Genomic DNA, 57,671 nt, shown 5'->3' with positions numbered 1-57,671 from the left:
GCTGCAAGAATCACCTGCTTAAGACTTTCTGCTCTCTTCTTTTCTGTGTAATAACTTCCAAGTTCAGCAACTAATCGGCCCAATTTACTACTGCTTTCGATACTCATTAACGGCTCAGGTTCTCCTGCAAGCGCCTGATACTGACCATTCATAGTAGCCAGCGACTGAGACAGTTTCGCCCCTGCAATAGATAACTCTTCTCTGGAGCCCACTATTGCTAAATCCGCTAATGCTTCGGCATAGCTAGCCAGGGATTGAGTGGCTCTTTGTAAAGCCAGTTTATCCTGCTTATTACTCTGAAGATGAAGGTCATTGAGTTTTGCGAAATCTGCAGTGACATATTTATCATCACTTTGCGCCATCATCACGATACGATCATTGATCCGTGCCTGATTAAACTCATCTACCACCGATTCAACTTTGCTTAACGAATCGGTTGCCGCCTGGGCAAAAACTTCTATCTGCCCTGTAGGGCTGGATGCACAACCAGATAAAAGAACAACGGCAATAATCGAGAGGGGAAGCTTCCATAGCATAATGCTCTCCTGGCAATGTATTTCCCTATAGATGTTGTACAAATCTAAAGGAAATTGAGGCCACAGGCTAGGGGGCCGCTATATCGAATCAAATGAATAGGAAATCAAGCTAGTCGCTTTGAAGCAAAGCGATCTCGCTACTAGTAAGAAAAGCGTTCTTAACTTGAACCAACGACCTTCGCCCGGGGTTGAAAGAGCGAGCCCGACGAGCTTTTCTCCATTAACCCCAGAAACGAAAAAACCGACTTAGTTTGCACTAAATCGGCTTCCTCTAAATTTGGTAGCGGGGGCTGGATTTGAACCAACGACCTTCGGGTTATGAGCCCGACGAGCTACCAAGCTGCTCCACCCCGCATCAACGTGGCGCGTATATTATAGAGGAGTTCCTAGCAACGCAAGAGGTAAATTCAGTTATTTTTCAAAAGTTTCCATTTCAAGCGCCATCTTCCATTCGCTGTCTTTCCAATTCATACCTTATCCGCGCCTTCTGCAGTTGAACTACCAGCTCAGACAAAGCCATATGCGCCCTTTCAGAAAGCCCTACAAATTCAGCGCCACAACGTCCATCTCGACAAAATGTCACTTTAAGCTTTGGCTTTAAACGATATTTTTTACGCGTTTCGAAGACAATAACTGCATCTTCGATTATGCCGCTGAGAATTTCTTCAGTCTCAAAAGCAACGCCGCTTTCTGACACATCAAGTAATGAAACCTGTTTGCCAGCAATTCCCATTTTAACTTTACCTCCGGTTTCTACCCGGAAAGCTTTACGGCGGTTTTCCTGATCAGTTATTTCCAATTCAAAAGAGGGTTTCATTTCTCATCCTCCTTCTCAAGCACAAATTCGAGACGGCGATTCTTGGCACGCCCTTCCAAAGTGCGGTTTGACTCCAGTGGCACCGATTCTCCATAGCCAGTGGCGGTCACTCTTTCTAGATCGATACCGCCCCGCACCATGTAACGTAAAACATTGGTTGCTCGAATGGCGGAAAGATCCCAGTTTGAAGGAAAACGGGTAGTTTGAATCGGTATATTATCGGTATGACCGTTTATTCTCAGTTTGTAATCGGGGTTCTTCTTCATTAACAATACGATAGAATCAAATGTCGTCATCATCTCAGCATGAAACTCTGCAGAACCCGGATCGAAGACCACATCACCCTTAAGACTGATGACTAATTTACCATCTTTAGGCGTGCCTATTTCCGCCATATCACTATTTATGGCAGCCTGAAGTTCCTGACTTACCTCATCCGCCATACGATTAAGCTCAGTCTGTAACTCAATGTCCTGAAACTCAGCTTCATTTTCCTGAGGCTTTTCACCTTCAGCGTCTGCAATATTAGTGGCAGGAAGTACTTCCTCGATCTCTTCCGGTACTTCAGTTTTGACCGGAGCTTCATGAGGCAGTTCAATCACACTATTAGCTCCATCCTCTCCCTGAAAAGCATCATTCAATGATCGCATCGCTTTCTCAAAACGATCTACCTCGACACTAGACAGGGAAAACAACAGGACGAAGAAAACCAATAACAAGGTCATCAGATCGGCGAAGGTATAGATCCAACCTGCGTTATCTTCTTCCTCTATAAGCTCTTTTTTGCTACTCACAACATTAGCCCTGCTGTTTCTTACCCACTTTTATTTTTTTGCGCTGCGCAGCTGGGATATAGGAGGAAAGCTGCTCATATACATGCATATAGTGGTCATTGGTCAAAATGCTGATACAACCTTCCCGAATAATCTCAAGGTTAGTAACCTCCAGCAGGGTACGCGACTTCAACTTGCCTGCAATAGGAAGAAACACCATGGTCGCCAGAAGCGAACCGTAGAAAGTTGTTAACAATGCAATCGCCATCGCCGGGCCGATTGTTTCTGGGTTATCAAGCTCACTCAACATCTGGATCAGGCCAATTAAGGTCCCCAACATACCAAAAGCAGGGGCATAAGCAGCCATCTTACGAAAGACATCCTGAACTGAATGGTGGCGGGCTACCAATGAATCAATCTCATTTTGGATTGTATTTCGGATGACCTGTTCAGAAGCTGCCTCGGCGAGAAGCATGCAAGCTCGTTTGAGCACGGGAGATGAACTTTCAACATCGCCGAGCTTTAGTAAGCCATGGCGATGGCTTACCCGGCTAAGCTCAAGCATGGTATCAATCATTTCCTGAGGATTGGTTTTATCCTGGGTAAAAACAATAAATGCGCCTTTAAACGCATTTAAAACATCTTTGAATTGGACGGTTAGAAGTGTGGCCGCGATCGTACCACCCGCAACAATCATCATACCCGGGACATTAACAAATACATCCGCACTTCCACCCATAATGATGGCGGAAATGATCAGGGCAAGGCCCGAAATAATCCCTAATAGTGAGGCGAAATCCATGCTTATCTCTCTCTGAACATTATTACTACAAAGTACGCTTGGGGATTACCATGACGTGCACTTGTCCCGCTCCTTACTGAGTGTACAATCTACACGCAAAATAGCCAAAGTACAGACAAAACAGTAAATTACGTGGAAAGAACTGATCTAACTCCCAGATGTTATATTGGCCTTACCCAATGGCAGCACTCAGCCTGGCAGGATGACCTGTTGGTCAGACCTAAAGATGCTCATGTCCTCGGGGCCTATTCCCAATACTTCAGCAGTGTTGAGGGAAACACGACTTTTTACGGCCTACCTAAAGCGGAAACGGTGAAGCAATGGGACAAGGAAACCCCTGAACAATTCAGGTTTTGTTTCAAGCTACCGCAAACGATCACGCATAAGCATCAATTACTTAGTAGCAACGTTGAAACGCAGGAATTTCTGGATCGGATTAGTCCTTTAACCGCTAAGCTCGGACTACTATGCATCCAATTACCCGCAAGCTTTAGCGGTTCAGAGCTGCAGAACCTGTCCGATTATCTCAGCTCCCTACCTTCCAATCTAAATTTCGCGGTAGAGGTACGCCACCCCGATTTTTTTGCTAAAGGAGCCATAGAACGCGAGTTCAACCAATTACTCGCGGCGAATAAAGCCAACCGGATTAGTTTTGATACCCGGTCGCTTTTTGCTCATCCGGCAACAGATCCTATATCCAGAAAGGCCAAAGAGCACAAACCTCAACTTCCCGTTCACGCAATTGCTACCGCCGATCACCCCATGGTGAGATTAATTACACCCATGGATTGGCAATGGGCAGAGAGTTATCTGCACCCCTGGCTAAAGAAAGTGGTGAACTGGCTGGATGAAGGACGATCCCCCTACCTTTTCTTCCACACCCCTGATAATGCAGAGGCTCCACTACTGGCAGCACACTTTGTAGAACAGCTAGAAAAGATCAGACCAGGTAGCTGTGACTTTACCCAATGGCCGGAAGCAGCAAGCCAGGACTCACTGTTCTAGGCATAGCTGGGTAAACGCTATTGCCCCCATCGATTAGCAGATTGTAAAAGGTAAGCCAATTCTTCAGGTGTAGAACTTCTCCCCAAAGCCTCGTTTCTATGGGGAAACCGCCCAAAACGCTCTATCTGCTCATGGTGTTGAGAGGCAAAGTCTATCCAATTTTCAACTTGCAACTTATGTACACCGGAAACTTCCAAGAGCATTTGTTCAAATTGAAGAATGCATCGTTCTTGCATTTTCAGGTCTTCAGCATGCTCCAACGGCATGTAGAAGAAAGTTCGCTCCACAAACTCCAACGCCTGATCATGTCCAGACTCTAAACCTTCCAGGCAAAGCTTAAGTGCTTTGCTATCACCTGAAAAAGCGTCGGCAGAGCCCCGATAGATCGTTCTTGTGAACTGATCAAGCAGAATAATCAGGGCTAAACGCCCTCTAGGCGTTTCCGCCCAAGGATCTAATTCGCCCCTTAACGCTTGCTGCACGCGAGCGCTAAAGAGTTCAGTTATTAGAGAATCATTTTCCGCTGAGCCTCCCCACCACAACGAGGATTTGTCAGCCTTGGTAAACCCATCGGCAATGGGCCCAAACCAAAATGTCAGTATTTCGTCGATTTTCTCAACCATCGGATAACCACTCTCAAAGTCGTTACATAAAAGATAGCTAAATTCAGACTAGCCGTAACAGGTTTCAGTAATAAATAACTCTTTATAAAAGAAGCCCTGAACATAATCGATCCCTAAATTGACCGCTGTTGCCAGATCTTCAGCCGTCTCTACTCCTTCTAAAACCGTTTTTTTCCCACTGACTCGCGCATAATTAATCATGCTTTTCAGCAAAAGGTGCATGTTGCTATTAGGATTAGTTTTTAGCCAGCTTCGATCAAATTTTATGAAATCGACATCGCTAAGAATGTTCAACGACACCATCGTTCCTGGCGCGCCGACATCATCCAGTGCAATCGCAAACCCCTCTTTATGCATCACCAGCGACAATTCATTACTGATACGCGCATCGTTAACATCGGTATTTTCAATAATTTCGATAACCAGATTCTGATGACCAGACAGCATATCAACCATGGCATTACCCCGATTGTCCTGGCTAAAAACAGAATAGGCATGGGGATCTAGATTGAGAAAAAGCGGCAAGTTCTGTGGACGAAACCTTAACTGCAAACGTTTTAACTGCAGTTCCGTTTGAGCCAGCATCAGTGGGCTATCGTGTAAGGCTTGAAAGATCTCTAAAGGGGGGATTGAGCGCCCATCTTTGGAAAAAAACCTTGCTAACGCCTCGTAGCCAATAACATTTCCATTCAAGGTGTCGATGATGGGTTGGTACTCGACACCAAAGCGCTGCTCTTCGACTAACTCAAGTAAAACATAATTGTCGGAGTGGCAGGCTTTCTCATTAACATACAACAAAAGAAACCCCCCAATAATAATGAGAACAATTAACAACTGCATCTTACTATTATTAAAAAGAATCTACAATTAATCCTACTGCTAAGTGATAGTTCTATATGCCTAATACAAAGCAACCGTGCCGATAGCTTATCTCTTCTGATGCTTTTCCCAGTTATCCAGCCGTTTGGCATCACTCTTTTTGAGTAAAACGTAGATAGCACCAATACCACCATGTTGAGGCTGCGCAGAGTGAAAAGCCATGACATCAGGAAGAGACTGAAGCCAGAGATTAAGGTAGCTCTTCTGCCGGTTTCCCATCCCCGATCGATCCTTACTTCGCCCATGATTAACGAGCACTGTGCGAATATCGTACTTAATGCACTCCGCAATGAAGCTCTGTAACTCATTCAGACATTGGGGAATAGATTTACGAATCAGGTCCAGACGTGCATCCACCTGATATTTTCCCAGGCGCAGATTTCTATAAACGCCCTCTTGCACACCATCTCTTTTCCACGCTACGGGATCAAGATGATTTAGCAGAACAATTTCACCGGTTGAGAGGCCCTCTTGCTCCCCAGAAACCGCGGCTATTCTCCGTTCTTGCAGGCTCTGTTCATCAGGTTTTCCTGTTGCATCCTGAAGATTCACCTTGCCAGACTGTTTTAATGGGACAACATCATCCAGACCTTCCCCCTGCATCAACTCAAGAAAACTCTTATCACTCTGACTCATACAACCTCCTACAAGATTGTCTATTGTACCTCTAGATTGACCTGAACGGATCAAATCGGTGCACAAGAACAGTTTTCTTATCAGGTATTAAGGGCTACATTAGAGAACTTAAGCCTCGGGGCGATGGATGAAAATAAAAACGAAAGGTGTCGCACATGCAACGATTATTGTTGGTTCTGGTGATCGCTATCGCAGTAGCTGCTAGTTATCTATATCTGGATCAGCAGGACAAGGAAGTATCCAACGCTTCCAATCCAGCACCCATTCCTCCTGCTGAACAAACCAAGGCCCGTGAACATATCAACCGCCTGACCCAGGATTCAAATCAACCTATTGAAATCAGCAAAGCCGATAACTTCGTAACCGCAGACCAGTTACTTAAGTTACCTGAAAATAAGATTGAAACTGCAGCAGCACTGGTCACTGAAACTCAGGCAGAACTCCAGGAAAGTCCACCAGAACAACCAACCAGCACAATTGCGGTTAATCCTCTCGGTAATGTTATTGGTGGCGCTAAGGAAAAACGCATTGTCACTGATACGGTGACTCAACCTCTAGTCATGAGCGGGCAGATCAAGCTACAGGAATTGCTTGATGACCCAGACGAATCTGCGCAGAAGGTCTACTTTATTCATGCCGTCAATGAGGGGGATGATGAAGGCCTATGGGGGATCATTCAACACGGATTGATGCGTACCTTCACTTCTGGCCTGAGTCTGCCAGGTCTAGATAAGACTGTTTATGTTGATATCCCCAAAGAAGCGGATGAGCGGCTTGACGATAAACGTAGCTCTTTCCTTGGCCAGGTTTTGAAGAATAAGGTCGACCAAACCTATATCTACAACTATCAGAAAGGCATTCTTGGTGATAACCCGGATCTGATTCAGCCAGGGCAACAGCTGGTCATCGTGACCTTTACTGAGCAAGAGCTTATCGGCATCTACCATCACTTTGTGAATCTTTAAGGAGTTGTGATGATCGATCTATATACCTGGGGCACACCTAACGGACGTAAGGTTTCTATTATGCTGGAAGCATTACGCCTGCCCTATCGTGTTCACCCAGTTAACATTCTTGAAGATGATCAGTTTTCGCCTGGGTTTCTGGCGATAAGCCCGAACAACAAAATACCTGCAATTAAAGATGACGAAGGTCCCAACGGAGAACCAATATCACTGTTTGAAAGCGGCGCAATTCTTATATATCTCGCTGAGAAAACCGGCGAGTTCATGCCATCTGATCCTCTAGAAAGGCTGGAATGCATGCAGTGGCTAATGTGGCAGATGGGTGGTTTTGGCCCTTTCCTTGGTCAGGCTCATCACTTCAACAAATTCGCGCCAGAGCATGTTCCTTATGCCAAAGAACGCTACAACGATGAAGCGAAACGACTTTGGTCGGTTCTCAATAAACAATTAGCAGATAAAGCGTTCATCATCGGCGATGATCTATCTATCGCTGATTTTGCAATCTACCCTTGGGCCATGCGTTATGAGTGGCAACATATCGACCCTGATAAATACCCATTCGCCAAAGCCTGGATGGATAGAATGGGGCATATTGAATTTGTCCAAAGGGGCATGCAGATACCATGATCGCGAGCCGTATTATCGGCCATCGTGGTGCTGCCCTTCTGGCCCCTGAAAACACATTGGCTGGGATACGCTGCGCAGCGAACTGCGGCACTCAATGGATTGAGCTGGATGTAACCCTGCTCGGCGATGGTACCCCTGTACTATGTCATGACAATCAACTTGATCGGTGCAGTAACCAAAGCGGCCCCTTAGATTATCTTACGTTCAATGACTTACCTTCTCTGGATGTCGGGAGCTGGTTCGATCCAGAATGGATCAACGAGCCTATGCCTCACCTCTCTGATGCGCTGTTGTTATGCGAAAGCCTCGGCTTAGGGCTCAACCTTGAAATTAAAGCATTTGATCTTGACCCTGCGTTAGTCGCGCGCAAAGTATTTGAAGAGATCAGTGTGTACTGGCAGCATCCAAAAAAGCTGATTCTGAGTAGCTATGACCTAGAGGTGCTTAATCACTACCGCCATCTGGATCTGTTTGCCCAGATCGGCGTCTTATATGATCACCTCCCAGAACTCTGGTGTTTACAAGCGCAAGCGCTTCAAGCGGTCAGTATCCATTGCGACTGTAACCTGATCACTGCTGATGATGCATCGGCTATTAAAAACCAGGGCTTTGAGCTCTACACCTATACCTGTAACGATCTACATCTAGCCGCAAAGTTATTTGAATGGGGAGTTGATGGAATCTTCACAGATAACCCTCCCCTGATGCTGGAAAATTTTCATGCTAATCATCCTTCTAACATAAACGCCACCCATCCATAAAAAAGGGAGCCATAAGGCTCCCAAATGGGGTAAACAGATGTAAAACGACTCCAGTATTGCCCCTCATCCAATTGACTCAACCCACCAGCCTATTCTCCTGATAATCGCTAATAGCCTGCTCAACCTCTTCCATTGTATTCATAACAAATGGACCGTATTGAGCAACGGGTTCGTTGATAGGACGGCCTGACAGCAGTAATACCCTCGCACTTACATTATTCAGCGATTTCACCTGTACCTCATCTCCAGGTGAGAGCTCTACCGCAGAATGTGTCTCAACCTTGTCATTCCCAATCGCAACACTGCCTTCGAAAACATAGACCACTACACTGTGGTGTTTGTTCAAAGGAATGCTCACCTGCGAATCTGATGTCAGTAACAGATCAAAATAGCTGGCTTCAGTCGAAGATGTCTGAACAGGGCCCTCAGTAACATGGCCATCGATCTCTAACTGTCCCGCGATCACCTTGATCTCGTAGCCTGTTCCCATAACAGATGGCACTTGTTCTGGTTCAATGTTCTGGTAGGCCGCCGGTTGCATTTTTTCTGACGAAGGCAGATTTATCCACAGCTGAAAACCACGCATCAACCCATCAACCTGTTGTGGCCGCTCCTCATGGATAACGCCTCGCCCCGCGGTCATCCACTGTACGCCGCCCGAACGAAGATCCCCTTCATTACCCATATGGTCTCGATGAATCATATGCCCATCCAACATATAGGTAACAGTTTCAAAGCCCCGATGAGGGTGGGGAGGAAAGCCTGCAATATAATCATCGGGATCATCTGATGAGAACGCATCCAGCATCAAAAATGGATCGATTCGACTGGATGGATTCCTTCCGACACTACGTTTAAGTTTGACCCCTGCACCATCGGTACTGTCTACAGCAGCGATAACCCTTCTAACTTCACGTTGATAACTCATAATGAATCTCTCCCATGTGCCGCTGTCAGATCAAACTCAGCCCCAATCGAAATAACCCCTGTTGGGTTAATCATCGAATGGCTACGATAATAATGGTGGCGTATGTGCTCCATATTGACGGTCTCTGCGATGCCTTCCATCTGATAGATCTCCCTCAGATAACCCGATATCGCAGGATAATCACTGATGCGGCGCAGATCACATTTGAAATGTGTCACATACACAGGGTCAAAACGAACCAGCGTGGTAAACAAACGAATATCCGCTTCAGTAAAATGCTCACCAATCAGGTACCGGTTTGAGCTCAGAATTGCCTCGATGCGATCTAATGAATCGAACAAACTAGTTACTGCTTTTGTGTAAGCTTCCTGACTGGTCGCAAAGCCTGCCCGGTATACACCATTATTGACCTTGTCGTAGATCCAGCTATTCACCGAATCAATATCAGTTTGAAGCGCTTGCGGGTAAAAGCTCCCTTCCCTTGCCCCCAGATGATCAAACGCAGTATTAAACATACGGATGATCTCGGATGACTCATTACTCACAATACGGTTGAGTTTTTTATCCCACAACACCGGGACAGTCACCCGCCCTGTATAATCCGGCTGATCACGCGTGTAAATCTGATGTAAATAACTGTAGCCAAACAGTGAATCCCCCGTTGCTGCGGCAAAATCACCGCTTAAAGCCCATCCCTGTTCGAGCATAAGCGGATCTACCACATCCACACTGATCATGTCAGTCAGGCCTTTCAATTCTCGAACAATCAAGGTCCGATGCGCCCAGGGACAAGCCAGCGATACATAAAGATGGTAACGGCCTGCTTCAGCCTGAAACCCGGCGTCTCCGGTTTGACCCGCACTTCCATCAGCGGTAATCCAGTTACGAAACTGTGCTTCGCTGCGGACAAACTCCCCTTTTGAAGTTTTCGTGTCATACCATTGATCATGCCACACACCTTCAACCAACAAACCCATAACTGAATTCCTCTTAACCTGTCGCTGTTTTAGTGGATAGACGCGATTTGCTGATTGGCACTTTCCAGGGATTTCTCCGCCAGATCGCCCATACTTAAACCCTCAGCATAAATTGTCTCTACGCTGTTGAAGCCGATAAAACCAAGGAACTGTTTTACAAACGGAATCTGAAAATCTTGTCCGCTATCACGGTACAAACCACCGCGGGTGGCAAACAGGTAGACCGGCTTATCTTCAATTAACCCAACAGGTCCTGTTTCTGTGTATCTAAAGGTCACTCCAGCACGCGCCAACAAATCGAAATACGCTTTCATCTGAGTAGGCACGCCAAAGTTATACATAGGTACCCCAATGACGATTTGGTCAGCGGTACGCAGTTCAGCAATCAATTCATCAGAACGGTTAACAATCAACTGCTGCTCCGCAGTACGCTCCTCTTCCGGCGTCATCAGCGCGGTCACAATCGCGCCATCCAGATGGGGAATATTCTCTTCAACTAAATCTCTGACAATCACTTCACCGCCTGGATTTTTAGCTTTCCATTGCTCGATGAATGTTGCCGCTAGCTGGCTGGACTGGCCGCCATCGCCAAAGATGCTGGATTTAATGTGGAGTAATGTAGCCATCGTTTTCACCCTTAGTTGTGTTAGTCGCAGTCTTCGCTGCATTAGATGACTCTATTTTTATATTTATTAAAGCGATGAAAAACAGCTAAAATTAGCTCAATTTAATCGAATTATTAGATATATTATGCCCCAGGTGAGTTTAGAGCAGTGGCAGACACTTCTTGCGGTTGTCGAGAATGGTAGCTACGCCGCAGCAGCAGAAGCCCTACAGAAAAGTCAGTCCTCTATTAGTTATGCTATTCAAAAAATGGAGGACCTACTTGGATTACAGGTTTTCAAGGTGGTTGGACGTAAAGCCGAGCTCACCCCTGCAGGAAAAGCCTTACTGCGCAGGGCAGAAGTGCTTATTGAGGAAGCCAGGCAGATGGAAGCTCTGGCGCAACAATTTACCGAAGGCTGGGAGCCTGAGATACGAGTCGCCATGGACACGCTGTTCCCTGATTGGCTCATGATGGATGCTTTAGAAGCCTTCAGCCAACAACGGCCGCTGACACGTATTACGCTAATAGAAACCGTCTTGAGTGGGACAGAAGAAGCCCTGCTGCAGAAAGCTGCAGACATTGTCATCGGTGGTCGAGTGCCTCCAGGATTCCTGGGCGACCCTATTCTTAATATTGAGTTTATTGCAGCTGCCAGCCCTGATCACCCCTTGCAGAAGATAGAACGTGAACTGGGCCATCAGGATTTGCGCTTGCACCGCCAGTTGGTGGTTAAAGATTCAGGCAGAAGAGATATTGATTCAGGATGGCTCGGTGCAGATCAAAGGCTCACCGTTTCCCATATCTGGACATCTATCAATGCGGCTTGCAGAGGACTTGGCTATGCCTGGTATCCTCGCTTAAAAATACAAAACGAACTGGATAAAGGGCTCTTAAAACCACTTAACATGTCCGCGGGGGGCAAACGTAATATTCAACTGAACCTGATTTATACAGACAGTGACTATGCCGGGCCCGCCGTACGCCTGTTTGGGGAGATTCTTATCAGCAAAATCAAGGAGCATAATCTGACATCACAACCTGATTGCGCCCCTGATCTTTAGCACGGTATAGGGCCTGATCAGCTCTCTTCAACCAGGAGTGAACATCATCAGCTCGTTGCAGTTCGGCGATACCTATACTGCATGTTCTGGATATATTGTTGTGATTATCGACAACGCTTAACTGGCCTAACTGATTTTTAAGACGTTCAGCCGCCTCAACTGCGGTCAGCGCACTGGCATCATGAATCACCAGAGCAAATTCTTCGCCCCCGAGCCGAAACCCAAGATCATCTTTACGCAAGAAACCATTAATTTCTTTTCCGTATAGCTCCAGTAACCGATCCCCTACGGGATGACCATAGTTGTCGTTCACTGTTTTAAAGTGGTCTATATCCAACATAAAAAGGAAAGCTGGACGAAAATCATGCTGGTGCTGTTTTATCTGTACGGGTAATTCATCAAAAAAATAACGGCGATTAAGTTGCCCTGTCAGGTCATCATGACTGGCTCGTGCCCGCCATTCCAGACGGTCACTATTAATTCTGAGTAGAAGGCTTCGGTAATCCTGACTCCATCTCCATAAGCCTGCTGAAGCGATAAGCATACCTACCGGGTAGGCAAGGTTTTCCAGCCCGGAGAGGACTTAAGAATCCTCAGTTAAAAACTCATCCATCACATCCACGCCAATGGCTGTAGCTACCGTCGAAAACCCTATCAATAAAAGAAAGTATGCCCGGCTTCTTAACCGCGCCATGGCAATAATAAGAATCCAGGAAAGAAACAATATCAACAGGAAAAGCTCGGCAAAAACATCCCCGTAAGAAAGTTCAGGGTGAGCTAAAGAAAAAGAGGGATCCAAGCTTGCAAGAATAAAACAGAGTATAGGTACCAGTGCCACCACAACAATCGACAGGGTCAATGTTCTGGAACTCGACCTGACAACCCCTAGTGAATCTTCGTGATGAAAATCTGGCATAACCCTTCCTCTGACGCCCAACCTAAGCATAGTCGAATGCTAAGTAAACCTTGGAAATCTAGGTAAAATATAACTATAAGTTCACACAGCTTTTCATTGATTTTACTCACCTTGTAGCACAGTCGTCAGCTGACTAGTTTTTAAACAAAAGCTTTGGTAGTATTCGCCGCTTTGTTAATTAACTTAACATTCTCCTAATATAAATAGATACCGATCAACGGTACTTGCACACCTATAACGATAATGAAAAATACCAGCAGTATTCTAACGGTCTCTATTCTGTTTTTTGGCTTATTTATTGCCGAATCAGTTGTCTCTCAGGTCATCCCAACGGTTTTCAGTGGGCATCGCTTGTTTTGGTTTGAGGCCGTGGTTAATGCATCGCTACAAGCCCTTCTCTCGCTCCTGTTACTTCGATTTATCCTCGCCGTAGGAGGAAGAATAAGGCATAAAAAGCGAACCCGTGAATGGCTCTATCTACAGCTGGGTCTGTCGGTTTTTGGCATTGAGCTACTACTTGTTCTGCTTTTCAGTATTTTTCAGATGGAGCAGTTATTCCCTCAGCAATGGCAGCCTATCAAGGCCTTGCTCTTTGCAACCATCAGCTCAATCGCTGTTTATATTTATGTGTTAGCGCCTAGCCAGCATAAAATCACCCGTTTTCTTAATCGTATCGAAGTGCGCTATAGCACCTCCTATCTGTTTGCGATGAGTTTATTACTTGGATTTGTCGCCAATATCTATCAGCAGGAAGAGCGAAGGCTCACAACTGAGCTGCTTGATTATGAAGCTGAGCAGTTAGCGCTTATTGATAAGACACTTACCTATCGAATATCTGAGGCGGTGCTGGATACATTAACCCTGGCAACACAACCTGATTTTATCCGCCACCTGGGCGGCGACCATCTTTCGATAGAAGAGGTTAAACTTGAATTCAGCAATGTAGTTCAGACCAAGCAAAGCTATGACCAGATCCGTTTTATAGATGCCGATGGATATGAGCGCATTCGTGTAAATAAAGGCCTACACCATGCAGAAGCGGTACCCGAAGACCAACTTCAATATAAACAAGACCGTTATTATGTCCCTGAAACTGGCCGTTTGGATCACGGAAAGGTTTATATTTCTCCGCTGGACCTGAACGTTGAATTTGGTGAAATTGAACTCCCCCACAAACCCATCACTCGCATTGCAACTCCGGTTAAAGATGAGCACGGAAGATTCCTCGGGCTTATTGTTATCAATCTGATGGCTGAGCATCTCCTACAATATCTGGACGATGCAAATGAGTTAAGCAAAGGCCAGATAAATCTATTGAACCAACAGGGCTTCTGGATGCATGGGGATATGCAAACACCCCCTAAGTGGGCCTTTATGTTTAGTGATGAGTTAACTGATAGTCTGGCGCAAAAATCACCTACCCTTTGGAAACAGATCCAGCAACATTCGAGCGGCCATCTCAGAACAGAAGAAGGTGCGTATATTTTCCATAAGGTTAAGCTCAGTGACCATCAAAGGATACAGAGCTTTGAACAAGCTCCTTTTACGTGGCCGATCTGGACATTGATGACCAAGATCGATAATTCGGTCATCACCCAGCTTAGTCTGCAGAAGCTCCATCTATTCATGCTGGTATGTGCTTTACTGGCCTTAGTAAGCGGCATTGGTACCTACCTCTATACCCTCTCGCAGCTTAAAAGAAATTCTGCTGAGAACCGTGTTCAGCATATGGCTGATCATGATCCCCTTACCGGTTTGTACAACCGGCGTAATTTAATGCAGCAGTTAGAGAGTGCGCTTATTTATGCAAGAGAGCAGCATGAAACGGTGGCCGTGTTTTACCTTGATTTAGATAACTTTAAACCGATCAACGATAGATTAGGCCATGAAGTCGGTGATGAGGTACTCAAGAGGATAAGTAATCGACTCACTCAGATGCTGCGTCAATCTGACACTTTAGCCCGCATCGGCGGTGATGAGTTTGTTATTCTGATTCGTAATCCCGACAGCATTCAACGACTCAAAGAGATTGCATCACGTATTGTCAGAAACTTAAAACAACCGATTCATCTGGAAAATGTAGAGTGCCAGTTAGGCGTTAGTGTCGGGGTTGCAATATCCAGAGACAATCTTGAGAGCCGTGACGCACTTTTGAAAGCAGCTGATATGCTGATGCTTGAAGCCAAGCGCGAAGGCAAATCCTGTTACCGTATTGCTGAGCTGGACAGCATACAAAGTAAAGAATCATTACTAGATAATTAGGAAAGATCCCGGGTCAAATATGTTCGTTTGAGCTTTTCAGCAACCTGTGGACGTTCAATAAAGAAGCCCTGGAAAATATCGCAACCGATATTATGCGCCAGCATAAGCTGGTCGTGACTTTCTATACCTTCCGCCACCACTTTAAGTTCATAGGCCCGGGCGATATTCGTTACCGCTTCGACAATAGACTGACTTTTACTCTTCTGTCCTAGCTCTTGCACGAAGGAGCGGTCGATTTTTACGATATCTATCGGCAGATCTTTGAGATAACTCAGTGAGGAATACCCCGTCCCAAAGTCATCTAACGCGATCATCATCCCTAATTCACGAATCACTTTCAGTCGGTTTACTGCAAACTCAATGTTTTCAATCGCTACTGTTTCTGTAATCTCAAGGCAGATATCCGTTAAGTGAGCACCACCCTCGCTGATCGCTTGCTGCATCGTCGGAACCATATCCGCCTGATAGAACTGTAGCGGACTGATATTCACTGAAACATACCAATCTGGTTGCCAAAACCCCGTTTCCTTCCATTTTACAATTTGCCGGCTACAGTGACCAAGCAACCAATTACTGACAGGAACAATTAAGCCACTGACTTCCAGGCTAGGAATAAACTCAGCCGGTGGCATCAAGCCTTTCTCAGGATGCTGCCAACGCAACAGCGCTTCAAAACCAATAATTTCACCACCAACGCTCACCAACGGCTGGTAATGGACACAGAACTGTTCCTCTTCAATCGCCTGATGTAACTCGCTCTCCATATTCTGCTGTTTTTCAACTGCCAGAGACATGGCTTGATGGTAAAACGCAAATCCATTACGGCCATTTTCTTTAGCATGGTACATCGCTGTATCAGCAAAGCGCATAAGATCATCCAAGGTCTTATCAGCCATAGGGAAAAGAACAACGCCAATACTGGCACCAATTCGTAGTTGGTGCTGCTTTACTTCAATGGGCTGCGACAGGATAGTCAGGAGCTTATGACAAACTCTTTCTACATCCTGCGTTACCTGATCCACGTCGGATTGAAAAGCCTGCAATAAAATAACAAACTCATCTCCTCCCAAACGGGCAACCGTATCGCAGGAACGTACTTCATTGATCAATATCTCGGCGACTTTCTTGAGTAACAGATCGCCAACACCATGCCCCAACGAATCATTGATATTTTTAAAATGATCCAGGTCGATAAACATCAAAGCATTCAGGTCGCCACTTCGTCTGCTTGCCGCCAGAGCCTGCTCCAATCGATCATTGAGTAGCGCGCGGTTAGGTAATCCGGTCAGCGTATCGTGGTTGGCCATGTAACTGATATGGTCCTGAACCATCTTCTGCTCAGAGATATCGGTCGCGACAAAAAGCGTTGCGGGTTCAGAGAAATAAACAAAAGGTGCTGCAGTAATTGAGAAATGCAGCTTTTTACCCGTCTGACTAGACCATATAAAATCGGTCACAGCCTCTTCTGTTTGATTAACTTCTACACTGCGCCGGATCTGATTTAACTCTTCTACCTCATGATCGACGTTATGTAACTGCAACAAACTTAAACCTGCAACCTCATCAATTCGGCAGCTATAGAATTCAGCAAACTTACGATTACAAAATAGAACGATACCCTCTGAGTTCACCGCTAGAATTAACTGCGGCACCCGATTGATCAATTGCTTCAAGCTGTTTTCACTGCGCTCCAGCGCATGGTGATTCTCACGGTTTTCAATCAATAGTTGCTGAACCGTTTCCACAAATTCATTACCTGAACTACATAAAAGGCCTAGCTCGGTTTCTTTATGCTCTTTAGGTACGGAAAAGCTTTTACCGCGGTTTTTTGTCGGGTCAAGCTCAAAAAACTGCTTAGCAAGCAAGGCAAGCGGTTTAGTTAAAACCACATGAAAAATGGCAATCATAAAGATGGCCAGAAGAACATTTCTGACAATACCAGAGAGTAATACAGCTAGAGCTCGCTCATAGAATGGTTGTAACGCCTGATCCTGATCGATAACAACAAGTAGTTTGCCTGGCTCGATATTGGCATACTCCGGCGCTTTAAGATCGAGAAGGTACTGTTTCTGATGTTCCGATATAGCTTCGGTAATCCACTTGGTCTGGGTTCGGCTGACGGAGGCTGTCTGCTCTGCCAACACTTCGCCTAGTTCATCCGTGATTTTTGCCTTGATGATAAAGGGATATTGAATAAGACCAAACACCACTTCCTGAGCTAACGCCTGGTCAAGTGTATGCACAGCGCGGATGGCTGGGGGCTTACTGGCATCAAGAATTTTATCGATGGTTTCGTCTAACTGGCTGTCCTGCTCCTGAAAATCCTCAAGAACCTGGGCTGTTCCCAAAACAAAGCCGATCAGAAAGGCAATGAAGACCGTATATTTAGCCAACCTGAAAGCTAAACGGTTCTTGATGATAAAAGTATCAGTCATTAAATACTTCGGCTCCTGGCCAATACAGCAGATATAGTAGCAACAGCTTAGTTTTTATTCTTTGATCGTCAGCCACTTGGTAAACATACTCTCTTATCAACTAAGCGATGACAACCTCCAGAGTATTATAGATTGATAATATTTAAGCTGCCCTTCATTAAAGGTCTAGATTTCGACACCCAGCTTAAGAAGAAGACGGGGTAATGACGTTTCAAGGTCCTTCAGATCCTCATCGGAAATCTCAATTACCATGTGCTGGTACTTTTGATAGTAATCTCTGCGCTTCATTTTACGAGCCAAATCCTCGCCCACTACCTGCTCCCCCCAGTACTCGATATAGATCTGATAAGTGGGGAGATAGAAATCAGCATACTGTTCACCTTCATCAGATAACTTTCGTTTTACTGCGTGGGCAATCCCTGACAGGTATAACCAGTTATCAATATCTCGACAAGCCGCTGAAAAGACTTGATGGCCATCGCAACACAGATACCGTCCATTGGCAGATTTTGCAGTTAATTCATCTACCCTGTCACTAAGGGCTTTGTTATCCAATATATCCTCAGGCCAGAGCACATAGGGCACACCTGTTTTGCTATCTTCACGTAATAATCCGCCTGTACTTTCCCCCTTCGGGGTTAATACCCATCCCTTTCTTTCCGGCTTTATCCAGCCTAACTCGCTAATGAGTCTTGTCGCGTATTTGTCTGCCAGCTGAAAATGTTTAGCAATTTTGTGTAGCGATATCAGCCCAGCATTCGGATTGGTCAACGCCTTATGTTTAGCAACAGTAACCGGCCAGATAATATAGCGCCCAAACTTTTGGCTCTCTCGATAATTGCCCCCTTCAAACTCACCTTTGCTCGTAAGCATCCAGCTATCATCTTTACGTAAGATCCAGCCTAAAGACTCAAGCTCACTAAACATTTGTCGGGTCGTCTTACCCAACGCTTTAGCCAGTGCCGATGTAGATAGTGGTCGAGAATCTGCATTCATAGTCAAACCCTGAGGGGGAATAAGAGATTATCAGAAGCGATTGATAAATTAACACACGGCTTAGTAGCCATCACTGCAAAATTAATAAGGTTGTAAATCCCTGACATTATTATCAATAGCCAATAAAGCAGAGATCGACACAAACCAGCTAATGAATTATCACCTGCTTTTTTGCTGCGCAGCAAGCAAATATACACTACGCTTATTCAAGATGTATGAAAGGGAATTGTCATGGATGTCTCAATAAGAAATGCACTGTTGTTTTCAACGTTTTTCATCTTGTCAGTTATGGCACCGCAGCAACTACAGGCACAAGAATGGGTCTACTCTGTCGTTGATGGCGACACTTTGTCGGAGTTCAGTGAAAAACATCTTAAGAAGACCTCCTACTGGAAGCAGTTACAAAAGATTAACAATGTCGCTGATCCAAAACGAATCCCTGTTAATACTAAACTGCGGATTCCACTCGCCTGGATTAAAAGTGAACCCGCTACGGCCGAAATAGTTGATATTCAAGGCCGGGTTAAAATAAGAACAGCAAAAAGCCCTGAAGAACAGTTTGCGCAGATTGGCGACAAACTATCTTTGGGGGATGAGCTAACAACCTTAAATAATGCCAGTGCCATGATTCGTTTTGCCGATGCCAGTGAAGTCGTAATTCAGCAAAGCACCCACATTAGCTTCAATCACCTTAGTAAATATGGTGAAACAGGGATGGTCGACAGTCGGGTTAGATTAATATCTGGCAATGTAGAAACCCAGGCACAACCCCAGGTTGGAAGTGGTGCTCGCCTTGAGATCCATACCCCATCGGCGATAACCGCAGTCAGAGGCACCGAATTTCGTACCACCTACTCAACTGAGAAAGGAAGCGCCCGTATTGAGGTATTAGAAGGCCGGGTTAAGGTCAGCGGAGCCAATAAAACTCGCCTGATCCGCTCAGGTTACGGGACTAAAGTTGAGAAGAATAAAGCACCGCTTAAACCCAGAAAGCTTCTGCCCGCACCAGAAGTAGCTGCAATACCCGAACCTATTGAACAGGTCGGCTACGAATTATTTTGGCAAAAAGTACCTTCTTCAGCAGCTTACAGAGTACTGATATCTAAAGATAACGTCTTTGGTACTGTGCTTTGGGACAATATTGCTGATCGTAACCGTTTGAATCTTCCTGATTACCCTGATGGAGAATATCAACTACAGATCCGTGCAATAGATAAGTTGGGCATCGAAGGTATGCCCAGCTTTACTCAATTTCGCCTAAATGCGCACCCACAACCACCCTTTCCGATGGCGCCACCCCAAAAAGCAATCATTCGAGGAGAAAACCCTCTACTTGAATGGACACGCTCCGCAGATGCTGAAACCTATCGTCTGGAAGTTGCAACAGACCCACACTTTGCAAACAAGGTTATCGACAAAAACAGAGTTGCTGATATCAGATTCGCCACAGATCAGTTAAGGCCCGAAAAAACCTACTATTGGCGGCTAGCCAGTTTCGCACCCGATGGCGAATTGGGACCTTACAGTGATGTTCGTGAGTTCGATGTAAAACCCATTCCTGCGACGCCAGAAACCTCTGTTCTGGAAGGTGATACGAATGTTTCCTTATCATGGTCAGAGGGAAAACAGGGCCAGACATACCAAATTCAAGTCGCTCGAGACCGAGCATTTGATAACATCCTCACCGATACCACTGTACGTGAAGCCAAACTTGATTTACCCAGACCCGAAGGCTATCGCTATGTTCGGGTCAGAACGTTGGCTGAAGATGGGTACGCCGGAGCCTGGGGCACTACGCAAGAGTTGAGCCCTCCGCCTAGCGATAGTTGGATTTATATCTTCGGTTCGGCGGTAATGACTATACTGTTGTTATGATAAAAAGACGGCTACATCAGATACTGCTTCTTGGCTCGATATTGCTGATTGTTGCGCTGGGCTTTTCCAGCTCGGCGACACAACGTATCAACCTGATCATCTATGATAGCCTGATCAATTTAAACACACCTACCCTTGCATCCGATGTTGTCATTGTTGCTATTGATGAACGAAGTATTGCTTCCCTTGGCCGATGGCCTTGGACACGCAGCCATCATGCCCAGTTAATTGACCGCCTGACGGAATATAAAGCTAAAGTCATCGGTTTTGATGTGCTTTTCACTGAAGAAGAATCGGTTCTGTCTGATACCGAATTTGCTGATGCCCTCGCTCGTCATGGTAGGGTAATACTTCCGGTTGCCCCGGAAAAGAATGATCAAAACGCATCGCTAATTGAGCTTCTGCCTCTTCCTCAGCTTGCCATGCATAGCAGCGCTATCGGCCATGTAGACACCGAGCTTGATATCGATGGTATTAGTAGGAAAGTCTATTTATTTGCCGGTCTGGGAGATGCCCGATGGCCAGCACTGGGTTATGCCCTGTACAAAGAATTTAATGATAATCAGATCCAGGAAAGGCAACCGGAACAGACACAAACGCTGGCAACGCAAGGTACTGGCTGGATAAGAAGTACTCCTTTTCTCATTCCCTATTTCGGCGAAGCCGGAACCTTTCCTCGTTTATCCTATATTGACGTACTTGATGGGGAGATAGACGCAGAAAGTATTACCGATAAAGTGGTTTTAATTGGTGCTACGGCAACCGGAGTGGGTGATGCATTAAGTACGCCTGTATCCAGCAATCATCAAAGGATGCCTGGCGTAGAAATAAACGCTAACATCACCGCGGCGCTGATTCAGGATGAAAACCTTACCCAGGTATCATCTTTGGCTCAGGCAATACTAACGTTAGTGCTTCTCTCGACATTAATTCCAATTGCCCGTTACTTGCCCCGTCGCTATTACCCCTTATGCCTGCCGTTCGCTATTCTTTTAAACATTGGCTTGTGTATCACCCTATTTGAGGAACTAAGACTCTGGTTTCCACCTACGGAAGCATTGTTACTTCAGTTTCTGGGATTCGCCCTCCTCAGTTGGCGGCGCTATAACGCTTCACAGAGTCAGATTCAGCGGCTCAATAAAGAAGTTTATCAACGCCTCAATTTTGACCCGCTTACTCATCTACCCAACCGCGTCATGCTAAAAGAGCAATTGAAGCAGGCGACCGAGAACGCATCACAGAACCAACGAATTGGGTTAATGATTATCCAGATCAGTGGTATCAAAGAAGTGAATAACCTTTTGGGTATCTCCGCTGGCGATAAAGCCCTGACCATGGCGGCCAATCAGATTCAAACCGCTGTAGACTTTCAATTTCCCGTCGCTCGTTTAGAAGGGCTCGAATTTGCCGTCCTGCTTGAAGACCAAACTGACGATGAAACCATTAACCACATTGGACGAAGGCTCCTGCAGCTTCTCCAGCTCCCCTGCGAACTTGACGGCGAACACTTCTTCTTTCAACCTTCAATCGGCGTTGCCATTTTCCCTGAAGACGCCTCTGATGATGAATCTTTTCTTAGTAACGCGCACACGGCAATGCATCAGGCCAAAAGCAGCCACAAACGTGGGCTTTGTTTCTTCGCACCACAATTCAAAGAACAGATTATTGACGAATCCAGCCTGATTAACGATCTGCATCAAGCGCTGGCCCAACACCAACTGGAAGTCTATTATCAACCACAGGTCATGAGTAATACCGGCCAGGTTATCGGATTAGAAGCACTACTTCGCTGGCATCACCCCAAACGGGGTATGGTTTCTCCGGCTGAGTTTATCCCGGTAGCGGAAAAAACAGGTTTAATAGAAAGCATTGGTGAGTGGGTACTGGACACTGCCTGCTTTCAGATTGCTCAATGGAATCGTGACCATAATCAGAATATCCGCATAGCCGTTAACCTCTCTTCTTTGCAAGTCGCTAATCCTGATCTGGTAGCTACGATAGAATCCACTTTAGAAAGAGCCCGGTTAGCGCCTGAATTACTTGAGCTTGAGCTAACCGAATCAATCCTTATTGAGGATTTCGAAGCAACGATAAAGATTCTTCAACAACTAAAAGATCTGGGTGTAAAAATTGCCGTAGATGACTTTGGGACCGGTTATTCATCTTTAAGTTATCTTAAACAGTTCCCCATTGACCGGATAAAAATTGATCAAAGTTTTGTGCGGGATATTGACCAGAGTTCAAAAAGTGCAGAAATTACCCAAGCGATCATAGCCATGGCGCATAGCCTGAATATGCAGGTCATTGCTGAAGGCGTTGAAACCGACCATCAACGTGGTTTTTTAATGTCTCAAACCTGTGAAGAGCTTCAGGGTTTCTTCTTCAGTAAACCCCTACCAAGTGCAAAAATTGAACAGTTAATCCAAAAAAGCCAATTTATAACACCTAACAATAGCTCACAGTCCCATGACTGACAGGTAATTAAGTACTTGGCGAGCGCAGATTGAAACGTTACTCTTGGCCTTTCATATAGCGATAAGCTTGCATATTCTCAAGCAGGGTTTCCTATATTGAATGGTTAATTTGGGAATGAGCATGTCGAACAAAATTCTAATACTCCACACCGGCGGTACCATTGGTATGCAGACTTCTGACGAAGGGTATATCCCGGTCCCTGGATTCGAGAATCTCATTAGGGAAAGGCTCGCACATTCTCATCATGCAGCTTTACCTGAATTCGAAATGCTGGAGTTAAACCCTCTTATCGATAGTGCGAATATTGATCCCAAACACTGGAATATTATTGCCAAAACAATTCTTGATAATTACGAGCAATTTCAAGGTTTTGTGGTTCTGCATGGAACCGATACTATGGCATACAGCGCATCAATGCTGTCTTTCATGCTTCAGGGCCTGGATAAGCCGGTGGTCTTTACAGGTTCACAAATCCCGCTTTCACAACTACGCAGTGATGCTTTAGATAACCTGATCACTTCTCTGATCGTGGCGGGCTTCCACCCGGTAAATGAAGTAAGTGTTTACTTTAATGGCAGGCTTCTGCGTGGTAACCGTTGTAGTAAAGTAAAAGCGACAGGACTGGATGCATTTGATAGCCCTAATTTTCCCTGGCTGGGTCAGATCGGCCTGAATATAGATATTCACAATCAACTGATCATCAATAAAACGGCTGGAGAGTTTAGCAACCCGGCATTTCTAAAAGGAGCAGTTGCCATCCTACCCGTTTATCCTGGTATGACAGGTGCTGCCACTGAAGCTATCTGCCAACCTCCAGAAGTGAGGGCAATAATCCTCCGAAGCTATGGGGTGGGTAACTTGCCTGACGGTAATGAAGGCTTTATTTACGCCCTACAAAACGCCTCAAATAAAGGTATTTTGATCGTTAATAGCAGCCAGTGTTTACAAGCCGATGTTTACCAGGGCCAATATGCCTGCAGTAATATATTGAATAAAATGGGTGTACTTTCTGCTGGCGAGATGACACAGGAAGCCGTTTTTACCAAGCTTCATTTTTTACTTGCGACTGAAACAGAACCGGAAATTATAAAAAAACGTTTCATGGAGAATCTGATTGGAGAGAGAGAATAGGCAGGTCTCTGATTAAGGCAACTCCACTTTCGCTAGCCATTCACTCTCTTCCGGCTCCAGATAGACCTGTTCTAAAAGCTCGGCAGCCCAACTTTCCTGTTCGGCAATTTTTTGCAACATCGCAATCGCCAGCACTTTAACGGCTGGCTCTGAACTCCATACTGAACCATTCAAGCAGCGCCAATGGTTTGCATCTCGGCTTTTTGGCTTGTTAATCTGCTCACTACAGATATCGCAAATCATCACACAATGCTCCAGCATAGGATCATTGGGGACAGGTGGGACTTCGAAGATGCTTAATTTCACACCTTGAGCATCGCAAAGTTCACAATGAGCTCCACTTCGACGCACCAAATCCTTACCAAACAGGGATAACCCATGATGGCGCTCCATATGGCGGTCATAACCTCGAGACATCTTACTTCTCCTTCATATGATCCTTACTTAACAGATAGCATAGGCAAACAGGCTTTTACCAGTTTTAGACGGTAAAACTAAGAAATATGATAGCGATTCAGGGAATCAATAACTTTTTCGAATCATCTGTAGAAAACAGATCATATAAAATAGCAGGGGCGGTAACGACGTACCGCCCCTCTTGCCGGATGGATACTCCGACTAATCGGCCTTCGCAGGCAAAACTTGTTGCTATGTTAAGCGGCTTGCTGATGATCCCAGTGCAGATGAATTATCTCTACCAGCGCTTTTGGACAATGCTGTCTAATCACTTTGTGTATTTCACACGATCGCTCTTCGGGGATATCCACCATCACCAAAAAACACCCTTGCTCTAAGGCATGTTTGTACTTTGCCAACAGATGTAAAGGCGTTTCTTCACCCACCAGTTTGCCTAACCATCCTCCTAAGCTTATTCCAAGGATGCTAGTTACAATAACAGCCCCGCCACCCGTTAATGGTCCAACAGGCCCGAGTACTGTTGTTGCCATGAGACCAGCAGCCAGGCCAAAACCACCACCTGCTACCATGCCCCAATCCATATCATTTTCAAATTCAGTTGTTTCTACATCTGTCGCGGCGCGGCAGGGCAACCCAGTTAACTGAGAAGCATCATCAGCTATTAAATGAACCAAGCCTTCCTCAATCCCGATGGAGAAAAAATCCGCCACAACCTCACTAAGCTGTTGTTGGTTCGGGACAAGAAACAATAACCGTCTCACCGTCCAGTGACTCCATAAAAACAACACTTATTGATTATAGTTCACCTCCTTTTTTCTGCTGGATATGGTTAAGAAATGCACCGTATAATGCTTGAAAAATTTTCAAGCCGGAGAGCAGACTATGCTGCAGATAGGGACGCCATTATCCAATTCAGCAACACGTGTGTTGATGTGTGGTGGTGGAGAACTAGGTAAGGAAGTGGTGATCGAGCTTCAGCGTTTAGGTGCCGAAGTCATTGTTGTCGATCGATATGAGAATGCACCCGCTATGCAGGTAGCGCACCGTAGCCATATCATTTCCATGCTGGATGGTGATGCACTAAGAGAGGTTATCGAAACTGAAAAGCCTCACCTGATTGTTCCGGAAATTGAGGCTATTGCAACGGATACGCTGGTTCAACTTGAGAGCGAAGGCTTCAACGTAGTACCTAGTGCACGTGCTACCCAGTTAACGATGAACCGAGAAGGCATTCGTAGATTAGCTGCAGAAGAGCTTGGCGTCGCTACATCAGCCTATCAGTTTGCTGAAACCTATGAAGAGTATCAGCAAGCAATAGCGGCGGTTGGAATTCCCTGCGTCGTTAAACCTATCATGAGCTCTTCCGGAAAAGGACAGAGCACAATCACCTCCGAAGATCAGGTTGAAGCAGCCTGGAGCTACGCTCAGGAAGGGGGCCGCGCAGGAAAAGGCAAAGTGATTGTCGAAGGTTTTGTAGACTTTGATTATGAAATCACCCTGCTGACCATTCGCCACGATACGAATACCAGCTTTTGCGAACCTATTGGCCATGTCCAGGTTAGTGGCGACTATCGACAATCCTGGCAACCACAGGAGATGAGTGAAGTAGCCCTGGAGAAATCACGCGACATCGCGACAAAAGTGACGACCGCTTTGGGGGGCAATGGCCTATTTGGGGTTGAACTGTTTATTAAAGGGGATCAGGTGTACTTCAGTGAAGTTTCCCCCAGACCACATGACACAGGTATGGTGACGATGATCTCGCAGGATTTATCCGAGTTTGCACTCCATGCCCGAGCGATTCTAGGTCTGCCAATTCCTAATATTCACTTCCACGGCCCATCTGCCTCCAGTGTTATTTTGGTAGAAGGTGAGTCGAATGAAGTTAAATTTGCCAATCTTCAGCAGGTTCTGGCCGAACCGAACACTCAGCTACGACTTTTCGGCAAACCAGAAGTTAGTGGCCAACGCCGTATGGGCGTGGTATTGGCCCGCGATGAAACAGTCTCAACCGCAAAAGAAAAGGCCATTCGCGGATCCACATCGATGAATGTGGAGCTTTAGCATAGAGATAAAAAAGGGCCAAACGGCCCTTTTTTATCAAGGTTGCATTATGCACTAATTCGCTGCTCTGCAACTGCATGCCGGCCGAAGGCCGTTAACATCGCCTGAAGCGCTGCAGACGAGGTATCTTCGCTAATGGCAACCGCATATTCTGTCGCGCCATCAACCTCTACCGCGACGGTAGCCTGAGCTTTTGCATCTGTACCGCTACCAATCGCATGCTCATCAAACTGAGTAACCTCAAACTGACACTGGTAATGGTTACTCAACGCATCTTTAAGTGCCTCAAGCGCTCCCGCTCCCTGGCCGCTAAATTCAGCATCTCCTATCTGGAATCTGGCCGACACTTGTTGTTCATCAGTATGCAAATCATAACGAGTCATCGTCCAGGCATCAGCTACCTCAACAAAGTGTTTCTGGTAAAGCGTGTAAATAACCTCAGGAGAAACTTCAACGCCCTGCTGTTCAGCCGCAGACTGTACAACCTTACTCAGCGGCACATGCATCCACTTCGGCAGTTCGATACCATAATCCCGCTCCAAAACCAGCGCTACGCCGCCTTTACCGCTTTGGCTGTTGATACGCACGACCGCTTCATATTCACGGCTTATATCACGAGGATCAATCGGTAGATAAGCAACATCCCAGTGTTCCTGGTTATGCTCTTTGTGATAATTCACAGACTTTCGAATCGCATCCTGATGGCTACCAGAGAAGGCGGTATATACCAACTCCCCTGCCCATGGATGACGGACGGAAACAGGGATCTCATTGCAAGACTCAACAACCTCAATAATCTCTTTGATATCAGAGAAATCCAGCTCTGGGTCTATGCCTTGTGAATACAGATTCATCCCCATGGTGACGATATCCATATTACCAGTACGCTCACCATTGCCCATCAGCGTACCTTCGACACGATCCGCACCTGCCATGACGCCAAGTTCAGCCGCGGCAACCGCACAACCACGATCGTTATGTGTATGCAGGCTGATACGTACTTGATCTCGCTGCTTCAGCTTACGGCAGAAATATTCTACCTGATCGGCAAACACATTCGGTGTAGACATCTCTACCGTCGAAGGCAGGTTAATAACCACCTTTTGACCGTTCTCTGGCTGCCATTCGGCGATCACTGCATCACACACCTCTACCGCAAAATCCATCTCGGTTCCGGTGTAGCTTTCAGGTGAATACTGAAATTCCCATTGTGTATCCGGGTGCTGCTTCGCGTAATCACGCACCCACTTCGCCCCCTGAACAGCGATACCTTTGATCTCATCTTTGTCCATGCCAAAGACCTGCTCACGCTGAACAACCGAAGTAGAGTTATAAACATGGACATTTGCTTTCTTGACACCACCTAGGGCATCAAAGGTCTTCTTAATCAACTCTTCGCGCGCCTGGGTCAAAACCTGAATGCTCACATCATCAGGAATCAGATTTTCATCCACCAGCTTGCGAACAAAGTCATAATCAGGTTTTGATGCTGAAGGGAAACCGACTTCAATCTCTTTAAAACCCAGTTTTACCAATAGGGTAAACATACGAGTTTTCTGTTCAACTGACATAGGATTAATCAGAGCCTGGTTACCATCACGGAGATCAACGCTACACCAATCGGGTGCTTTATTAATCTCATTGTCCGGCCAGGTTCGATCCTTCAGGCGAACAGTTTCAAAACGACGGTACTTGCGATGGTCAAACATAACTCTGATCCGTTCTTCAGTTGAATTCTAATTCTTCTTAAATGCAAAACCCGCTGCCAAGCGTTCAAAGCGAACAATGGCAACGGGGAATTTTTCAGCAGACACTTTTGGCATCAGTTTTCGAGTTAAATGGTTCGATAAACCAAGTCAGGCTGGTAGCGCTCACTTTTGATGATTACCCCCTCACATGCTGATTGGCGATGTGATTTGTTTCCCCTCAACCGATGAAGAGAAGTTTATAGAGTCCTTTGCGCAATTACCGATCTAAAACACAAAATTTAACCTAATTTGCGCAATAATAATTAAGCAAATACAATTAACTTTAAAATATTATTGTTTTTAATAAAAAATAGATGAAAAATTCTGTCTCCCTTGACCGCTTTGACCTGAAAATATTGCGTGAACTCCAGAACAATGGAGATCTTTCCAACCAAGACCTCGCCGAGCGCGTCGGCCTGACGGCAGCCCCCTGCTCGCGACGCGTTAAGCAACTAGAAGAGAGCGGAGTGATCAGAGACCGGGTAGTTAGACTGGATGAAAGATCCATTGATCTGAACCTCTTCGCGATTTTACATATCAGCATGGATAAACATATTCCTGAGCGTTTCGAGGAGTTTGAGAAAACAATTCGCGAATTACCTGAAGTCATGGAGTGTTATCTGATTACGGGTCACGATGCAGATTATCAGCTCAAAGTCGCCGTTCCTGATATGGATAGCTATCACGATATATTGCTAGGGAAAATTACCCGTATACGTGGGGTTACAGGGGTAAAGTCTGCCTTCATTATGCGTAAAGTAGTTGATAGCACGGCAATGCCATTAAGCTACGTGAGTGAGTATTAGACCGATAGGTCGGAAGCATATAATTCAGATTTATCCAGTTTTTCTCTGAACGACTTTCACAGTATGGGATGACGTTTTTTGTTATTCGATTATTGTTTAGTTACTGTTACTTTTTACAGGATCATTCAATAATTCAAACAAAATCGATTGACCAAAATAGTGAAGGAATACTGATGTCAGTCATCAAGGAACCAGACCAGACATTACATCATGTACTGGACATAATCTCTGATGGTGTATGGGATTGGAACATAGCCACAGGCCAGGTTATAAGGAACCCGGGGTGGTACCGAATGCTTGGCTACGAAATCCACTCATTCAAACAAGATGTCCTTACTTGGGAAAACCTGATCCACTCAGATGATCACGATCGGGTCATGGGGCATTTTGAGGCATATGTTCAAGGACTGATTCCTGAATACAACATTCAATATCGTTGCTTGAAAGGTGATGGCTCCTTTTTGTGGATCGAAGACTCAGGAAGAATTGTGGAGCGATCAGCAGAAGGCTCCCCTCAACGAATGATAGGTGCACATACAAACATTCATGCGCAGAAAACTCTTCAGCAGAAGCTTGAAGAACAGAGTAAGCTGCTACGTGGTGAATATGAAAACCTTGACCATATCATCCAGGAAAGAACTAAAGAGCTAGACCAACTGAACCAGCAGCTTGCCCGCAAGGTAGAAGAAGTTGAGATGCTTGCGAGCCGGGATGCTTTAACCGGCATCTATAACCGTAGAATGTTTGAAAGCTTTCTTGATATAGAGATCAAAAGAGCCAAGCGCTATTCTCAACCCATGTGCGTCATACTCGCAGATATCGATCTGTTTAAACACGTTAACGATCGTTATGGCCATAGTTCAGGCGATAAAGTACTCGTAGAGGTCGCCCTTACTCTGCAACAGCATCTCAGAGAAAGTGATTATCTGGCACGCTGGGGTGGTGAAGAGTTTGCAATCATTCTTCCCAATACCGCAACAAAAGTAGCGATGGAAACGGCTGAACGGCTTCGCCACGAAGTAGAGTCCTTAGTTACAACGGAAGGCATTAGCGTTACTTGTAGTTTTGGCGTCACCCAGTTTCATCAAAAAGATTGCGGTACAAGCATCTTCTCCCGCATGGATCAGGCGTTGTACATGGCTAAAGATCAGAACCGCAACACCGTCCGATTAATCCCTCCCAGACCCGAAGTACGCGCCTGACGCTCGCCTGCACAAATATGTCAGCTATATTTAACGTTATTGTCAGTGGAAAGTAATAAAGGCCAAGCGACAATTTATCTCTTTTGTCACTGCCTTCTGCACCGATCTATCAGGCACTCGCGGTATATACAGCAGTTCCAGGTTTTAGCATTTGCCAGCAGTCACGACCACACTACCCAGCAACTGAGAGAGCACTATGACCGAGCAAGCTAATCCCGTCGTTATCAGTGGCTTTGGGCTTTGGAATCCTGAGCACAGCATCAGCAACGAAGAACTTGTCGAAGCCTATAATCAATACGCCACCACATTTAATGAACAACATAAAGCTGAAATTGAACAGGGAGAGCTGATAGCTAAACCGCTTTCAAGTGCTGAATTTATTACCAAAGCCTCAGGCATTAAAAATCGCTTCGTTTACCGCAAAGAAGGCGCTCTTAATCCTGAGAGAATGCGCCCATTTATCGAACCAAGAAACAATGAAGAACTTTCACATCAGGCTGAAATGGCCGTCAATGCTGCTGAAAAAGCGATAAGATCCGCCCAATGTACAAATTCTGAAATAGATGCTGTCATAGTCGCATGTTCCTACACACAGCGCGCTTACCCAGCCATTGCTATTGAAGTTCAACAGGCTCTCGGCATCAGCGGCTTTGGCTTCGATATGTTAGTCGCCTGTTCTTCCGCCACATTTGCCCTGCAAAGAGCCTATGAAATGATTAAAGCTGGAACAGCAGCCCGCGTTTTAGTCATCAACCCTGAATTAACCTCGCCACAGAACAACTGGCGTGATCGCGACAGCCATTTTATTTTTGGCGATGTCGCTGTAGCCACTGTTATCGAAGCCGCTGACACCTGCCAATCAGATGAGAGCTATGAGATTCTCAGCACTAAAGCAGCAACACTCTTCTCTAACAACATTCGCTCCAACTTTGGTTATCTGGCCTACACCGATGATTCGGATCCCTTCGGTGAAGATAAATTCTTTATCCAAAACGGGCGCAAAGTTTTTAAGGAAGTCTGCCCGATGGCGGCGGAGCATATCACTGCTCAGCTACAAAGCCTGAACATAGACAACAGTCAGGTTAAGCGGTGGTGGTTACACCAGGCCAACATCAATATGAACCTGCTCATAGCTAAAAAGTTGCTTGGTAGAGAAGCCTCTGCAGAAGAAGCCCCCATCGTTCTGGACCAATATGCAAATACGGCTTCGGCAGGATCACTTATCGCCTTTAATCTTCACCGCGCAGGCTTGAAGTCCGGTGACTTGGGGGTGATTTGCTCTTTTGGGGCTGGGTATTCTATCGGCAGTCTGGTGATTAAAAAGCGCTAATCCTTTTGCTAGGTAAGCGCTGCTAGGGGCTTGATCGCCCCTATACTATTAACTTTTCATCATCCTATTGAGAGACATAAACTTTGAATGTTTCATCAAGGTTGAACTCCATCTCACGGATACGTTCGATAGCAACTCCATCCAACACCTGATCAGCACTCAATAACAACATTCCATCACCACTGATCAGATCCCTGCTCAGCTTCATCCCTGGCTTTAACTGATCACTAAAAACAGCTTTATCATTGAGCGTATCTCCAGACTTTGAAAGCTCCTCAACAACTCTCGCTAATAGTGCAACCACATCCTGATTATATCTCTCTTTGGCCTTGTCACTTAGATAGGTTATGGCTTCATCAGTACTGTATTCGCGCTCGTCATAGAGCCCATGAATAAGCTCTACATAATCGTTAACGACCGCTAGCACCTGGGCCCGGAAGGTAATTTCCTCACCTTTAATTCCCTTAGGGTAACCACTGCCATCAAGATATTCCTTATGCTGCAAAATGATTTTCCCGGCGGGGTAGAGCGGTTTAACCATTAAACAAGCGGCTTGAGCCAATAGAGGATGATTTTGAAACTCCCTCTGTTGCTCAGCCCCTAATTTTAAATAGGGTTCTTTGATCAACTCGTCAGAGAAGCTGAGTTTGCCTATCTGCCTCAGTTGCCACGCGTAATAAAGCTGCTTCAAATCCTGATCTTTTAATCCCGTTTTACTCGCAACCAGTAACAGAATTTTATTCAACTTAATATTCTCACCCGATGCTCTCACACCAAGGCGGCGAGTAGCTAACGCTGAGAACATACGGACCACAGAACGATAGTTGGTCTTTAGCCGATCGTTTGCCTGTATGATCTGCTGCGTCCGTTCTTTAACTTTCTCTTCCAGCCCTTGATTTAACTGTTTCAGCTGCTTATTTTTTGCTTCTGTTTCTTCCTGTAAACGAAGGTTTTCCTCACGTAAAAACGCAAGCTGCAAGCCCTTTTCGACAACTTTAAAAACATCCTCATCTTCCCAGGGTTTTAACAAAAAGCGACTTATTTTTCCTCGATTAACTGCATCAATCGTCGCCTGGGCATCGGCATAGCCTGAAATAACGACACGTTCTATATCCGGGTAACTTTTCGCTACCTGCTCCAGAAAAACCTCACCTCCCATTTCAGGCATGCGCATATCACTGATGACCAACTGAACTGAGGTGCCCTTTAACGCCTCCAGTGCATCAAGCGGCGAGGTAAAGGTAATTATGTTGCAACCCAAACGTTTAATCAGACGCTTTAACGAATTAAGAATGGGCTGCTCATCATCAACGAGCATCACCGTATAGTTCTTGTAATTCATATATTTCCCTTAATTTGCGTCATAACCTACCCTGCTTCCTGGACAACTTCTGATTTATTGATTGGCAACACAATTGTGAAACAGCTACCCATGCCCAATTCACTTTCCACACGGATATCACCATGATGATCATCCACAATAATACCGTAGGAAATGGATAAACCCAGGCCTGTCCCCTTCCCCACCTCTTTAGTGGTAAAGAAAGGTTCAAACAAGCGTCCAAGCTCATCCTTCACAATACCGCAACCATTATCACGAATGCTAATTTCCACTGCTTCCTCACGAAAAACGGAAGCGATTTCAATACGCCCCTGCTCTTTTATCGCATGGGCCGCATTCAATAACATATTGAGAAGCACTTGCTTAATCTGCCCAGGGATGCAGTTTATCTGCGGTATATCTCCCAGATCAGTAATGATCTCACAATGGTATTTAATCTCGTTGTTAGCAACTTTAAGTGTTGTTTCAATACACTCATTGAGATCTGTAAGCTGCATCTCCTCAGTACTATCAACATGAGAAAACGCTTTTAACCCTTTTACGATCTCCTTAACACGAACAGATCCTTCGTGGGTATCTTTGAGCAGATCATCTAAATCATCATTCATAAAAGCCAGATCATACTCTTCCACTAAGCTTTTGATTTTCGCATATTGAGCTTTACGCTCCTGGCTATCCTTTAAGCTAAACAGCGTTTCATACGCACCCAGTAGTTCACGATAATTCTTCACATACTCTTCTAAAGTGCAGAGATTACTCATCACAAAACCAAGTGGGTTATTGATCTCGTGTGCAACCCCCGCAGCCAGCACACCGACAGACGCCATTTTTTCTGACTGCACCAGTTTTGCCTGAGTTTTCTTAATCTCATCATTTGCCTGAAGTAGCTCTTTGTTCTTCTCGACTAACTGATGAGTTCGCTGCTTTACACGGTCTTCAAGGGAGCGATTCAGCTCTTCAAGTTCCGCCTCATATTGATCCCTCCGCCTGCTGGCCTCTTCAAGATCAGATGCCATCACATTAAATGCCCGAGCTACATCTGCAATTTCATCCTTCCCTTTGACCGGTATGTTGATATCCAGCTCACCCGCTGATATCTGCTGTGCCCCTTTTCTAAGCCCCTGTAACTGCCTGGTTAAGTAGGTTCCTAAAATAAAGGAAAACAGCGCCACCAATCCCATCTCCATCGCGGCAATTAATGCACTTCGCTGTTCAGCCTCAGCAATGGTTTGACGAAGAAGGTTAATATCTAAACCAAGCTCAACCCGGCCATAGACAACGCCCCCTTCTGCCACTAGCGCATAGGTATCGAAGATCCCATCATCAACAGATTCAACCTCTTGATCCGCTGCAAAATCTGCTGACAGAGCTTCTGGCATTCCCGCTTCGGCAAACAACTGCTGATCAGGCCCTAGCACCCTGGCGTACACCAGGTCCGGGTTTTTCAACACTTCGTTTACAAATGCATCAAGCGATGCCAGGTCATAGCTCAGTACGGCATCTTTTGCTGTTGTTGCGAATAAGGTCGCGGTTGTCGAGGCACGCTTAACAATGCCCTCATAGTTCGTTGTTCTCAGGTAATCAAGCGTCATAGAAACCAGAAGCAATAGAAGAACAGCCTCTATCGCAGCAATACCTATGATTGTTTTAAGCCTGAGTGACATACTATGCCCTTCTCCTTACTAAACAGCAGAGCTGTCAGATTCAGTCCAGCAGATGTTGCAAAAGCTTGATATTAAGCGCTCTTACATCATCCCAATCGGCGTTTGAAGCAACCTCAATCCCCTTAAAATTGATAGTTTTCAATAGCTTCTGCCCCTGTGGATCCGTATTCATTGAGAGAAGCGCTTGCTGTATTCTGAGACGCGTTTCCTCATTCAGATCGGGATGTGTCGCGATAGCATGCGGGGTATAGCCAGGAGTCGTCCAAAGTACTCTTAAACCTTCCCGCACCTTTGGATCGGTATTATTAAAGGTTCTCATGACTCCACCACCCGCTGGGAATAAACCTTTGGATACAGTCAGATACACTGAATCATGTGAAGAAACATACTTTGGAGAAAAGTTAATCCCATCCTGAGTCATTTTTGCCCGAGGCAGCACACTAGCGGCGAATGCGGCAGGGGATGGAAAAGCCAGGGAAGTACCATCCAACTCTTGCAACGATTGTATCGGGCTGTCTTCAGCCACGACTACAATGCCTTTAATAACCTTATCTTTTTGTTTAGCCAAAGCCTGATAGCCCGGCTTCTGATTAAAAACAGTAAAATGATAGGGGTTCATATACGCGATATCATACTCCCCTGCCAATAACCTTTTTTCGAAGGTAGGAATATCTCGCGCAGTCGAAAAAGTAATTTTTACTCCTGCCTTTTCACTCAAATACCCAGTGATTGGAGTCCATAAACGGGCAAGTTTTTTTGCCGATTGTTGCGGGACAATACCTAAAGTGAGTGTATCCGCACAAGCAAGCGGGCTTACAGAACCGATAAGCATCCATAGGATCACATACTTTGTTTTCATAATTATTTCCTCAAGTAAGCAATTAAACCCGCCTTTTCGACTCGGCCTTCATCAATCGAAGCAAGAACTTCAGAATAAGTGAGGTTCTGTTTTTCTTCATTTACCAGCGTTTTAGCTATGCACAATTGGTATACCAATTTCTCTGCATCCGGTGAGGATTCCGGCATAGACTGATAGCGAACAGCATTAATAACTGTGGTTTCAAATCCCCATAGCTGTAGGATAAAAGCACCAACCAAGTCAGTTGAAAGCAATGAATTATTCGCCTCCTTCACCAAGCATCCTAAATTGTGCAAAAGACCACAAAAATATGCTCGCTCTATATCGTCTCCAACCTGACCCGCTAAAATTGCTAATTCACGGACTTTTTCGGCAACGCTGATTGCCGTGTTAAAAAACTTTTCAGCTTCATTCTGATTAACAACTGAATTAAAGAGACCAGTAACCAAGAGCATTTTTTTAATCAGATCATGGCCCAAACGCACAATGACATCTTTGGCGTCATAAACCGGCTGCGAAAAACCAAAGAAAGAGGAGTTTGCTAACTGAATAACTTTCGTTAAAACAGCAACATCGCTACTGATTAGTTTTGCAATATGATCGTTATCCGGCTGTTCCACCGCATCTAAGTAAGATACGAGTTGCTGGTATACTCTCGGCAATACCGGAAGAGTTTGTAAGCCACCAAGTTCTGAGCGGGTATTTGCATCCAGACTGAAACTGCGCAAGCAAACCGCACTTTTGAGCGCAGACAGCAACTCATCGAGTTCAAAAGGTTTAGGTAAAAGAAGATGCGCTGAACGCAGTGACACAAGGGCAGAATCCTGACTGGTATCGCCGGTTAAAATAACCCGTACGCTATCAGGCCAGATCTCTTTCGCCTGTAGCAAAAAATCCTCCCCAGACATCTCTGACATTTTTTTATCAGACACAATCACCCAAGGCTTTAGCTCAGTTAATTCAGATAAAGCCTGGACAGGAGAAGAGAAAAAAAACAGCTCCCATTCTTTGCAATGCAATCGCAACGCACGCTTTAACGAACGTAAAACTTGCGTTTCATCATCAACAAACAAGACTCGCCCTTTGTCCATAAAGCCATCCATTCTTTATCCTGCCTCCATTGCGGAATAACGACAGCCTATCAAGGGCTGCTTAAGCAGTAAATTCCTAAATTTATCGGCCGATACAGGAGGACTGTAGTAAAATCCTTGGACTTCATCGCAATCGATCTCTTTTAAAATATCCAACTGACATTTAGTCTCTACACCTTCAGCAACAACAGTGAGTCCTAAGTCATGAGCCATTCCCACCATGTTTTTTACTAGTCGAAAAACCTCCTCCCTAATTGATAATTCTTTAATAAAGGAACGATCAATTTTGAGAGTATCGACCGGTAATTTCGTCAGATAATTAAGCGATGAATAACCTGTACCAAAGTCATCAATTGAGATTTTCACTCCTAATTCTCTGATCTCATTCAGCATTTCGATGCTATGCTCAATATCCTGCATCAAGAATGTCTCTGTGACTTCAAGTTCTATCTGTGAAGGATCCAGCTCATTGTGGGAGATAATCTGGGCTACCTTGTGCGGTAAACAGTCCTCCATTAACTGTCGACCCGATAAATTAATTGCAACAGAGAATGGCGGAAGACCCTCTAAAGCCCAGAATCGGCTTTGAGAGCTAGCGGTACTCAACACCCATTCACCAATAGGTTCAATTAACCCACTCACTTCCGCCATGGGGATAAACTGGGCTGGAGAAACAAACCCTAGCTGTTCATGCTTCCAACGCAATAATGCTTCAGCTCCAAGAATAGAACCGTCTACCAGAGAGACTTTAGGCTGGTAGACCACTGAGAATTCATCTCTTTCCAACGCCCTGAAAAGATCACTTTGAAGCTTGATTAAATCCTCAGAGTCCCGACTAATGGCTGGCGAAAACCTTTTTGGCTCATTGCCACCTTTTTGCTTCCCCTGCAACATAGCCTTCATACTATTTCGGATCAGCGCGTCAGCATCATCACTATCTTCCGGCGCAAGCACGAAACCGACTTTAAAAGCCAAATGTATCTCACGCTGACCAAATGCAATCAGTTGATTAAAAGGTTCCATAATCTGCCTGATATGATCCTGAGCGCTTTCTTCGCTCGTTACCCCCGGAACAAGCATCGCAAACTCAGGGCCATTCATCTGCGCCAACAAAACATCGGATTGTGTGTTACTAACTAATATCTGCGCCAAGTGAGCAAGTAGCAGGTCAGCTTCTTTGTAACCAAGATGTTCATTAAAATATTTGAAGCGAGCGATATCTAGATAGAACAATGCAAACTGTTGGCCCGCGGACAGCTGCTCCGTTATCTGTTCTGAGAACTGCTGTTTAGAGATAATTCCCTTCTGCAATAGCGCTTGTTCGCCTGAGCAAACAATCTCCAACTGCCATAAATTGTACGCTTCAGGCACTGCTGAAATATTCACCACCATCCCAGACAAAGGTTCTGTATATTCATACTTCACGGGATCGGATAAGCAAATTCGCCCAAGTACCTTTTCATCGATACCTGCGACAATACTACTTACCTGACTACCGATGAGTGATTGATGAACATTAGTTTCGCTGCTTGCTATGAATCCGAACTGATCAATATTAATTGATAATTTATCACCCTGGTTATCTTGCTTCCTGAAGGGAGAGTGGCTTTTCTTTAATTCCTCATAAGCATTCTTTACTTCAGTTACTAGCTCAATTTCATCCCATGGCTTTTCCAGAAAACGATGCACCGCCCCACTATTAAGTGAAAATATTAACGATTGCATATCTGCAAGACCACTGAGCACGATACCAAGAACCTTAGGGTTTCTTTTTTTTGCCTCAATGAGTAATTCAGCACCTGTCATTTCAGGCATTCGAAAGTCAGTGATAATGAGAGGGAATTGCCTATCACCCATTAAATCCAATGCCTCTTTAGCACCCAAAGCAGCATAGACAGAATAACCTTCACGGCGGAATATTCGTTTTAAGGCCCTTAAAATGGAAGGATCATCATCTACGATTAGAATAGGCATTGTATTCATGGTTTCCCCCTGCAACTCAGCCCGCTATTGAACTTTGTTGCGGACTATCAAGAAGTAATTCAACCGCACTTAGAAGCTCAGAATTCGAAAATGGCTTCTGCAAGTAAGCATCTGCACCGCACTCTATAGCCTTTTCCAATGCAGGCTTGTCCAATGCAGAAATAACCAGAATTTTAGTTTGGCTAACCACAGGTGCTTCGCGGACAAAACGAATCACATCGTAACCATCCAATCCCGGCATACTCAAATCCAGGGTCATCAGGCCTGGACGCTCTTTCATCAAATGGCTCCCGGCTTTGAAACCATCATGGGCAAGTAAAGTCGAATAACCGGCCCCTTTTAAAACTCGCTTAATGGCCTTAGCCACTTGCACTTCATCATCCACAATTAAGATACTGTTATTAGATGCATGTGTTTTTAGCTCTTCAGGAAAAGGGATATCGTAACGACGAAGAAAGTTAATAAAATCTTCCTCTTTTACCCTGTTATTGCCCCTTCCTGGTAGCTTGAAACCTTTCAGCTCACCCTTCTCTATCCAACGTATGACCGTCCTGAGGTTTACATCACAATATTTAGCTATTTCGCCTGTTGTAAAAGTCTTCATTCGTAACGGCCTTATAAGACAGTAAAAATTCATTATGAATCAAAATATATACACAAATGTCCTTTTTGTCACGAAAATTTAAATGACATTTGCGACATTTGAATATCTTATGTAGACTCAATCTTATAATTTTAAAATGGAGAAGCCATTATGACAGCCATGAATATCCCAGCAGAACAATGTCATAAAGGTGAGAATCCACAAGCACTGGAGCTTAAAATTCTTTGTGTAGACGATGAAAAAAACGTCCTTAAATCACTGCAGAGACTTTTAAGAATGCCTCATTATGCAGTGAGCACAGCATTAAGTGCCCAGCAAGGTTTTGAGCTTTTAAGAAAGAATCACTTTGATATTGTGATTTGTGATATGCGCATGCCAGAAATAAATGGTGCAGAATTTCTGGGCCAGGTAGCCACGCAGTACCCGAACTCCCACAGAATACTCCTTACTGGCTATTCCGATATTGAATCAACAATCGCTGCAGTCAACCGAGGTCGGATTTCTCGATACATTCAAAAGCCTTGGAATAATGAAGAACTGCTTCATACAGTAAGAGCAGTAGATGAAAGAATTCGCCTCGAAAAGTCCAACAAATTGCTCCAGAAACAAATCGAAAAGCAAAACACTAAACTGAAAGATTTAAATAACAGTCTTGAAAACAAAGTTGCACTGAGAACCCAGCAGGTAACTAGGGCCATGAATAGACTAAAAACGGCCAATCGCGTTATCAGCAGCAACCTCAACTCGACTATCCGCTCTTTTTATAACCTCATCAGTCTTCACCCTCACCTGAGCGGCGAACAGGCCATTAAAATCAGCGAACTATGCGCTCTGTTTCACCCTTATATCAATCAACAATCGATCACCTGTAAAGAGCTGAAGCTATCAGGCCTTTTATCCCAACTAGGCCTACTTAGCGCCCCTGAGTCAGTTGTTCAATGCCCTATAAATGAACAATCAGCAGAGCAAAAAAGCATTTACCTCGAATACATATCAAAAACCAGAGCCGCTCTATCACCAGCAACTTCACTGAAGCGTGTTGCTGACAACATACACTACCAATATGTGCCGTTTTCTGAATCAGCGCGCAACAAAGAAGGGGTTCCCACGGGCGCGCAAGCTCTCTCTATTGCCCGCGACTATATCTTCGCCATAGAAGGCCGCCTATACCGAACTAAAATGAGCAGCAATGGAGCCATTGAATATCTGACCAGCCATGCGGGACATCTATATGACCCCCGGCTTATCGCGATTCTACCTCAACTCATCAAAGAACTTGGGCACACACCCATCTCGTCGAATGAACAAATTCTCGGTATAAATCGATTAAAAGCAGGTATGCAACTCTCGCGCGATGTGTTCAATGGCAAGGCGCTATTACTGTTGCCTGAAGGCCATATACTGACAAAAGAATCAATAAAGAGGCTGGCTAATTTTGCGAAAACCGAACACACCCCTCTGGAGCTATTTGTATTCTCAGAAGGTAAAAAATCATGAAAAAGATATTAATTCTAGATGATGAAACCTCGGTACTAAACGCGTTACAGAGGCAGCTCATTCGTAACAACTGGCAAGTAATATCATTCAAGCACCCTGCAACTGCTCTTGATTATGCGAAACATGTCTTTTTCCCAATTGTCATTACTGATTATCGAATGCCGCAAATGAGCGGAGTTGAATTTCTATTGGAATTTCAAAAGCTGCAACCCTACGCTTATAAAATCATGCTGAGCGGACAAGCTGGTGAATATGGCATGACAGAAGCAATTAATCAGGCAAAAATTGACTACTTTATCCATAAACCCTGGGATAACTGTCAGCTTCTTAATCAGATAGATAAGGGGCTCAATCATTACCGCCAAACCATAAAACACTTACTGAAAACCAACAGCAAACGTATGAGCAGAGAAGATTACCTCATTTGGTATGAAAAATTGGTCGAGCAGGCTTGCCCTAGCATCACCAAGGTCAAGAAAAACCCTCTTGGCTGGATCGAAGCTGAAGATTAGAAGGAGCAACAAAATGAAAGGTGTTATTTTTAATGTTCTTGAAGAGATGGTGATTGATCAGTGTGGCATGCAAGCCTGGAATGAAATTCTTGATCAACTCGTAATGGATGGCATCTATACAGCCGGCGAAAGCTACCCTGATAGCGAGCTATTCCGCCTGGTACAGGCCATTTCAGACAAAACAGGTATTGCAACAGAAACACTCGTAGGAGCTTTTGGCGAGTTTCTTTTTGACCGCTTGCAACAACGCTACCCTATGTTTGTTGAATCCGAACCGGATCTTCGATCATTCCTGATGAGTGTCGATGGCGTAATCCATATTGAAGTTAAGAAACTTTTCGACAATCCAAACCTTCCTAGTTTTAGCTACCTGGAGATCTCTGATAAAGAGCTATTGATGCGCTACTCGTCACCACGTAAGTTATGCTTACTCGCTGAGGGACTTATTCGCGGGGCTGCAAAGCACTACCAAGAAAGCATTACCATCAAACACCCTGTATGCATGCATAATAGGGCTGAACACTGTGATTTGATTATCGGGTTTGAATGAGATGGAAGACGACAATAATCCTTATAAATCGGCCTATGAACGTGAGCGCAAGGCTCGCCTAAAAGCTGAACAGCTGCTTGAAGATAAAGCCCGAGAGCTATACAGCAAAAACGTTCGCCTGGAAGAAAGCTATTCTCAATTAAAAAAACAGCAAACCATCATACTGAATAATGAGAAGCTAGCTACTTTAGGCACACTCTCGGCTGGCATTGCCCATGAGATTAATAACCCGCTGGCCTTTGTAAAAAGCAATGTTGAGTCATTGCTACAATATCAAAGCGCATATTCTTCGTTGATCGCTCTTATCAAAGAACTCACCCCGCATTTACCTGAAGAAGATCAGACACGCCTGACTAAGCTCTTTGCTGTAGAGGACCTGGATTATATAGAGGAAGACCTGCCAGAGCTGATGACGGATACAATGGACGGATTAAGCCGAGTCAAGGATATTATTCAGAATTTACGAAGTTTCTCCCGCACCCAGTCGAGTGATCGCGAATTATCCGACCTGAATGCAGGCATTCAAACAACGCTGAAGTTACTTAATAGCGAACTAAAAAATAGTGTCACTCTTAATCTTGAGTTGAGCCCTCTTCCTGAGATTGAGTGCAACCTTAATGAACTCAATCAGGTTATCCTCAACCTGTTAATCAATGCAAAACACGCCACACATGATGTCACTCACCCGACAATAACGCTAAAAAGTGAATCGGATAGTCAGTATATTCGAATCACCATTAGCGATAATGGCTGTGGTATGAATCAAGAAACTTTAAACGATATATTTGTTCCTTTCTTTACCACAAAACCCGTTGGAAAAGGCACCGGGATGGGACTGGCAATCGCGCACAGTATTATTCAAGACCACAAAGGTGACATTCATGTTGACAGCACCCCAGGTCAAGGGACTACCTTCACTATAAAACTGCCGCTAAACTAATCCATTAAGGATTTAAACACGTAAAAATCGTTCAAACATAATCTCATGGATAGCCCTTATGCTTAGTAACGCCATTATCAATATCACAAATCTACGCCTCAGAACTTATATAGGCTTCAACCCTGAAGAGAAAGAAAAGCAGCAGGATGTCATTATAAATATTGAGATACAGTACCCTGCCAGCCATGGTTTCTCCGAAGATGATGTTGATAAAGCACTGAATTACAAAACCATTACCAAACAAGTCATTAAGCATGTTGAAGAGGGAAAGTTCCTCTTGCTGGAAAAGCTGGTAGCCGATGTACTGGAGATATGTACCCTTCATCCATGGACGGTTTACGCAAAAGTTACCATCGACAAACCCCACGCGCTGCGTTTCGCTGACTCAGTTTCCCTTTCCCTTGAATGGAAGAAAGATTAGCTTCTTACTAATGCATGAAAATTAATCATGCATTCTTTGATTATCTCAACTTGAGAATCTGGGAATCCGTTCTAGGCTTCCCTTATATCCGCCCATCAGGGATGTACACAACTCAGGGAGAGTAGTAATGGATATAAACCAATTCCAGCGTATTATTCGTAGCGTCGTCAATGACGAAAATGCCCTCCTCTGGCTGAACAGCCAAGACCGCCATCAGTTCTGCAAAGACCTTATTGGACAACTAGATGAACATGAAGTGGTGCTGAGCATCATCGAAGAGGTGCTCTACGAATTACTTGAACGCAGGGCGGAAGATAAGTTTGCTAACTACTTTCAGGGAGATGGGGTAACTATTCTGGAAAGTGGCCATAGTATTCCCGCCACCGTAATAGAGCGCAGTCACAGCGAAGATACTCTCGTTGTTCAGCTCGACAAAACCTTTGCAGATGGGCACTTTGAAGAGGACCGTTGCGGTGAAGTGATCGTTTTTCACCGCAGCCATGATCAGGTTTATGTACATACAGAAGGAAGAAAGCTCAGCCGCCTCATTCCTGGCAGGCGTTATGTAGAATATTCAACTGAACATCTGCAAAGCCGGTTTGAACAGTTAAATCATAAAAAAGCAGGTTAGCTATCTTCTTTGAGAATAGGTAAAGGGCAGTTCATAACTGCAGCAATACTGGTGATCATTTCACGCTCAACAACGGTGATCTGATCATCTTGCTCAATACACTTTTTAAGCCCATTTAACATCCGCGGTTTAATCAAAGGGTAGGCTGCTGCCATCTGATTTACAGCCTGCATAAATTCCGGCAGACCGCACTCTTCTATAGGTAACAGTTCGAGGTTGTATAAACCCGCCGCACCTGCGCCCCGATTAAACGCACGCTCTTTCTCGTCACTATCTGTATGGCCGTAATGTGCCAGAAGAGATAAAACAATTCGGTACTCATTACTTAGCTGGGGTATCTCTTTGTATTTCAGGCGACTACTGTTATCTGGTTCAAACTCCCCTGATAGATAGCGATGTACCAGCTGGAACAAACACCACTCAAACAGATCGGTCTGTTTATCTGCTCTGATCAGTTTCATCAAAGTTCTTTTAAAAACCTTATACTGATTGTTCGACATGCTCTTTAAGGCAGGAAGTAACAACTCGATAAGAGGCAATCGAAACCGCTCAGGCAAAGCATCTAATTCTTGCAGAGATTTCCCCACGAGAGATTCAGCACCGCGAACGCCACTTTCAGAAACGATCGCAAGCTGAGCCTCTCTTAACTGCTCGTTTTTACTGACTAACAAACCAAAACAGATCGCTATCGCCCCTAAAGGATCTTTAGCCTGGGTGTAGAGATGTTCAGGTATTGAATCAATTTCAATCCGAATATCGTCAAGGGAATGCGGCTCGCCCTGAAGATCGATCCCCGCACTTACAGCAGCTCCAGTGACAACAACCTCTGCAAAACGATCTTTCTTGTTTTGTTCGATCGATTCGGCATCTTCCTGTTGCTTCCGCCCGCGCGTTTCACTGCCACGATGAAGGTAATTCCCGTCCCAATCCGAATCGATTCGCAAAATGCGATCAACAATACTCGGATGAGTCGCATACCAACCACTCATTTTATGGATTGCCTGGCCAAAAAACATATGACTGATTTCACTTCGATGCTGATTGTTAATCTCCGTTCCAGCACTAAATCCGCCAATAAGTTTAAGCGCGTTGCCAATACCATCGGGGTTACGGGTGAATTGAACAGCACTGGAATCTGCCAGGAACTCTCTCTGTCTGCTTACAGCTGCTTTGATCAGATTGCCAAAGAATGTTCCAAGCCAGCCAATCACAACCAACGCTATGCCTAATGCCGCGACCCGACCATCCGAACGACGATTACCGCCACTTCTGGCCAGAATTTCACCCACCAAACCTATAAATACAATCCCATGGAGCAACGCTATAAGGCGTAAATTTAAACGCATATCTCCGTTTAAGATATGGCTGAATTCGTGAGCGACCACCCCTTGTAGCTCATCTCTTTTGAAATGAGTAATGCATCCCTTGGTCACCCCGATAACCGCATCGGTAGGCGAGTTACCAGCAGCAAATGCATTGATACCAGGCTCATGCTCTAAGAGGTAAACCGGCGGCACAGGCATACCCGATGCCAAGGCCATCTCCTCGACTACATTCAAGACCTGTCGCTGATCGGGATCTTCCGTATTGGTTTGGATGCGAACCCCACCCAACGCTTCTGCAACAGCTTTGCCCCCAGAAGAGAGCTGAAACCATTTATAGGTGATGGCACAAAATACCGCCCCCCCTACTCCAAGGCTGATTAACCCGAACGTATGCCAACTAAATAACCGGGAAATACTATCAGGATCTGTTTGAGCAATAACGCTCAATCCTTGCTGCATAGTCTCATCATTAGTCATAAACCAAACGGTAAGACCAATAAGCAAGTTGGTGATAAAAATTAAACTCAGAACGGCTGCGACAAATAGAACCACCAGCCATCCGGTATTCTTCCTTGCCTTATCCTGCTGGGAGAAGAAATCCATCTAAGCGACGCCTACTGCAATCAGAAATCTACTTTTGGCGCAGCCTGAATCTGAGCACTATCTTCAAACTCAAGCAAACGTGCATTAGTCGGGTGGCCAAACATGCCTGCGAAGAAAACTGGCGGGAACGTCTGTCGGTAAGTGTTGTATTCAGTGACCGCATCATTAAAGGCCTGACGGGAAAATGCGACTCTATTTTCCGTAGTGGTTAACTCCTCTGAAAGCTGCATCATATTTTCATTTGCTTTCAGATCAGGATAGTCCTCCATCACGATATTCATCTTACCCAAAGCGCTCTGTAATGCATTTTCAGCGCCTGACAACTGCTTTAAAGCATCATCACTCACCGTCGCCGCTGCGCCCTTCAGCAAAGCCGCAGCTTCATTACGTGCACTAATGACCGCCTCCAGCGTTTCCTTTTCATGCTGCATGTAACCTTTAGCGACCTCAACCAGATTAGGGATAAGGTCATAACGACGTTTAAGCTGCACCTCGATTTGCGAGAAACCATTTTCATAGCGGTTTTTCAACTTGACCAGGGTGTTGTATATGCTGACTACATAAAAAACAGCGCCTACTACGACAACCAGAAAGATAATCGATCCAACGTCCATCATTAGCTCCTTTGACGGTTACGAATACAGTAAAACCACAGGTTAAACCGACTATAGTTCAGATAGAAAAAGGATGGAACAGCCCCTCGAAACTAATAAGGTCGCTGTCTCACTTTTAATAACCTAGCGCTTTACCTAGATCATCAAGAAGCGCAATAGCTGATATTTCCTGACAACCGCTACGATCAGTTCCCGACCAAAGGGGTGAGAAATCACCTAAGCCTTTGCTCTCAGCGGCCTGGCGCAAAGCGACAAGGTCCGGAGTTGCGTAGGGGAACGCCGGCGCTTTTGGATTAAGATCACCTAGAGATTGCATCAAACGGTTTCGGATACCACGTGCTGGGCGACCCGAAAACAGATTAGTCATCGCTGTGGAGGATTGCGACGTTTTAAGCGCCTGACGATGAACTGCGCTGGTTTTCGACTCATCACAGAGCAAAAAGATTGTGCCCAGCTGAACGGCCTCAGCCCCCATATCAAGCGCACGTTTTATTCCAGCCGCATTGGAAATTCCCCCCGCAGCTATGACTGGAACGGAGAGTTGCTTCGTACAGCATTCAAGAAGTTCAAAGGTTGGTGTCTGCGTGCCCAGATCTTCACTCACAAACATACCGCGGTGCCCACCCGCTTCGACACCTTGAGCAATCACAGCATCCACTCCCTGCGCTTCCAACCATAGCGCCTCTTCGAGGGTAGTTGCAGAAGAAATAATGATACTCCCCCAGGCTTTAACACGATTTAGCAATGTCATCTCTGGCAGTCCAAAGTGAAAACTCATAACGGGCGGGCGATAGGGCTCAATACGATCGGCCATCTCATGACTGAATGGCAATCTTAAAGCCGATTTATTGGGGGTGGGATCTATAGCTAACTCGGCATAAAAACCTGCTAAACATTGACGCCACTCAGCCAATGCCTGTTCCGTTACTGAAGGCATCTGGTGACAAAAGAAATTGAGGTTATATGGACTGTCAGATTTTTGCCTAAATTGCTCTAATTCCGCTGCTGCCTGATCTGGACTTAACATACCACAAGGAATGGAACCTAAAGCCCCTGCCTTTGAAACAGCTTCAGCAAGCTCAAAGTTTTGCGAACCCGCCATCGGAGCCTGAATGATCGGCAGTTCCAAGCCCAGCCTATCCATTAAACTCACAGCAATACCCTCTATCGATCATTTGAAGAGAAAAGCTTAGGCAAAACTGATTACTATCACTAATGATTTATTAAGAACAGTGGATTCTCTCTGATCGATACTTCTGGAATCTACACATAAGCATCAAAGCAATGAACAATAAGAGGGGCAGGCTAACATCTATTCACATTCAGCACGCAGAATGTTCTTTACACATGAATCAAATCCTCAGTTAACCAAGTCGGTTTTTGTACGATTAATTAAAAAATCCTTTGCTGTCAGGGAACTATTCGCAGAATTTATACTCATTACGAAGTACAAATAACCGCGGAGATTTAAGTATGGCCACATTCCTATATGTCATGGACCCAATGTGTAGTTGGTGCTGGGCATTTACACCGGCCATTAAAGCACTGAAGTCTCGCTATCCAGAGTATTCGTGGCAATACATTATGGGTGGCTTAGCACCCGATTCAGATCAGCCTATGCCTGCTGAAATGCAAGACAAGATCTCTTCGATCTGGAAACATATTGAAACTAAAACCGGGACTGACTTTAACCATGACTTTTGGGCTCACAACACTCCCAGAAGAAGTACTTACCCAGCATGCAGGGCAGTTATCAGTGCTGAAATTCTAAGAAACGGCGCAAGTGAAGATATGGCTCGGGACATCCAAAAAGCATATTACCTTGACGCCCAAAATCCCTCTGACATTTCAACGCTAACCTGTGCAGCTGAAAGGCTTGGGTTTGATAAAACTGACTTTGAAACTCAGCTCAATAGCGATTCCACTCAACAAGAACTAGAAAAGCACCTGTTTTACAGTCAGCAACTTGGCGCACAGGGGTTCCCATCGCTGTTCATATTGCATGAGGAGAAGATACGGGCAATTAGCTACGGTTATTGCACAAGTGAAGAAATTTTATTGCGGGCAGATCAAGCTATCGGGAAGGAATAAGGCGAGGCAACTGAGTGCCTCGCCTGAAGGTGATTAGTCACGAACGACAGAAACATCTTCTGCCTGAAGACCTTTATCACTCTCACGTACATAAAAGCGTACTTTCTGACCTTCGGCCAGAGAACGGTGACCACGGCCTCGGATATTACGAAAATGCACAAATACATCATCGTCTTCACCGCGGGTAATAAAGCCAAAGCCTTTAGACACATTAAACCACTTCACGGTGCCCTGTTCGCGATCGTCATTTTCATCAACGTACTCCTCAACCGTTCCATTAGAAACTGTTGAAGAATCAGCCGAAGAACTTCCGCCCATTGCAGCAATAGAAGATGCAGCAAAAGTTACAACAAACACAATGGCTAGCGCCACGATATTAGATAACTCAATCTCAACACTTGCTACCGAACTTAACAGAACAGGCACTAAAACAGCCGCGATAGCACTCACAATCAGACTACGAATCAACTGATTAACCCTCATTTATTTATTGTCATTTATCACATTTATAAGCACTTGTTATGGCAGGACTAAACAAAAACCCTACCAAGCAGAGAGATATATCGAATTTCATGATTTTTTTCAATAGCTTATAAAACCAATACTGTTCAACATCACTCTATTTCCAGATTTTCCACTCTATATGCAAAGCAATGAAGCCCGTAATGCAGATGCGAAAAGGAGAATATTCTGCATATACAGCGGAACCTCCCATCATACCTCGAAACCCACGCATGACCTAAATAATTCAACAGTTCCACTAAAAAAATCGCCCCTCCTGCTTCGCTCTGCAACGCACAAAAAACGCTGATTAACAAAGGACTTAACAAACAAAATCGTAATGACCGGCACGTTCGTTTAATATCCCGCTCTGATAAACTATGCTAATCCTTAGTCCGACGCTGTATGGAATAAATGAATGAATCAACAAGAGCGTATTGATGAACTTGAATCACGTGTTGCCTTTCAAGAGGACACGCTGGATAAGTTAAATGAAATAGTATCGCGGCAAGAGATCGAAATTGAGCGATTAACCCGAATGATCAAAGTCATCAATCAACAAGTTAAGAATATCAACCTGGATCAGGGCCCAGGCAATCCAGAAGACGAGCCTCCACCGCCTCATTACTAAGCGATCGACAGGAATAAAAATGACTTTAACGCAGCGGATAGTACATAGCCTCGGGCAAGCATTTATTAAACTGGTTACCCGACCTCAGTTGGTCAATCCGCAACTTCTACTCCCGCAGCGCCAACCGGGAACCAAAGTTTATTATGTTCTGGAAACAGACCGGCTGAGCCATCAACTATTGCTGCGTAACATCCTTAACAAGCAACAACGCCAGCTTGATGAGGCGCAGGTACTTTTCGCCGATTCAGAAGGGCGGGCTCCACTTAGGGAGACCCTACTCGAACTCATCGATACCCAAAAAAGCAATCCTGAACTGAATACACTCATTATTCCGGTTGCCATTTTTCATGGACGCCTCCCTCACAGAGAAAAGTCATTACTTAATCTTCTTTACGCTGAAACCTGGCATAAAGCCGGGCCTGTAGGTAGTTTCTTCCAGCTACTAGTCAATGGCAGACAAACCCTACTTAGAGTTGATGAGCCGCTTCAGTTGAGCCAACTGATAGACAAAGAAGATTCAACCGACGCAGTCTCTCGTAAAACCGCCCGAGTACTTCGTACACACTTTAGTATCGTACGTAAATCCATCATCGGACCGGATCTATCGCACAGAAGAACCCTGATTTCTTTAGTACTCAACCATCCAGAAGTTCAGAGCGCCATTGATCAGCAAGCAGCTGAGCACGGCACGAGTCGGCATAAGATCGAACGCCACTGCATCAAGACACTGGATAAAATTGCTGCGAACTTCAGTCCAACGACTGCGCGTATCCTTGACCCAATACTGAACTGGCTATGGCATCGCTTATACCGCAAAGTGCGTATCCATAATATTGAGACCGTCCAAGAGATCGCTAAGACACACCATCTCATTTATCTGCCTTGTCATCGTAGTCATATGGATTACCTGCTTCTTTCGTGGGCACTCTATCGACATGGCTTAATGATTCCTCACGTTGCTGCAGGAGAGAACCTGAACATTCCAGTTATAGGTAGCATTCTGAAGCGCGGCGGAGCCATTTTCATGCGCCGCAAGTTTCATGGTGATCCTTTATATGCCTGCTTATACAAGATTTATCTGGAACAGATGAGCCATCGAGGCCACTCCCTCGAGTACTTTATTGAAGGGGGAAGAAGCCGCACAGGACGTTTGCTGCCTGCTAAAACAGGCTTACTCTCAATGACTATTGAGTCCTCCAGAGAGGGAAGCCCAAAGCCCGTAGCACTGATCCCTATCTGGATAGGCTATGATCGTTTGGTGGAAAGCAAAAGCTACCAACAGGAACTTGCCGGTAGTAAAAAAACCAAAGAATCATTCCTCAATTTCTTCTCAAACTTTCGGATTCTGAAAGAGAAGTTCGGGGATACTTATCTAAGTTTTGGCACACCGATCAAACTGGAGCAACACTTACACCCCGAACTCCCGCTACAGGATGATGTAAACCAAGTTGCAAGCAAGGTAATGAGCGAAATTAATCAGGCTTCTGCGGTTCCCTCAAGCAGCTTGATTGCGACCTGTTTACTGGGTGGCAGCACGCTGCAGTCTGTCGCTGAACTTTCGGATAAAGCGAACCGACTGCATCAGTTAATAAAACAAACACACCCTGAGACAGGCCTACTCCCTGAGAGCAAGGCTTCTGAATGGATCAATGATGCTCAGCAAATGGGCCAGCTTTCACTCAATCTTAACCTCGTTGAGCTTAGTCAGGCTCAGGCTCAGGAGATGAGTTTCTACCGAAATAATATCCATCATCTGCTCATCCTTTCCGGGCTTTATTTATTACTTGCCCACAGACTGGAAAACCCTAAAACTCAGGTTATTAATCGCATCATCAGATCCCTCTACCCGTTCATACAAGCAGAGCTTTTTTTACCGCACAAAGTGGACGAACTGACAGATCATCTTCGCCATATTCGAAATATCCTTGTAGAACAGAACTTGCTCGAAGAAAGTTCAACTCAGAGCTGGGAAATTACCGCGAACCCACTTGTTAATACGTTGATTCTAACCATTGAACCTATTCTTCTGCGCTATTACATCGTGCTCAAAGTATTAGCACGATACGAGCAGATCAGCAGCGACGATCTGATCCATACCAGCCAGAGTATTGCAGAACGGATTCATAAAGAGTTTGGCTACAGCACCCCTGACTACAAAGATGAACGCATACTGCGCGCATTTGCAAAACAACTGCTGGAGCTTAACTTTGCGAAGAAAGAAGACGATAGACTGATGCGCAACTTTGATCACGACAGCTTATTCAGACAAGCTTCGCAGATTCTGCGCCCACACATGATTTCTTTAGTGGACAAGCAGTTACATCACTAGCCTTGTAATTTTTTTAATGGGTAGATGTCATAGCGGCTCGACTTTCCTTCGAATTGCAGACTCGGTTTGCGATCCGCAAGAAAAGGCGCTTTACGCGGCCGCTTAACCACAACACGGTTTTCCGCTATGGATAACGCCGAATCTAACAAAAGATCGGCATCCAGATCATCGCCTACCACTGGACGAAATGTGCGCATCTCCTTTTTGACGAGCGCACTCTTATCGTTATGTGGAAACATCGGATCCAGGTACACCACCTGATAGCGTACACCCTGCTGAGCCTGTTCCTGCATCCATTCGATACTATTCGCATTGATCAGTTGCATTCGGGCAATAATATCAGCCACCTCAGATTGCTCAGCCCGTTGCAAACCATTTTCTAGCAAGGCGTGAACTATAGGCGAGCGCTCCAATAGAGTGACATCACAGCCAAGCGTTGCCAGAACAAAGGCATCTTTACCGAGACCAGCAGTAGCATCGAGTATTTGTGGTGTAACCCCACCCTTGATACCCACAGCCTTAGCAATCATCTGCCCTTTACCACCACCAAACTGGCGACGATGAGCGACCGAACCTGTAACAAAATCCGCATAAGTGGGGCCTGGCGCTTTTTTTCCGGTAGGCTGCAGGCAAACACCGCCATCAGAAACTTCAAGCCACAATTCTGGCTCATCACACTGATAATCATCGGCGAAAGGCAAAGAGAGCCGCTTAGCAAGTTCCCTCGCAGGAACAATGGAGGATTCATCCATCGCTTTTATTACCACAGCATCTTTCACAGCAGGATTACCAGTATTACTCATAGAAAACCATTATTGGGTTGAGAACCAGAGTCCCAATAGGAAAACACCCAGAATTAAGCGATAGACAACAAACGGCTGCATACCAATACGATCCAGCCACTTAAGAAAGAAATGAATACAGCTAAACGCACTAACACCCGCTATCAGTGTTCCCAATGCGACCATACCCCATGGAGCACTATCGCCAAGGGCGATCAAATCCAGCGTTTTTATCAGCCCGGCTCCCAATATGACGGGGACAGATAAGAGAAAAGAAAACCTGGCTGCCGAATGTCGATCCATACCAAGCATCAATGCAGTTGAAATAGTGATACCACTACGAGAGGTGCCAGGCACCAATGCAACCGCTTGAGCAGCACCAATCATAAGTGCATCTTTTAACCGTATAGTATCCAATGTTCTGGACTCTGTACGAAACAGATCAGCCCAACACAACACAGCACCGAATATGAGGGTGGTTCCCGCGATAACTAAAATCGAACGTAGATGGTTATCAATCAGTTCATTCAGTAATAAGCCGGTTATTAGGGCCGGTACCGTTGCTGCAATAACAAACCAAGCCAAACGCGAGTTTGAGGAATGCTTGCCTGACAAACTTCCAAGCCAAGCGATAAACATCTGTAACAGATCGTTGCGAAAGTAGATAACAACAGCGAGCAGAGTTCCAACATGAACACCTACATCAAAAGCCAGCCCCTGATCTGGCCAGCCAAATAGCTGCGAAGGCAGAATCAGATGCGCAGAACTGCTGATAGGTAGAAATTCTGTCAATCCTGAAGTAAGGCCAGAATAATGACCTGTAATAATTCCATTTATTGTTGATCCTTTTTTTTCCAGGCTACTTCATCTCTAAGATAAACAGGTAACGCATCGGCGGCTGCTACGGTTTTGCTTTGCCACTCAGGCAAAGCTATTTTCAGCATACATGACGCCGATGGATAATATGTTTCAGCACTTACATTGATTTTCGCTTGCGTGTCTTCACTCATAGAATCCACATAGCGCCAACCACTGCCGACTGCCAGGTAAGCACCTTCACTAAGTTGCAAATCAGATGGCGCTGAAACTTGTTCAGTCAGTACGGTTTGTGGGCAACCCTGCTCTATCACATAACTAGCCACATAGATTTCATCCATGCGCGCATCTAAGGCAGCTACGACTTTAACCGCTCCCTCTTTCTCATAAGCTGCAAGCGCCAGAGATTCCAGAGTTGATACAGGAATGACAGGCAGGTCGGCTGCATAGGCAAGCCCCTGGGTTACACCCGTGGCAATACGAATTCCCGCAAAAGAACCCGGCCCTCGACCGAACGCCAATGCATCCAAGTCAGAAACCGCTACACCATGTTTGTTTAACATAGCCTCGACCATCGGCAGTAACTGCTGGGTATGCTGGCGGGGAATAATTCGAAAATCCTCGCGGATGTCGCCATCCAGGTACAGTGCTACTGAACAGGCATCGGTGGAGGTATCTAACGCGAGGATTTTAGTCATTATTCAAAGTCACTATCTATTCTTGAAGCCATTCGGCTTATTTCAGGGTGCGAATTCTACCTGTCAGGCATTTGCAATGCACCTATAACAAATCATCACCCCAACATGGCAGAAGCGTCTGCTTAATATCCAGCTGGTTTAAAATACGCGCCACAACAAAATCGATCATATCTTCAATCGACTGCGGACGATTATAAAAACCGGGGCTAGCTGGAATCACCACCGCTCCCATACGCGTCAACTTCAACATATGCTCAAGGTGAATCTCTGAATAAGGCGCTTCTCTGGGCACCAGAATGAGCTGTCTACGCTCTTTAAGTGCCACATCCGCGGCCCTTTCTATCAGGTTATTACTTGCTCCTGTTGCAATCGCTGAAAGCGAACCTGTACTACATGGACATACCACCATTTTGCTAGGCGCACCTGATCCAGAAGCTACCGGAGCCATCCACTGCTCTTTACCAAAGACTTTCAATTGTCCTTCATCAGCAGCGTACAATTTAGCCAGATAGGCTTCTTGCTCAGATGGAGTACCCGGCATTTTCAGATCGGTTTCAGTATTAATAACGATCTGTGCAGCCCGAGATATCATGACAAAAACCTGAACACCTTCAGACAGCAAACACTGCAATAAGCGCAGCCCGTACTGAGCGCCCGAAGCGCCCGTTATCGCCAAACTAATTCTTTCTTGCACGATTCTTACAATCTCTATGTCGAAACAATGTAAATAATTATTGCTTTGCCCGAAGCGCATCAAGCAGTCGATGGTGAATACCTTCGAAGCCACCATTGCTCATTATCACTACATGGGCACCCGGCGTTATCTGATCAACCAGATCCGATATAAGTACCTCTGTATCAGAATAGACGACAGCCGGTACCTGACCTTGCTCAACAACCTTATCCAATGACCAGTTCAAGCCTTGTGGTTGATACCAGAACACCTGATCTGCCTGATTGACAGAATCGGCGAGCATACCCTGATGAGTACCCAGGCGCATGGTATTAGAGCGCGGTTCTATAACCGCGACAACCTTGGCCTCACCAACCTGAGCCCTAATCCCTTCCAGCGTGGTTTCAATCGCGGTTGGGTGATGAGCAAAATCATCATAAACCTTGATACCATCGACCTCCCCCAACAGCTCCATTCGCCGTTTAACACCACCAAACTCATTAAGGGCTTCGATGGCATGAACCGGTTGAACTCCAACATTGCGCGCCGCAGCGATGGCAATTAATCCATTATTTACACTGTGCTTACCGGTCATTGACCAATTAACCACACCCTGCACCGCCCCCTGATGCAGAACTTCGAAGCAACGACCATCTTCGCTCAAAAGCCGAGCCTGCCACTCACAGTCATCGTTTTGCAATGACGTTCTCACAACCGGGCTCCAGGCCCCCATCTCCAGCACCTCATCCAGTGCACTCTCCCCCTGAGGCAAAATAATCTGCCCATTGCCTGGAACGATGCGCACAACATGATGAAATTGCCTTTGAATAGCAGCCAGATCCGGGAAAATATCTGCATGATCATATTCAAGGTTATTCATTACGAGCGTTCGGGGATGATAGTGCACAAACTTAGAACGTTTATCGAAGAAAGCCGTGTCATACTCATCAGCCTCGATAACAAAGAAAGGGGATTCACCGACCCGCGCTGATATACCAAAATTCAGCGGCACGCCTCCGATTAGAAACCCTGGCTGCATCCCCGCATGTTCCAGAATCCAGGCCAACATAGTCGAGGTTGTGGTTTTGCCATGTGTCCCTGAGACCGCAAGTACCCATTTATCTTGCAGCAGGTATTCAGAGAGCCATTGAGGACCTGAGGTATATTTCAAACCTTTGTCCAGCACATATTCAACTGCAGGATTACCTCGGGACATAGCGTTACCGATCACGACTAAGTCAGGCTCAGGATTAAACTGTTCAGGCCCATAACCCTGAATCAACTCGATCCCCTGCTCTTCTAACTGCGTACTCATCGGGGGATAAACATTCTTATCCGAACCCGTCACTTTATGACCCAATTGCTTAGCTAAAATAGCCAGGGAACCCATGAAGGTTCCGCAGATCCCTAATATATGAATATGCACTAATAAACTCCTTACTTTATCCGACCATCTTACCAGTTTTTATAAGGCCTTGAGGAGGAATTAACCATTTCCATTCTCGATACGACTTAGTGACTGTTTTTTGCACTTTAACCAATGCATTTCATATAAGTTTCACGTAAAATTCACGACCAAATTCCAACCACTCTAATCAGAGAGAAAATACTAGAATGCTTCTGCTGAGCCAGTTCCTGAAACAACAGGATACCGAAGACACACTCGTCGATTTAATTGGCACTTTAATGCTTGCCTGTAAAGAAGTTGCAATCCAACTTCGTGAAGGCGAATTAGCTGGAGTTTTAGGGTCAACTGACAACACCAATGTCCAGGGCGAAACCCAGAAAAAAATGGATGTCATCGCCAACGACCTTTTGAAGAAGTTCCTACTGGATAACCCTCTGGTTGCTGGCCTTGCATCTGAAGAGGAAGATCATCCTGTAGGTGGCAATCCTGAAGGGAAATACCTGGTAATTTTTGACCCGCTGGACGGCTCATCCAACATTGATATCAATGTTTCCGTCGGCACTATTTTCTCTATTCTTGAACTCCCGGAAGGCATGGACCCAAGCCAGGATGAAGCTTACCTTCAGTGCGGTCGTAAACAAGTTGCAGCTGGATATGTTCTTTATGGCCAGTCCTCTGTACTGGCTCTGACAACAGGGCACGGTGTGAACTTCTTCACTCTGGCTCACACGGGTGACTTTATCCTGACTCGAGAGCAGGTTCAGATTCCAGCGGATACCAAAGAGTTTGCGATCAATATGTCTAACCATCGCTTCTGGGAAGAAGAGATGCGCAACTATGTAGGCGATCTGCTTCAGGGCTCAGAAGGCCCTCGTGGTAAGAACTACAACATGCGCTGGATCGCATCAATGGTAGCTGAAGTTCATCGTGTACTTACGCGTGGCGGCATCTTTACTTACCCATGGGATGGCCGAGACCCAAGCAAGCCAGGCAAGCTTCGCTTGATGTATGAAGGCAACCCAATGAGCATGCTGATTGAGCAAGCGGGCGGCATCTCTAGTACCTGCTACAAGAACATTATGGATCTTGAGCCTCAGCGCATCCACCAACGTAGCGCGGTTGCCCTGGGTTCAAAGAATGAAGTTGAAGCACTTTTAACCTACCATGCCGAGTCAGGTGATGGTCAGGCAGCAAAACTGAATATCTGAGTACACTTCAGCTTTAAGTAGTATTCATTACCGATCAAGTCTGGGACATAATCCCCAGACTTTAGATTTTTATATTTTTAAAAACTGCTTACAGGAAGACAATCATGGGCTTCGCACAAGTACCTGCAGGTTAAAGACCTGCCAAACGATCTGTACGTGATCATTGAAATCCCGGCTGAGAGCTCTCCGGTTAAATACGAAATCGAGAAAGACGAAGACGCGATTTTTGTTGACCGTTTCATGG

Annotated in this window: 55 protein-coding genes, 1 tRNA gene and 1 pseudogene (1 of these 57 cut by a window edge); 24 read left to right on the top strand and 33 right to left on the bottom strand. The window is 45.3% G+C overall.

Annotated elements, in window-relative coordinates; all coding sequences use genetic code 11:
- The 5 genes from MED92_RS14455 to MED92_RS14435 all read right to left on the bottom strand — a co-directional run.
- Nucleotides 1-536 carry the 5' portion of a hypothetical protein gene (locus MED92_RS14455; RefSeq protein ID WP_007022311.1) on the bottom strand. It extends 436 nt beyond the left edge of the window, so 536 of the gene's 972 nt are visible here — the first part of the coding sequence; its start codon is at nucleotides 534-536; its stop codon lies beyond the left edge, outside the window.
- Nucleotides 537-814: 278 nt separating this feature from the next.
- Nucleotides 815-891 (bottom strand) — tRNA-Met (locus tag MED92_RS14450).
- Between the two features lie 78 nt (nucleotides 892-969).
- Nucleotides 970-1,353, bottom strand: coding sequence for a PilZ domain-containing protein (locus tag MED92_RS14445; protein ID WP_007022310.1), 384 nt, complete (start codon nucleotides 1,351-1,353; stop codon nucleotides 970-972).
- Nucleotides 1,350-2,147, bottom strand: a complete 798-nt coding sequence (locus MED92_RS14440) for an OmpA/MotB family protein (protein ID WP_007022309.1) — start codon at nucleotides 2,145-2,147, stop codon at nucleotides 1,350-1,352. The genes MED92_RS14445 and MED92_RS14440 overlap by 4 nt, the downstream gene beginning before the upstream one ends.
- A gap of 4 nt (nucleotides 2,148-2,151) precedes the next feature.
- A complete protein-coding gene (locus tag MED92_RS14435) occupies nucleotides 2,152-2,928 on the bottom strand; it encodes a motility protein A (RefSeq protein ID WP_007022308.1) in 777 nt (258 codons plus the stop codon).
- Nucleotides 2,929-3,138: 210 nt separating this feature from the next.
- On the opposite strand from MED92_RS14435, the gene MED92_RS14430 reads away from it, so the two are divergent.
- Nucleotides 3,139-3,933, top strand: a complete 795-nt coding sequence (locus tag MED92_RS14430) for a DUF72 domain-containing protein (protein ID WP_040663093.1) — start codon at nucleotides 3,139-3,141, stop codon at nucleotides 3,931-3,933.
- Between the two features lie 17 nt (nucleotides 3,934-3,950).
- Here the strand turns inward: MED92_RS14430 and MED92_RS14425 are convergent, their stop codons facing one another.
- The 3 genes from MED92_RS14425 to smrA form a co-directional block, all read right to left on the bottom strand.
- Nucleotides 3,951-4,556 (bottom strand): DUF924 family protein, encoded by a 606-nt coding sequence (locus MED92_RS14425; protein ID WP_007022306.1) that lies wholly within the window; start codon nucleotides 4,554-4,556, stop codon nucleotides 3,951-3,953.
- 48 nt (nucleotides 4,557-4,604) lie between these two features.
- Entirely contained in the window at nucleotides 4,605-5,354 is a 750-nt protein-coding gene (locus MED92_RS14420; RefSeq protein WP_162010869.1) for an EAL domain-containing protein, read from the bottom strand.
- Nucleotides 5,355-5,483: 129 nt separating this feature from the next.
- On the bottom strand, nucleotides 5,484-6,071 hold the full coding sequence (gene smrA, locus MED92_RS14415) for a DNA endonuclease SmrA (RefSeq protein WP_007022304.1): 588 nt from the start codon (nucleotides 6,069-6,071) through the stop codon (nucleotides 5,484-5,486).
- A gap of 155 nt (nucleotides 6,072-6,226) precedes the next feature.
- On the opposite strand from smrA, the gene MED92_RS18700 reads away from it, so the two are divergent.
- The 3 genes from MED92_RS18700 to MED92_RS14400 are packed head-to-tail and all read left to right on the top strand — an operon-like array spanning nucleotide 6,227 to nucleotide 8,424.
- Nucleotides 6,227-7,036, top strand: coding sequence for a hypothetical protein (locus tag MED92_RS18700; RefSeq protein ID WP_007022303.1), 810 nt, complete (start codon nucleotides 6,227-6,229; stop codon nucleotides 7,034-7,036).
- A gap of 9 nt (nucleotides 7,037-7,045) precedes the next feature.
- Complete coding sequence (locus tag MED92_RS14405; RefSeq protein ID WP_007022302.1) at nucleotides 7,046-7,663, top strand: glutathione S-transferase N-terminal domain-containing protein; 618 nt, start codon at nucleotides 7,046-7,048, stop codon at nucleotides 7,661-7,663.
- Nucleotides 7,660-8,424 carry a glycerophosphoryl diester phosphodiesterase gene (locus tag MED92_RS14400; protein ID WP_007022301.1) on the top strand — a complete coding sequence of 255 codons (765 nt, stop codon included), beginning with the start codon at nucleotides 7,660-7,662 and terminating at the stop codon, nucleotides 8,422-8,424. The genes MED92_RS14405 and MED92_RS14400 overlap by 4 nt, the downstream gene beginning before the upstream one ends.
- Nucleotides 8,425-8,500: 76 nt before the next feature.
- On the opposite strand, the gene MED92_RS14395 is transcribed toward MED92_RS14400, so the two are convergent.
- Genes MED92_RS14395 through MED92_RS14385 form a run of 3 tightly spaced genes read right to left on the bottom strand, consistent with a single transcriptional unit; the run spans nucleotide 8,501 to nucleotide 10,955 of the window.
- The gene (locus tag MED92_RS14395) at nucleotides 8,501-9,352 is read right to left on the bottom strand and encodes a pirin family protein (RefSeq protein ID WP_007022300.1); all 852 of its coding nucleotides are present in this window, start codon (nucleotides 9,350-9,352) and stop codon (nucleotides 8,501-8,503) included.
- Entirely contained in the window at nucleotides 9,349-10,329 is a 981-nt protein-coding gene (locus tag MED92_RS14390; protein ID WP_007022299.1) for a glutathione S-transferase family protein, read from the bottom strand. Before MED92_RS14390 ends, MED92_RS14395 begins: the two co-directional genes overlap by 4 nt.
- Nucleotides 10,330-10,358: 29 nt before the next feature.
- Nucleotides 10,359-10,955, bottom strand: a complete 597-nt coding sequence (locus MED92_RS14385; RefSeq protein ID WP_007022298.1) for an FMN-dependent NADH-azoreductase — start codon at nucleotides 10,953-10,955, stop codon at nucleotides 10,359-10,361.
- 124 nt (nucleotides 10,956-11,079) lie between these two features.
- Between MED92_RS14385 and MED92_RS14380 the strand changes: the two genes are divergently transcribed.
- Complete coding sequence (locus MED92_RS14380) at nucleotides 11,080-11,997, top strand: LysR family transcriptional regulator (RefSeq protein WP_007022297.1); 918 nt, start codon at nucleotides 11,080-11,082, stop codon at nucleotides 11,995-11,997.
- On the opposite strand, the gene MED92_RS14375 is transcribed toward MED92_RS14380, so the two are convergent.
- Together MED92_RS14375 and MED92_RS14370 are read right to left on the bottom strand one after the other, a co-directional pair.
- The gene (locus tag MED92_RS14375; protein ID WP_007022296.1) at nucleotides 11,948-12,541 is read right to left on the bottom strand and encodes a GGDEF domain-containing protein; all 594 of its coding nucleotides are present in this window, start codon (nucleotides 12,539-12,541) and stop codon (nucleotides 11,948-11,950) included. The two genes, MED92_RS14380 and MED92_RS14375, sit on opposite strands and share 50 nt — an antisense overlap.
- Before the next feature lie 39 nt (nucleotides 12,542-12,580).
- Entirely contained in the window at nucleotides 12,581-12,913 is a 333-nt protein-coding gene (locus tag MED92_RS14370; RefSeq protein ID WP_007022295.1) for a hypothetical protein, read from the bottom strand.
- 243 nt (nucleotides 12,914-13,156) lie between these two features.
- Here MED92_RS14370 and MED92_RS14365 point away from each other — a divergent pair, with 243 nt between their 5' ends.
- Nucleotides 13,157-15,175: a sensor domain-containing diguanylate cyclase gene (locus MED92_RS14365; RefSeq protein WP_007022294.1), complete on the top strand. Its 2,019-nt coding sequence runs from the start codon at nucleotides 13,157-13,159 to the stop codon at nucleotides 15,173-15,175.
- On the opposite strand, the gene MED92_RS14360 is transcribed toward MED92_RS14365, so the two are convergent.
- Both MED92_RS14360 and MED92_RS14355 read right to left on the bottom strand, forming a co-directional pair.
- A complete protein-coding gene (locus tag MED92_RS14360) occupies nucleotides 15,172-17,610 on the bottom strand; it encodes a putative bifunctional diguanylate cyclase/phosphodiesterase (protein WP_007022293.1) in 2,439 nt (812 codons plus the stop codon). The genes MED92_RS14365 and MED92_RS14360 overlap by 4 nt on opposite strands.
- Nucleotides 17,611-17,775: 165 nt before the next feature.
- Nucleotides 17,776-18,606 (bottom strand): hypothetical protein, encoded by an 831-nt coding sequence (locus MED92_RS14355; RefSeq protein WP_007022292.1) that lies wholly within the window; start codon nucleotides 18,604-18,606, stop codon nucleotides 17,776-17,778.
- A 231-nt stretch (nucleotides 18,607-18,837) separates the two neighbouring features.
- Between MED92_RS14355 and MED92_RS14350 the strand changes: the two genes are divergently transcribed.
- The 3 genes from MED92_RS14350 (at nucleotide 18,838) to MED92_RS14340 (ending at nucleotide 24,087) form a co-directional block, all read left to right on the top strand.
- Nucleotides 18,838-20,481, top strand: coding sequence for a FecR domain-containing protein (locus MED92_RS14350; RefSeq protein ID WP_007022291.1), 1,644 nt, complete (start codon nucleotides 18,838-18,840; stop codon nucleotides 20,479-20,481).
- Nucleotides 20,478-22,955: a putative bifunctional diguanylate cyclase/phosphodiesterase gene (locus MED92_RS18695; RefSeq protein ID WP_007022290.1), complete on the top strand. Its 2,478-nt coding sequence runs from the start codon at nucleotides 20,478-20,480 to the stop codon at nucleotides 22,953-22,955. The genes MED92_RS14350 and MED92_RS18695 overlap by 4 nt, the downstream gene beginning before the upstream one ends.
- A gap of 121 nt (nucleotides 22,956-23,076) precedes the next feature.
- Nucleotides 23,077-24,087: a type I asparaginase gene (locus tag MED92_RS14340; protein ID WP_007022289.1), complete on the top strand. Its 1,011-nt coding sequence runs from the start codon at nucleotides 23,077-23,079 to the stop codon at nucleotides 24,085-24,087.
- Between the two features lie 12 nt (nucleotides 24,088-24,099).
- On the opposite strand, the gene MED92_RS14335 is transcribed toward MED92_RS14340, so the two are convergent.
- Together MED92_RS14335 and MED92_RS14330 are read right to left on the bottom strand one after the other, a co-directional pair.
- Nucleotides 24,100-24,504: a hypothetical protein gene (locus MED92_RS14335; protein WP_007022288.1), complete on the bottom strand. Its 405-nt coding sequence runs from the start codon at nucleotides 24,502-24,504 to the stop codon at nucleotides 24,100-24,102.
- Nucleotides 24,505-24,740: 236 nt separating this feature from the next.
- Nucleotides 24,741-25,265, bottom strand: coding sequence for a hypothetical protein (locus MED92_RS14330; RefSeq protein WP_154715244.1), 525 nt, complete (start codon nucleotides 25,263-25,265; stop codon nucleotides 24,741-24,743).
- Nucleotides 25,266-25,386: 121 nt separating this feature from the next.
- Here MED92_RS14330 and purT point away from each other — a divergent pair, with 121 nt between their 5' ends.
- On the top strand, nucleotides 25,387-26,568 hold the full coding sequence (gene purT, locus MED92_RS14325; protein WP_007022286.1) for a formate-dependent phosphoribosylglycinamide formyltransferase: 1,182 nt from the start codon (nucleotides 25,387-25,389) through the stop codon (nucleotides 26,566-26,568).
- 47 nt (nucleotides 26,569-26,615) lie between these two features.
- Here the strand turns inward: purT and leuA are convergent, their stop codons facing one another.
- Nucleotides 26,616-28,277, bottom strand: a complete 1,662-nt coding sequence (gene leuA, locus MED92_RS14320; RefSeq protein ID WP_007022285.1) for a 2-isopropylmalate synthase — start codon at nucleotides 28,275-28,277, stop codon at nucleotides 26,616-26,618.
- Nucleotides 28,278-28,630: 353 nt separating this feature from the next.
- Here leuA and MED92_RS14315 point away from each other — a divergent pair, with 353 nt between their 5' ends.
- From MED92_RS14315 to MED92_RS14305, 3 genes are all read left to right on the top strand, one after another.
- Nucleotides 28,631-29,122 (top strand): Lrp/AsnC family transcriptional regulator, encoded by a 492-nt coding sequence (locus MED92_RS14315; RefSeq protein WP_007022284.1) that lies wholly within the window; start codon nucleotides 28,631-28,633, stop codon nucleotides 29,120-29,122.
- Nucleotides 29,123-29,295: 173 nt separating this feature from the next.
- Nucleotides 29,296-30,324 (top strand): sensor domain-containing diguanylate cyclase, encoded by a 1,029-nt coding sequence (locus MED92_RS14310; RefSeq protein ID WP_007022283.1) that lies wholly within the window; start codon nucleotides 29,296-29,298, stop codon nucleotides 30,322-30,324.
- Nucleotides 30,325-30,520: 196 nt separating this feature from the next.
- Complete coding sequence (locus MED92_RS14305) at nucleotides 30,521-31,654, top strand: beta-ketoacyl-ACP synthase III (protein WP_007022282.1); 1,134 nt, start codon at nucleotides 30,521-30,523, stop codon at nucleotides 31,652-31,654.
- Between the two features lie 64 nt (nucleotides 31,655-31,718).
- Here the strand turns inward: MED92_RS14305 and nosR (MED92_RS14300) are convergent, their stop codons facing one another.
- The 6 genes from nosR (MED92_RS14300) to MED92_RS14275 are packed head-to-tail and all read right to left on the bottom strand — an operon-like array spanning nucleotide 31,719 to nucleotide 39,197.
- Nucleotides 31,719-32,996: a response regulator c-di-GMP phosphodiesterase, NosR family gene (gene nosR / locus MED92_RS14300; protein WP_007022281.1), complete on the bottom strand. Its 1,278-nt coding sequence runs from the start codon at nucleotides 32,994-32,996 to the stop codon at nucleotides 31,719-31,721.
- Nucleotides 32,997-33,022: 26 nt separating this feature from the next.
- Nucleotides 33,023-34,660 carry a sensor histidine kinase gene (locus MED92_RS19365; RefSeq protein ID WP_007022280.1) on the bottom strand — a complete coding sequence of 546 codons (1,638 nt, stop codon included), beginning with the start codon at nucleotides 34,658-34,660 and terminating at the stop codon, nucleotides 33,023-33,025.
- 40 nt (nucleotides 34,661-34,700) lie between these two features.
- A complete protein-coding gene (locus tag MED92_RS14290) occupies nucleotides 34,701-35,519 on the bottom strand; it encodes a phosphate/phosphite/phosphonate ABC transporter substrate-binding protein (protein ID WP_007022279.1) in 819 nt (272 codons plus the stop codon).
- A 2-nt stretch (nucleotides 35,520-35,521) separates the two neighbouring features.
- Nucleotides 35,522-36,622, bottom strand: a complete 1,101-nt coding sequence (locus MED92_RS14285) for an HDOD domain-containing protein (RefSeq protein WP_007022278.1) — start codon at nucleotides 36,620-36,622, stop codon at nucleotides 35,522-35,524.
- 3 nt (nucleotides 36,623-36,625) lie between these two features.
- Nucleotides 36,626-38,593, bottom strand: a complete 1,968-nt coding sequence (locus MED92_RS14280) for an EAL domain-containing response regulator (protein ID WP_007022277.1) — start codon at nucleotides 38,591-38,593, stop codon at nucleotides 36,626-36,628.
- A 16-nt stretch (nucleotides 38,594-38,609) separates the two neighbouring features.
- Nucleotides 38,610-39,197, bottom strand: a complete 588-nt coding sequence (locus MED92_RS14275) for a response regulator (RefSeq protein ID WP_007022276.1) — start codon at nucleotides 39,195-39,197, stop codon at nucleotides 38,610-38,612.
- A 150-nt stretch (nucleotides 39,198-39,347) separates the two neighbouring features.
- On the opposite strand from MED92_RS14275, the gene nosR (MED92_RS14270) reads away from it, so the two are divergent.
- The 6 genes from nosR (MED92_RS14270) (at nucleotide 39,348) to MED92_RS14245 (ending at nucleotide 43,748) form a co-directional block, all read left to right on the top strand.
- The gene (nosR, locus tag MED92_RS14270; RefSeq protein ID WP_007022275.1) at nucleotides 39,348-40,694 is read left to right on the top strand and encodes a response regulator c-di-GMP phosphodiesterase, NosR family; all 1,347 of its coding nucleotides are present in this window, start codon (nucleotides 39,348-39,350) and stop codon (nucleotides 40,692-40,694) included.
- Nucleotides 40,691-41,206 carry a response regulator gene (locus MED92_RS14265; RefSeq protein WP_007022274.1) on the top strand — a complete coding sequence of 172 codons (516 nt, stop codon included), beginning with the start codon at nucleotides 40,691-40,693 and terminating at the stop codon, nucleotides 41,204-41,206. The genes nosR (MED92_RS14270) and MED92_RS14265 overlap by 4 nt, the downstream gene beginning before the upstream one ends.
- A 13-nt stretch (nucleotides 41,207-41,219) precedes the next feature.
- A complete protein-coding gene (locus MED92_RS14260; RefSeq protein WP_007022273.1) occupies nucleotides 41,220-41,756 on the top strand; it encodes a heme NO-binding domain-containing protein in 537 nt (178 codons plus the stop codon).
- Nucleotide 41,757: 1 nt separating this feature from the next.
- Nucleotides 41,758-42,696 carry a sensor histidine kinase gene (locus MED92_RS14255; protein ID WP_007022272.1) on the top strand — a complete coding sequence of 313 codons (939 nt, stop codon included), beginning with the start codon at nucleotides 41,758-41,760 and terminating at the stop codon, nucleotides 42,694-42,696.
- Between the two features lie 58 nt (nucleotides 42,697-42,754).
- A complete protein-coding gene (gene folX, locus MED92_RS14250; RefSeq protein ID WP_007022271.1) occupies nucleotides 42,755-43,117 on the top strand; it encodes a dihydroneopterin triphosphate 2'-epimerase in 363 nt (120 codons plus the stop codon).
- A 127-nt stretch (nucleotides 43,118-43,244) separates the two neighbouring features.
- Nucleotides 43,245-43,748 (top strand): hypothetical protein, encoded by a 504-nt coding sequence (locus MED92_RS14245; protein WP_007022270.1) that lies wholly within the window; start codon nucleotides 43,245-43,247, stop codon nucleotides 43,746-43,748.
- On the opposite strand, the gene MED92_RS14240 is transcribed toward MED92_RS14245, so the two are convergent.
- The 3 genes from MED92_RS14240 to MED92_RS14230 all read right to left on the bottom strand — a co-directional run bounded on the left by MED92_RS14240 (nucleotide 43,745) and on the right by MED92_RS14230 (nucleotide 47,434).
- Nucleotides 43,745-45,676, bottom strand: coding sequence for a M48 family metallopeptidase (locus tag MED92_RS14240; RefSeq protein WP_007022269.1), 1,932 nt, complete (start codon nucleotides 45,674-45,676; stop codon nucleotides 43,745-43,747). The genes MED92_RS14245 and MED92_RS14240 overlap by 4 nt on opposite strands.
- 20 nt (nucleotides 45,677-45,696) lie before the next feature.
- On the bottom strand, nucleotides 45,697-46,290 hold the full coding sequence (locus MED92_RS14235) for a LemA family protein (RefSeq protein WP_007022268.1): 594 nt from the start codon (nucleotides 46,288-46,290) through the stop codon (nucleotides 45,697-45,699).
- A gap of 115 nt (nucleotides 46,291-46,405) precedes the next feature.
- Entirely contained in the window at nucleotides 46,406-47,434 is a 1,029-nt protein-coding gene (locus tag MED92_RS14230; RefSeq protein ID WP_007022267.1) for an NAD(P)H-dependent flavin oxidoreductase, read from the bottom strand.
- Between the two features lie 329 nt (nucleotides 47,435-47,763).
- Here MED92_RS14230 and MED92_RS14225 point away from each other — a divergent pair, with 329 nt between their 5' ends.
- Nucleotides 47,764-48,381, top strand: coding sequence for a DsbA family protein (locus MED92_RS14225; protein WP_007022266.1), 618 nt, complete (start codon nucleotides 47,764-47,766; stop codon nucleotides 48,379-48,381).
- A 33-nt stretch (nucleotides 48,382-48,414) separates the two neighbouring features.
- On the opposite strand, the gene MED92_RS19360 is transcribed toward MED92_RS14225, so the two are convergent.
- Nucleotides 48,415-48,864 (bottom strand): cold-shock protein, encoded by a 450-nt coding sequence (locus tag MED92_RS19360; protein WP_007022265.1) that lies wholly within the window; start codon nucleotides 48,862-48,864, stop codon nucleotides 48,415-48,417.
- A gap of 436 nt (nucleotides 48,865-49,300) precedes the next feature.
- Here MED92_RS19360 and MED92_RS14215 point away from each other — a divergent pair, with 436 nt between their 5' ends.
- On the top strand, nucleotides 49,301-49,513 hold the full coding sequence (locus tag MED92_RS14215; RefSeq protein ID WP_007022264.1) for a SlyX family protein: 213 nt from the start codon (nucleotides 49,301-49,303) through the stop codon (nucleotides 49,511-49,513).
- Between the two features lie 19 nt (nucleotides 49,514-49,532).
- Nucleotides 49,533-51,842 (top strand): glycerol-3-phosphate 1-O-acyltransferase PlsB, encoded by a 2,310-nt coding sequence (gene plsB, locus MED92_RS14210; protein ID WP_007022263.1) that lies wholly within the window; start codon nucleotides 49,533-49,535, stop codon nucleotides 51,840-51,842.
- Here plsB and MED92_RS14205 read toward each other — a convergent pair.
- From MED92_RS14205 to mpl, 5 genes are all read right to left on the bottom strand, one after another.
- The gene (locus tag MED92_RS14205) at nucleotides 51,839-52,645 is read right to left on the bottom strand and encodes a class I SAM-dependent methyltransferase (protein ID WP_007022262.1); all 807 of its coding nucleotides are present in this window, start codon (nucleotides 52,643-52,645) and stop codon (nucleotides 51,839-51,841) included. The genes plsB and MED92_RS14205 overlap by 4 nt on opposite strands.
- A 9-nt stretch (nucleotides 52,646-52,654) precedes the next feature.
- Complete coding sequence (locus MED92_RS14200; RefSeq protein ID WP_007022261.1) at nucleotides 52,655-53,416, bottom strand: undecaprenyl-diphosphate phosphatase; 762 nt, start codon at nucleotides 53,414-53,416, stop codon at nucleotides 52,655-52,657.
- Between the two features lie 41 nt (nucleotides 53,417-53,457).
- Nucleotides 53,458-54,138, bottom strand: a complete 681-nt coding sequence (gene tsaB / locus MED92_RS14195; protein ID WP_007022259.1) for a tRNA (adenosine(37)-N6)-threonylcarbamoyltransferase complex dimerization subunit type 1 TsaB — start codon at nucleotides 54,136-54,138, stop codon at nucleotides 53,458-53,460.
- Nucleotides 54,139-54,220: 82 nt separating this feature from the next.
- Nucleotides 54,221-54,835, bottom strand: a complete 615-nt coding sequence (locus MED92_RS14190) for a flavin prenyltransferase UbiX (RefSeq protein ID WP_238321529.1) — start codon at nucleotides 54,833-54,835, stop codon at nucleotides 54,221-54,223.
- Between the two features lie 34 nt (nucleotides 54,836-54,869).
- Entirely contained in the window at nucleotides 54,870-56,237 is a 1,368-nt protein-coding gene (mpl, locus tag MED92_RS14185) for a UDP-N-acetylmuramate:L-alanyl-gamma-D-glutamyl-meso-diaminopimelate ligase (RefSeq protein WP_040663087.1), read from the bottom strand.
- Between the two features lie 188 nt (nucleotides 56,238-56,425).
- Here mpl and MED92_RS14180 point away from each other — a divergent pair, with 188 nt between their 5' ends.
- On the top strand, nucleotides 56,426-57,427 hold the full coding sequence (locus MED92_RS14180) for a class 1 fructose-bisphosphatase (RefSeq protein WP_007022256.1): 1,002 nt from the start codon (nucleotides 56,426-56,428) through the stop codon (nucleotides 57,425-57,427).
- A 104-nt stretch (nucleotides 57,428-57,531) separates the two neighbouring features.
- A pseudogene (locus tag MED92_RS19250) lies at nucleotides 57,532-57,671 on the top strand (inorganic diphosphatase); the annotation flags it as partial.

The organism is Neptuniibacter caesariensis (genome assembly GCF_000153345.1).
Classification (GTDB): domain Bacteria; phylum Pseudomonadota; class Gammaproteobacteria; order Pseudomonadales; family Balneatricaceae; genus Neptuniibacter; species Neptuniibacter caesariensis.
This window is presented reverse-complemented; position numbering and strand designations above follow the sequence as displayed.

Coding starts and splice junctions, on each gene's coding strand:
- MED92_RS14445 (WP_007022310.1), bottom strand. CDS start 1,353: ATGAAACCCTCTTTTGAATTGGAAATAACTGATCAGGAAAACCGCCGT.
- MED92_RS14435 (WP_007022308.1), bottom strand. CDS start 2,928: ATGGATTTCGCCTCACTATTAGGGATTATTTCGGGCCTTGCCCTGATC.
- MED92_RS14425 (WP_007022306.1), bottom strand. CDS start 4,556: ATGGTTGAGAAAATCGACGAAATACTGACATTTTGGTTTGGGCCCATT.
- smrA (WP_007022304.1), bottom strand. CDS start 6,071: ATGAGTCAGAGTGATAAGAGTTTTCTTGAGTTGATGCAGGGGGAAGGT.
- MED92_RS18700 (WP_007022303.1), top strand. CDS start 6,227: ATGCAACGATTATTGTTGGTTCTGGTGATCGCTATCGCAGTAGCTGCT.
- MED92_RS14405 (WP_007022302.1), top strand. CDS start 7,046: ATGATCGATCTATATACCTGGGGCACACCTAACGGACGTAAGGTTTCT.
- MED92_RS14400 (WP_007022301.1), top strand. CDS start 7,660: ATGATCGCGAGCCGTATTATCGGCCATCGTGGTGCTGCCCTTCTGGCC.
- MED92_RS14395 (WP_007022300.1), bottom strand. CDS start 9,352: ATGAGTTATCAACGTGAAGTTAGAAGGGTTATCGCTGCTGTAGACAGT.
- MED92_RS14390 (WP_007022299.1), bottom strand. CDS start 10,329: ATGGGTTTGTTGGTTGAAGGTGTGTGGCATGATCAATGGTATGACACG.
- MED92_RS14385 (WP_007022298.1), bottom strand. CDS start 10,955: ATGGCTACATTACTCCACATTAAATCCAGCATCTTTGGCGATGGCGGC.
- MED92_RS14380 (WP_007022297.1), top strand. CDS start 11,080: ATGCCCCAGGTGAGTTTAGAGCAGTGGCAGACACTTCTTGCGGTTGTC.
- MED92_RS14375 (WP_007022296.1), bottom strand. CDS start 12,541: ATGCTTATCGCTTCAGCAGGCTTATGGAGATGGAGTCAGGATTACCGA.
- MED92_RS14370 (WP_007022295.1), bottom strand. CDS start 12,913: ATGCCAGATTTTCATCACGAAGATTCACTAGGGGTTGTCAGGTCGAGT.
- MED92_RS14365 (WP_007022294.1), top strand. CDS start 13,157: ATGAAAAATACCAGCAGTATTCTAACGGTCTCTATTCTGTTTTTTGGC.
- MED92_RS14360 (WP_007022293.1), bottom strand. CDS start 17,610: ATGACTGATACTTTTATCATCAAGAACCGTTTAGCTTTCAGGTTGGCT.
- MED92_RS14355 (WP_007022292.1), bottom strand. CDS start 18,606: ATGAATGCAGATTCTCGACCACTATCTACATCGGCACTGGCTAAAGCG.
- MED92_RS14350 (WP_007022291.1), top strand. CDS start 18,838: ATGGATGTCTCAATAAGAAATGCACTGTTGTTTTCAACGTTTTTCATC.
- MED92_RS18695 (WP_007022290.1), top strand. CDS start 20,478: ATGATAAAAAGACGGCTACATCAGATACTGCTTCTTGGCTCGATATTG.
- MED92_RS14340 (WP_007022289.1), top strand. CDS start 23,077: ATGTCGAACAAAATTCTAATACTCCACACCGGCGGTACCATTGGTATG.
- MED92_RS14335 (WP_007022288.1), bottom strand. CDS start 24,504: ATGTCTCGAGGTTATGACCGCCATATGGAGCGCCATCATGGGTTATCC.
- purT (WP_007022286.1), top strand. CDS start 25,387: ATGCTGCAGATAGGGACGCCATTATCCAATTCAGCAACACGTGTGTTG.
- leuA (WP_007022285.1), bottom strand. CDS start 28,277: ATGTTTGACCATCGCAAGTACCGTCGTTTTGAAACTGTTCGCCTGAAG.
- MED92_RS14315 (WP_007022284.1), top strand. CDS start 28,631: ATGAAAAATTCTGTCTCCCTTGACCGCTTTGACCTGAAAATATTGCGT.
- MED92_RS14310 (WP_007022283.1), top strand. CDS start 29,296: ATGTCAGTCATCAAGGAACCAGACCAGACATTACATCATGTACTGGAC.
- MED92_RS14305 (WP_007022282.1), top strand. CDS start 30,521: ATGACCGAGCAAGCTAATCCCGTCGTTATCAGTGGCTTTGGGCTTTGG.
- nosR (WP_007022281.1), bottom strand. CDS start 32,996: ATGAATTACAAGAACTATACGGTGATGCTCGTTGATGATGAGCAGCCC.
- MED92_RS19365 (WP_007022280.1), bottom strand. CDS start 34,660: ATGTCACTCAGGCTTAAAACAATCATAGGTATTGCTGCGATAGAGGCT.
- MED92_RS14290 (WP_007022279.1), bottom strand. CDS start 35,519: ATGAAAACAAAGTATGTGATCCTATGGATGCTTATCGGTTCTGTAAGC.
- MED92_RS14285 (WP_007022278.1), bottom strand. CDS start 36,622: ATGGATGGCTTTATGGACAAAGGGCGAGTCTTGTTTGTTGATGATGAA.
- MED92_RS14280 (WP_007022277.1), bottom strand. CDS start 38,593: ATGAATACAATGCCTATTCTAATCGTAGATGATGATCCTTCCATTTTA.
- MED92_RS14275 (WP_007022276.1), bottom strand. CDS start 39,197: ATGAAGACTTTTACAACAGGCGAAATAGCTAAATATTGTGATGTAAAC.
- nosR (WP_007022275.1), top strand. CDS start 39,348: ATGACAGCCATGAATATCCCAGCAGAACAATGTCATAAAGGTGAGAAT.
- MED92_RS14265 (WP_007022274.1), top strand. CDS start 40,691: ATGAAAAAGATATTAATTCTAGATGATGAAACCTCGGTACTAAACGCG.
- MED92_RS14260 (WP_007022273.1), top strand. CDS start 41,220: ATGAAAGGTGTTATTTTTAATGTTCTTGAAGAGATGGTGATTGATCAG.
- MED92_RS14255 (WP_007022272.1), top strand. CDS start 41,758: ATGGAAGACGACAATAATCCTTATAAATCGGCCTATGAACGTGAGCGC.
- folX (WP_007022271.1), top strand. CDS start 42,755: ATGCTTAGTAACGCCATTATCAATATCACAAATCTACGCCTCAGAACT.
- MED92_RS14245 (WP_007022270.1), top strand. CDS start 43,245: ATGGATATAAACCAATTCCAGCGTATTATTCGTAGCGTCGTCAATGAC.
- MED92_RS14240 (WP_007022269.1), bottom strand. CDS start 45,676: ATGGATTTCTTCTCCCAGCAGGATAAGGCAAGGAAGAATACCGGATGG.
- MED92_RS14235 (WP_007022268.1), bottom strand. CDS start 46,290: ATGGACGTTGGATCGATTATCTTTCTGGTTGTCGTAGTAGGCGCTGTT.
- MED92_RS14230 (WP_007022267.1), bottom strand. CDS start 47,434: ATGGATAGGCTGGGCTTGGAACTGCCGATCATTCAGGCTCCGATGGCG.
- MED92_RS14225 (WP_007022266.1), top strand. CDS start 47,764: ATGGCCACATTCCTATATGTCATGGACCCAATGTGTAGTTGGTGCTGG.
- MED92_RS19360 (WP_007022265.1), bottom strand. CDS start 48,864: ATGAGGGTTAATCAGTTGATTCGTAGTCTGATTGTGAGTGCTATCGCG.
- MED92_RS14215 (WP_007022264.1), top strand. CDS start 49,301: ATGAATCAACAAGAGCGTATTGATGAACTTGAATCACGTGTTGCCTTT.
- plsB (WP_007022263.1), top strand. CDS start 49,533: ATGACTTTAACGCAGCGGATAGTACATAGCCTCGGGCAAGCATTTATT.
- MED92_RS14205 (WP_007022262.1), bottom strand. CDS start 52,645: ATGAGTAATACTGGTAATCCTGCTGTGAAAGATGCTGTGGTAATAAAA.
- tsaB (WP_007022259.1), bottom strand. CDS start 54,138: ATGACTAAAATCCTCGCGTTAGATACCTCCACCGATGCCTGTTCAGTA.
- MED92_RS14180 (WP_007022256.1), top strand. CDS start 56,426: ATGCTTCTGCTGAGCCAGTTCCTGAAACAACAGGATACCGAAGACACA.